Consider the following 57,671-nt stretch of genomic DNA (forward strand, 5'->3'; position numbering starts at 1 on the left):
CATCGGAATGGTTTAAGATTTTCAACGCTCTTTCCTGCTGCGCTTCAATGATTTCAGCCTCCGGTTCGATCCGCTCCATCGTCTCGAAGTCGTAATAACGTTCCGGATACCGTGCGTTCTCCCCTAAGTACATATGGTCTCCCGTAATGTAAGAACCACCTGGGAGATAATAGCGCACTGCAAGCAGGTTATTCTCATATTGCAGCATATTATGCCCGACCATCGGCGCTTGCGGTTCGATGCCCATCAAATTCATGATGGTTGGCATCATGTCCACTTGTCCGCCAAAATTCGAATTCACTTCCGACTCTAATGCTCCAGGGGCTGCGACAATGAACGGCAAAAGAAAACGATCTTTCAATGAATAAGTATGCCCGAGCAAGTCGGCCATCAGCTCGTTGTCCTCTTTTGTCATTGGCCGGCCATGAAGCCCTGAGTGGTCGCCGTTGACGACAATTAGGGAATCTTCATAAATGCCTTCCGCTTTTAGGAAATCGATGAATTCCCCTACTGCTTCATCGGCGTACCGGATGGATTGCAGGTAATTTCCTGTGTAGGTATCTACGTATTCTTCCGGCAACTCCAAATACTTGTCTTGTTCACGCACTTCAAAAGGCGTATGGCTCGTTACGGTCATCAAGTTTGCATAGATTTTTTTCCCAGAGGCGATTTGCTCTTGTATTTCACCTTCTGCAAACTCGAACATCGTCCGGTCGGATGGCCATAACCCAATCATGTCTTCATTCGGAATCTCATCGCTCGAATACGCATAATCAAATCCAAGCGATGGGTACAATTCCGCGCGGTTCCAATACTCCAGCTTGTCCGCATGGTAAGTCGTCGTATAATAATCACGCTCATTGAGCATATTGACAAGCGATGGCAACGGGCTGCCGTTCAAATAATTGACCGTCGGATCCAAGCCTCTCGTCAACAGTGACATATGCAATAGCCACTCGGCATCGGATGTGTTGCCTGCACCGATCTGTTGGAACATGCGGTCAAAATACAGGCTGTCGCCAAGCAGTTCGTTGAGATTCGGCGTCAACTCCTGCCCATCGATCGATTGGTTGATAGCGAAGTTCTGCAGGGATTCGACTTGGATGATGAACAAGTGGCGATCTTTTGCGATGCCGAAGCGATCGTGTTCCGTATAAGGCACAAACTCGTTGCCTTTCAGCTTAGCCAGCTCCTCATCCGAAATTAAATGCATTTGGGCTGACGCGCTATTTTGCTGTGCCGCCTGGACCAATTGAGTCTGGACAAAGCCTTGTTCCTTGGCGAATAAAGTCATATCCAAAATCGGCTTTTGCAAAGCAACTACAGTTGTCGCTACACTCAGCACCACCAAAACAATTGCTGCAACGCTTATTTTTTTACGGTTTTTCATTGCCAACGGCCGCTTCCAATACAGGACGAACAATGCGATATAGACCACAATATCCGCAAAGAACAGGAAGTCAAGCGGCGCATACAATAAGCTCACCGTTTCTATAACCGATCCGGCTTGATCGCCTTGCTGCAAATCAAAATAGCTCGGCACGGTCTGGAAATAGCGCTCATACCAGACGATCGAAACAAGAAGCGCCGAAACGAACAGATTGTAGATTAACGCAACGAGCGGGCTGATCCGGCGCAGCACGACAAACAGCAATACCGGCAAGAGCATGAATACCGGAAAGTCGATCGCCACGAGCCGTAGCCAGGATACTTCACCATAGACTAGGGTTCGGAATACCCCCAGCTTAATGAGCAAAATGACGGATAAAATCACTAATACCAGCAGCGGGGAATTAAGTTTTTTTGTCTTTTTCATAATAAACACCTCGTAATCAATGAATCCATCATAGCATTATTATTACAATTATTACAATAGAGCTAATATTAGGTAAAGACGCACGACCATAGGAAAGGGTTCCCTAATAGCCCCTCATCCCTTGAGTGGCAAGGTATGGCGCTTATTTTTGATGTATTGTGATTTTACGAAAAATTAATGAGGGAGATTGGGCTGCTATATTCTTCATGGAGTTTCAGACTAATTCAGCACGGCTTTTTTATAGCATGTGTAGGAAGTAGAAATTGAAGGGTTGTGTGTAACATTATTTCGATGTTCGATTTGGCTTCACGTTGCTAGTCGCCGCCGAGCTTTGGGTTGGCCTCTTGCCATAAGCCAGGAAAAGCACCTGTCTTACGGCATCGGCTCACCCTTTTACGCTCGGCGGCTTGGAGATTTCGTTGATACGAATTCGTTTAGTCAGATCTGCTTCTGTAACTCTTTGCCGGCTAGTGGGGGAATCGCTTCCTGAGTCGAGCGCATGTTGAGGCTTGCGAGGGTTTGCTTGTGAAATTGTTTCTGTGCTCTGTTCGAACTTCACTTGAATAGTCGCCGCCGGGCTTTGGGTTGGCCTCTTGCCATAAGCCAAGAAGACCACTTGTCTGACGGCATCGGCTCACCCTTGGCGCTAGGCGGCTGAGAGATTTCGTTGATTCGGGTGTGTTTAGTCAGATCTGCTTCTTTATTCAGTTGCCGGCTAGTGGGGGAATCGCTTCCTGAGTCGAGCGCATGTTGAGGCTTGCGAGGGTTTGCTTGTGAAATTGTCTCTGTGCTCTGTTCGAACTTCACTTGAATAGTCGCCGCCCTGCTTTGGGTTGGCCTCTTGCCATAAGCCAAGAAGACCGCTTGTCTTACTGCATCGGCTCACCCCTTTACGCTGGGCGGCTATGAGATTTCTTTGATTCGGGTGTGTTTAATCAGATCTGCTTCTTTATTCAGTTGCCGGCTAGCAGGGGAATCACTTCCTGCGATGCAGCATCTGGCATGTTGGTGCTTCAGTCGAAATGTTTAGTCAGAACTAACTAGTCTCTCTACACCAAAGATGACTTGAGCTAAAAACATGAAGCATTCCCACATTTTACGTCGAGTGAACAGAAGAAAATTTCTTCCCCTCTAAAACTAGAGACGGAGTGAAAGGGGGCTGACGCCTGTGGGACCGCGCGGGCTGGCGAGACAAACGTGCCACGTTCTTCGGCACGTTGGCCGGGCACCCGCCCCATCCCCGGGCAGCTGAAAACGCGACGTCCTGTCGCATCAGCTGCATGACTCGCATCCTGCGAGCCCCAAGCAGCCCCCTGCAACGCAGTCGAAAAGCCGAAGCTTTTCCAATCCCTTTTTTCAATCACTTCATTATTAATTCTCACACAAAAAGCCGCCCTGGTGAGGACGGCTTTTGGTAGATCATCGATACTATTTATTTCACAAATTGGGAAGTGTGTTCGATGGATACGTTCTGGTAATAGAAATTCAAGATTTGTTCGGCGCTGTGGCCGGCTTTGGAGCGATTATAGGATCCCCACTGGCTCATGCCGATACCGTGGCCGAAGCCGCTGCCGTCCATGACGAAACGGTCTGCTGTGTCCACGACGTCAAAGTCGACGCTCTTCAAGTTCGCCCCGCCCATCAATGTACGGAAGGCGGTCATGTTTGGTGAGCTGCCTGCTTTGTATGTGATGATGGCTTGGTGCTTTTTCAATGATGAACCGATGTATTCGTTGCTTGCTGTTTTCAAGGCAGCTGGAATGACCGATTCGCCGCCAAGATAATAAGCTTGGTCTTTTGTCAGTTTGCTGATTTGTTCCATATGTTCAGCCGGTAAACGCTCCGGATCTGGGTGCAGCATCAGAATTGGCGAGTTCGTTTTCGCTGCAAGCACAGATCCTGCGAGGGCATCGACAAATGAATGCGCGTTGCCGACCACTAGGTTTTTGCCGTTCATCGGTAACAGTCGATTGATTTCCAGGCTGGTTTCGACGCGGTCTTTTCCGCTGATGCGGTTGCTCAAGATGCCGCGGTCAAACAAGGCTGTTTCAACTGTTTCCGGGACAGCCGTCGTACCCCCGATCAAGATGGCTTTTTCAGTGGATTGGTTTTCCAAGAAAGAAAGTGTCGCTTCCGGGCTCTTGTCACCCATATGGATGATGATCGGCAGTTGATGCGCTGCTGCATACGCGGATGCAGACAAGGCATCCGACGAATTGTCGTTGCCTGTTGCGAATAGCACGGTTTGCATTTGCCCGATTTCCTTCGCAATCAATAACGAAGTTTCTGAGCGGGTTTTGCCTGCTAGACGCTTGGTCTGGAATCCTTTTTGGTTTAATTCATTTTCGACGTTTTCAGAGATGGCTGAAGTTCCACCAAGCAAATAAACTGTTGCGCCTTTAACGGTCTGCTGCTCCAAGAAGTTTTCGACTGAAGACGGCAAGCTGTCATTTCGGGTCAATAAGACGGGTGCGCCGTGTTTATGCGCTAGAACTGTTCCGGCCAGTGCATCTGCCGGGACATCTCCGCGGCCAAGAACGATGGCAGGCGCTTTTTCAGTGCCGGCTGTTTCTTTCGCAATTTCAACGGCTGTGTCGTAGCGGTCTTTGCCGGCTAATGTTTTCGAGGCAGCACCTGCTGCCATGTCGAAGTTCAATGCCCCGTTTTTGCTGTTGCGGATATAATAGTCCATTTCAAGCGTGATGGATTGGACTTTCCCGGTATTCGAGAAGTTTTCGGTTTGGATGTTATTGATGGATGCGATTTTGATCGATTCGACAGTCGAATCTTGTGCTTTTGCTTTTTTCAATAAATCTTTTTTGAAATTGGTGAATGTCGTTTTGCTTTGTTCGCCGACAAGTGCGCTGTTCAAGTTCAATTCGCCTGTCGTATTCCACCAAGTGGCCGGAGCCATCAAATCAGCTGTTGCAGGCAGTTGCTGCTTAAGCCAATTGAGTTTCCATAAAACACTTTTCGTGTCGAATTCATCTTTTTGCGTAGCCGAGAGATATGGCAGTTTGCCAGACCAGTATTGCTCAGGTAGTTCAGTCTGCCCCCCGTTGCTTGATGAGAAATAAGCGGTGACGAAACCTTTTTGGCCATCCGCTTTTTTATAAGTGAGGATTTGCCCTTGTGTTTCATCAACTGCACGGTTCGTATATTCGTAAGCTGATTTGTAATGAGGGGATAATGGATCCCACATAAAGCCTTTGTATACTTGGAAAGTCGTCGTGTCGTCGATTTCCAATGTGCTTTGGCTCATTTTGGAGAAAACATAGGAACGGGCTGCGATCGCTTGTGCTTTCAAGGATTCCATGCCCCCGCTTGCTCCCCAGCTGGCCGGGCTTTCAGATGGCACAACGCCTTTTAGGTAATCTTCAAATGGCAAAGAGTTGACCGGTTGGATTTTTGTCGTGCCGGACATGCGGAATAGGATGGTGCCGAGATATGGATGGATCGTCTGGGATCCAGGCTTATAAAGATGGATGTTGTTAGCCTTTGAATATACAGACGGTTCAATCGTCACCGTGTTCAATCCGCTTTTCAAGGTTTGGCTGCCTTTTTTCAAGACCAGTTTGCCGGATGATACTTGTACTTGGTAACGCGTGCCTTTTTCCAACTTTACGGTTTTGTCTTCTTTTAATTGCGAACTGCCCTGCGGAATGAAATCAAAGCTAGTGTTTGTGCCCAAGTTATTGGTCAACCGCACTTTGACTGTGAAATCGTCCGCTGCAGAAACGTTGGCTGCCCCTCCAGCAAGAACGCCGATAAACAATAGCATGGCCAAACCCTTCAGTAAAATTCTCAATGCTTTTCCCCCTAATAGTGATGTTTTAAATGAACATTCTCTCTTTTTTAACAGTATATTCTAGAATTTTATTAAAAGGTACATAAATTTTCTAAATATTTGTAAATAATACCACCAATGAAATTTACTTTCCCTATACCTCTGCCCTTTCTCTCTCTATGCGGGCAAAAAAAAATGGCCGAAGCCATTTCTTTAGTCTGTGTACGAACGGATAGTGACGATTTTCTTATCCCAATGTCCCCAAGATGTATCTAGCGCTGTAATTGCAACGCCTGTGCTTGTTCCAGCATGGATGATTTTTCCATCGCCAATATAAATTCCAGCGTGTGTCGGGCGTGTTGGCGTGCTTCTGACCAAATCAAGCAACACAATATCGCCGATTTTGACGTTCGCATAGCTGACCGGTTTGCCGGATTGCGCCATTAATGCCGTTGTTCTTGGGATGGAGATCCCCTCTTTATTGAATACATACATCAAATAACCTGAACAATCAAATCCCGTTGGCGTCGTGCCGCCCCAGCGATATGGTGTGCCGATGTATTTTTTTGCTTCTTCGATAATGTCAGAACGGATATCCACTGATGGCTTGACGACAGGGATAGCGGCCGGCTTCGGATTCGGGTTCAAGGCTTCTTTGGAAACAGCTGTTTCCCCACCGATGACGGTTAGGTTATCGACGTTTTTGTTGTTGATGATGTCTTTTGTCGATGACGGAAGATCTGTTTGGCGCACAAGCAAGACCGGCTTCTTCTGTTTTCCGCCAAGAGCAGAGCCTGTCAGCGCATCTGCAAATTGCTGGCCGGAAGCGACGAGTGATTCCGTAACAGTTGTTGGGTAAAGTTTGGCGACAACCGCAGCCGCTGTAGCATAGCGGTCTTTACCGGCGATGCGCGATACTGCTGCCGTCTCATCGATTTTCTTATAAACTGCTGAACTGACGGCACTTTCTCCGCCTACGACTGTAACACTCTTATAGTTTTTCACAGCTGCTGCTACTTCTTTTGACATTCCGCTTCCTGAAGTCAATAAGATCGGTTTGCCGTTTTCAGCAGCATGTGAAGCGATTGACAAGGAATCGGCGTAACCGGATCCACTCGCGACAACTGCCGATGTTCCACCCACTCTTTCTGCGATTAATGCTGAAGTTTCAGAGCGGTTGCTGCCGGCGATACGCTCGACTTGCATGCCTTTGCCTTTTAATTGGTTGACGACTTGGTTGGAAATGACGCTTTCACCGCCAAGGATGGTTGCGTTCTTTGCCCCTAAGCGTCCGATTTCGGACATGATCGACGCTGGTACAGCATCTTTTTTCACCAATAGGATCGGCGCGTTCAATTTCTTGGCGAGCGGTGCTCCGGCAAGAGCATCCGGGTAGTTATCGCCGATAACAAGAACAACATCCTTAGTGCTGTGATAGCCCCAGCCTGCACGCGCTACTTTAATGGAAGTCTCGTAGCGGTCCGATCCTGAGATGCGGTCAAAATTTTCAAAGACGCTTGCTTCTGAAGTGGAAGCGAAAGCAGTCACTGATAAAGCAGTTGCGGCGATCATTGTTCCAAACCATTTTGTCATTTTCATATGCTTCTTTTTCCCCCTGAGTTCTATAGTCTGTTTATCTGTATTTATTAGGTAATTTTTTGTTCTGAATAATTCAGAGTTTATCATTGAATTTATGAGAGTAATATTACATTTACATTACAGCCGTAACAAAAAACCCCTTGAGACAGAGCTCAAGGGGCTTCAAAAACCGCGCCATACATAGGCTGAACGGTATATTTCATAATATTAACAGTTTAAAATAAACAGGAGTAATTACCTAGTTTAGCTTCAAAACGACACCGTAAACTCGTTGGATTTCCCGTTGTAGGTTTTCGTTGGAAAAATTTTCTTTTGCGAAGCTTCGAAGCATGCTTCCCATTTCGTGCACATCCGCATCCATCGCCTTTTCCATCACGTGTTGAAGTGCATCTGCACGCCCTGGTTCAACGATCCATCCGGTTTTCCCTGGATCAATCAGTGCCGGCACGCCGCCAACATTTGTTGAGATAACAGGCGTTGCCATATCAGCAGATTCCAACAGCACAAGCGGAAAACTCTCGCTATGGGAGGTCAATAAAGATACATCCGCCGCATATAATAATTGGTCGACATCCTTCCTTGCTCCCAAGAACTGTACGCGCTCTGAAATGCCGAGTGCCGCTGCCTGTTCACTTAGTTTCTGGCGCAGGTCGCCTTCACCGATGATCCATAGTTTACACGGGCGATCGATTCGTGAAAGTGCATCAAGTAAAATATCATGGCCTTTGACCGGATGAAGACGTGCCACGATGGCAAAGACGAATTCATCTTCCCCTGTGCCGAGCGATTTGCGGATCTCTTGCTTATTAAAGTCCGGCAAAGTTTCATGGAAATTGATGCCGTTGAACACTGGAGTGATTTTCTTCGGTTCGACGCCCATTTGTGTCAGCATATCCTTGAATTTCTGTGATACGGCAAACAAATGGTCCGCACGGCGCATCGCCCGCTGGTTCAAGATGGTAAACACTTTTGCAAGCGGCTTGGGCTGGTGGAGAAAGTCGAGCGTTGGATCGCTATGTACCGTGATAAACCACGGCATGCCCAGCTTTTTATAAACAGAGTCGATCAGAAAATTGGCACGTGCCCCGTGGGAATGGACGATTGAAAATCCGCCTTTTTTCAAGACCATCAAAATTTTTCTCGGAGCTGACCGGTCAAGACGGCTATTTTGCTGGACGACTGTCACAGGAATCCCGGCTTTTCTCGCTTCTTCTGCAAATGCGCCTTCTGTCAATAATAGCAACTCTGCTTCTACAGGAGAGTTGGTCAATAGCTGCAATAAATGCTTTTTGGAGCCTCCAGTTTCACCGCCGCTAATGACATGCATTACTTTCATCATCGTTTCCCCCCTTTATCGCGCACGGCTTTGATAAGAAATTGCGGGAGAGCCATTTGGCGTTTGATGCGCGTTGGCTGGCTGGCAAGACGGTAAAGCCATTCCGTTCCTGTGTTCAAGAATAGCTTCGGCGCACGTTTAACATTGCCGCTATAGACATCGAAACTGCCGCCAACGCCCTGGAAGATATTGACGTCCAACCGCTCCATGTTTTCACGGATGAACAATTCCTGTTTCGGGCTGCCAAGCGCCACAAATAAGATTTGCGGTTTTGCTTCATTGATCGCTTGGATGATTTTCTCAGGGTCTTTTTCATAGCCGTCGAGTGTCCCGGCGACGATAAGGTTCGGGTATTTCGTTTGGATGTTTTGTGCAGCCAATTCTACAGTCGCTTTTTTCGCTCCGTACATGAAGATGCGGTGGCCGTGTTTATTCGCGAGCTGAAGCAGCGCATCCATCATGCCGATGCCTGTCACGCGTTCGCGAATCGCGCCGCCACGCATGCGGGAAGCGATTTTAATGCCGACTCCGTCTGGAATCTGATAGGTTGATTCGTTCAACAGTGTCCGGAGTGCCGGGTCTTTTGAAGCCATCATGACTTTTTCCGGGTTGATGGCGACGATGCGCGATTTGCGCCCCATTTCGATATCGTTTTGGATGTTATCCAGCAATTGCTGCTCGGTTTCTTTATTAACGGTGACGCCTAAAATTTCTTCTTTCATGTAGTTCGTGCCTCCATGCAAAACCGCATTTCCAAGAGCTTGAAAATGCGGCCGTGTATTTTAATTTTTCGGGTTGCCTTTGCCGTCGCCGAGACGGTAAACCGTGAATCCGGCTTCTTCGTAAGTTTCGCGGCTGATGGCATTTTTCGTGTCGAAAATGGCTTTATGGCGCATCGTTCCACCAAGAGTTTTCGGATCATATTCTTTGAATGCTTTATGGTCGGTCAAGATAACGATCAAATCCGCTCCTTCGACTGCTTCGTCGTAAGATTGCGTCTGGAATGGCGCTTTGTTTTCTTTGACGTGCGGGTCAAAAGAAGAAATGCGCAGGTTTTTCGCTTTCAAGTGTTCCAGCACTTCCATCGAAGGGCTTTCGCGGATGTCGTCGATATTGCCTTTAAAGGCCAAACCGAACACAGCGACTTTCGCATCGGCCACATCTTTTAGGATATCGTCGATCTTGTCTGCCGTGTATTGCGGCATGTCATCATTAGTCGTGCGCGACAAATGGATGATTTTCGACAGTTCCTGCTCTTTTTCGACTAAGAACCATGGGTCAACTGCGATGCAATGTCCGCCAACTCCAGGGCCTGGCAAGTGGATATTGACACGCGGATGATGGTTGGCGAGGCGGATTGCTTCCCAAGCGTCGACCCCGACATTGTCGGAGATTTTCGCGATTTCATTGGCGAAAGCGATGTTGACGTCGCGGTAAGTGTTTTCCATGACCTTGACCATTTCAGCAGTCGTCGCATCCGTCAAAATGAATTCACCTTTAACGAATGATTCGTAATACACTTGCGTACGTTTTGAAGATTCTTCATTGATGCCGCCGATGATGCGGTCATTTTTCACAAGTTCTTCGAAAACTTTTCCTGGAATGACGCGCTCTGGGGAATGCGAAACAAATAGTTCTGTCCCGATTTCCAAATTGCTCTTCACAAGGATCGGCATCATGACATCGAGCACAGTGCGCGGAGGAACAGTCGATTCCAAGACGACCAAATCGCCTTTTTTCAGGAATGGCACGATCGATTCAGTCGCTGCACGGATGTAATCCATATTGGCTGTTTTGTCTTCTGCAATCGGAGACGGCACAGCGATGATGAACATGTCCGCTTCTGCAGGTGTTGTCGAAACCGAGAAAGTGCCTTTTTCCAATGCTTTGTTCAAGTAATCTTGAAGAAACGGTTCTTCAATGTGGATTTGCCCGTCAGACAGCATGTCCACTGCTTTTTGATTGACGTCCACTCCGTGAACATCGTAACCATGGTTTGCGAACATGACCGCTGTCGGCAAGCCGATATATCCTAATCCAACTACACAGATTTTTTCCATTTCGTTAATTCTCCTCAATCGCCAGTAATTTTTTATCTCCCGCTTTGCAAGCAGAGATTTGTTTCAATAGTTTTGTTAAATAAGTTGAACTAATACTTTGTCTTTAAGACTTTATTGCATACGATATTCCGCAAAACAGCTGGCTTTCCTGGGGGCTTGCGCTGAACTAATTCGGGCTTGCTGCCCGAATGGATTTCAGCACTTCGCTGATCCCCAAGGAGTCTGCGCTATTTTGCTCCATATCTATTGATGTAATCCAGGCATTAAGAGTGCAAGGCAGCGACTCCTGCGGGAATAGCATGAGTCTTGAGACCCCACAGGAAGCGCAGCGACCGAGGAGGCTCAAGCCATGCCCGCGGAAAGCGTCTGCCTGTAACGATTACATCGCTCTCTTTGACTGGTTCATTTTTTGTTCAACTCACATATTATCAATAGTTCATTCTACCATAGCAAAGCCTTGGGCAGAAATCGTTTTGGTGTATTTTTCATTACGGTTTCGTTACAGGACGCAAGGTAGCTCGTTGGGTTCCCAAAGAAAAGCCTCCTCCGCAAATGCGGAAGAGGCTAGAAGTTATTCGTCGTGACGATGTGCTTCTTCTCCCCAGCATTCCGTGTTTTTCAGGCCAGGTAAATTTTTCGCATAGAACACCGGATTCTTGCCTGCTTTTCTTTGTCCCATGTAATCATCGAGGACGCGGAACGCAATCTTCCCGAGCAATGCGATGACGATCAAGTTGATGACGGCCATCATGCCCATGAACAAGTCAGCCATGTTCCAGACAAGCTGGACTTGTGCGATAGACCCGAACATGACCATTGCCAATACGCCGAAGCGGTAAACAGTCAACCACATGCTGTGGGCGTTGATGAATTCAATATTCGTCTCGCCGTAATAATAGTTCCCGACGATCGAGCTGAAAGCGAAGAAAAAGATTGCGATCGCCAAGAAGTACGGTGCCCATCCGCCTAAGTGCATATCCAGTGAAGCTTGCGTCAGAAGGATTCCTTCCTGTTCGCTGGTGCGGTACAGGTCCGCCAGAATGATGACGAATGCAGTCGCTGAACAGATGATGATCGTATCGAAGAAGACGCCCAAGCTTTGGACAAGCCCTTGTTTTGCAGGATGCGAAACGTTCGCGGAAGCGGCGGCGTTCGGAACAGACCCCATACCGGCTTCGTTCGAGAACAAGCCGCGGCGTATACCTTGCATGATCGCAGCACCGATACCGCCACCCACCACTTCTTCAAGACCAAATGCGTTTTGGATAATCAAAGTGAAGACCGCTGGAATTTCCGTGAAATTCATGACCATGATGTAAGCTACAACAATCAAATAAACAGTGGCCATGATCGGCACAACGATTTGTGTCACATGAGCGATCCGGCGTACACCGCCGAAAATGACGATGGCCGATAACACGACCAAGCTTGCGCCAACGACCCAGTTCGGGATGTCCAATACATCGCTGACCGATTGGGCGATGGTGTTCGATTGCACCGAGTTAAAGATGAACCCGAAAGCGAGTGTCAGAAGGATGGCAAAAACGATGCCCAGTTTCCGCGTGCCGAGCGCTTTTTCCATGTAGTACGCAGGGCCGCCGCGGAATTGCTCGCCGTCTTTGATCTTATACACTTGAGCAAGCGTACTTTCGATGAATGCGGTCGCCATGCCGATTAGGGCTACAACCCACATCCAGAAAACTGCACCCGGCCCGCCGATGGCAATTGCCAAAGCAACGCCGGTGATGTTCCCGGTCCCGACGCGGGATGCAGTCGAAATCGTGAATGCCTGGAATGCGGAAATCCCGCCGGTTCCATCTTTCTTTTCCGTAATAACACGGAACATTTCACCAAACAAGCGAACTTGCACAAAGCGAGTACGGATGGTGAAGTATAAACCAAGACCGAGCAAGAGCCCAATCAGTATGTATGTCCATAATAAGTTATTGCCTTCGTCGACGATCCACGTCAACCCGTTGAATATTGCATCCATCTCTGATGACCCCTTTAAAATTCTTATAGTGTAAATCATTGTTCCATACCCTTAACGATATGCCCAGAAACTACTCCAGGCACATCGACAATATGCCCTTACGTCAAGCGCAAAGTCTCCGCCAAGACGCGTGCGCCAACATCAAGCGCTTCCCGGTTGAACGTCATATCCGGATGATGAAGCCCCGGTGTTAAATCGGCACCAATCCCGACCATCGCCGCTTTTAACGCTGGCTGCTTGATCGTGTAGAAATGGAAATCGTCCGCACCCGTGGTTTGGATCGGGTCAGCGAAAGCTTCCTCTCCGAGCACATTGCGAATCGCTTGTGCAGCAATTTCCATCGCCTCATCGGATACTTCAGCAGCTGGCGTGTAATCGTCCCATTTCAACTCGATTTTCACATCGTGAAGCGCTGCAATCGCCCGCAAACCTTCCTCAAGGCGAACTTTCATCGTGTCCATCAACTCATTGGACTGTGAGCGCACATCAAGCGCGAATGTGGCGCTTCCCGGGATGATATTCAAGCTTTCCCCGCCGGTCTGGATATTCGTCAACTTGGCTGAATAGGATTCAAACGGCGAAAAATAAATCGTTTTCACGAATTGATGGATCGCCGCGATGACGTCGATGGCATTTTTCCCTTGATGGGGACGCGCACCGTGTGCATCTTCTCCGATGATCTTGCCTTTCAGAAAAATCCCAGAACCGTGATGCAGCGCAGGCGTCACTTTGCCAAACGGCAGCTCTTCCTGCGGACGCAAATGGACGCCGAATAGGTGCGTCACCCCTTCTAAAGCCCCGCGTTCAATCATCGCAAGCGAACCGTTGCCTTGCTCTTCAGCCGGCTGGAAAATAAAGCGGATGCGCTTGTTCAAGGATTCATCTTTCAAGCGCAGGAGCGCTCCGAGTACCATCGACATATTGGCGTCGTGGCCGCAGGAATGGTTGGCTTGCACTTTGCCGTTCACTTCCTGCCACAAGGCATCGATATCCGCACGGACGGCGACCACTTCCTCGCCTTCGCCAATTTCTGCGAACAAGCCCGTGACGTCCTCGAATGTCCGGTACTCTACCCCGAGCTCATCCATGATCTGTGCAAGTTTCTTCGTCGTCTCGACTTCTTTGAAGCTGACTTCAGGATGCGCATGGAAATAATCAAAATACGTTTCGGTCTGCTGCTTGAACTCCATAAAAGATTCGCTCCTTTAAATTTTTCATCTTTTTGAATTGTACCTGTCTTCTCAATTCAAAACAAACCGGATTGTGAAAACACCTTCATTCATTGCTATTAATCCGCTTGTTCTCCAATGTGCAAAATCAAGGTTGCGATGATTTCCGGAATTTCCTCGAATGCATTTTTGATATGGAGCCGTTCGGTGCGTTTATGCGGGTCTTTGCCAAAGGGTCCAATATTCAAGACCGGCGCTTTGAGCTGCTGCATCGTTTGGAACGGGATGCTGTATTGATCGCCGTAAACCGGTGTGTTTTTCTCATAGCTGACCCAGCCGCTCGCCGTATCCTCGTAATTGACGTAGCTAAGGTCCGAAATGCCGTTGAAGAAATGCACTTGCTCGAGCTCCAATTCGAAACGTTCGAGCGCATCTTGCGTGACATGAGCCACACATTTCTCGATGAATGGGTCTTCGCTAGAATTGACCGCTGGGTAATAAGGCGGCGCAAACAATAACACGATCCCCGGCGTCAACTCCTGGCAATTTAACAGCAAGATGTCCGCAATATGGAACGATTTATCGCGGACGTCACGTTCGGGGTCCATCAACGTATCGCGAATCAATTGATTTAGGTAATCAAGCCCGAATTTCTCTTTGGCGTACTCTACAAGTTCTTCGTAACGGAGGACGCGGATTTCCTCAACACGCGGTGCCATGCCGACTTTTTCGCACAAGGCAAGATAATCTTCCATGCATTCTGCAGCAGATTCCTTTGCCAAGCCCTCGAAAATACCCATGACGTCTTCAGCGTTTCTTTCCATCGTGAAGACGTTATAGAGCGCTTTTGTCCGGTATGGCGTCTGCACCGAATATTCTTCTTTCATATCCCCTTGCGTCAGGGTTACCGGAAGCGGCGTTTCTTCTCCGTGCACGGTCTCAGAAAACGCCGGATTCCATTCCATTTTCCGCGTCAAATAGGTGGACAGATAGCTCGAGGTCATGCCAGCAAGCGGCTCCCCTGCATGCGTTTCTTTGCCGTAGAACAAAGCGCTCGGCATGATTTTCCCGATCGACCCGGTGTAGATGTATTGCGATTCATCGCCAGGCGATTTCGCGAACACCGGCTCCCCGTTTAGAAACAGCACATATTCCAAGCCATATTGGCGTTCGAGGTCGAGCAGCTTTGACACGCCGTAACGCATGCCTGCCGAGTTGACTTCCTCATCCGGCACTGACATGAGCACAATATTGACCGGCCAATTTTCAAGGCTGGCCCGTTCGATCAACGCCATATGGATCGCCAGCCCTGACTTCATGTCCATGATGCCGCGGCCGAATAAATAATCACCGGATGCGAGATCGGCCTGCATCTCCGGCTTGAATTCGCTTTTAATCTTTTGGAATGCTTTCTCCAGTTCTGCCGGCTGGTAAGCGAGCGGCGCCAAATCCCCGTATTCGTGCACGGCGACGGTATCGAAATGGCTGAGCAGCACGACGGTGCGTGAGGCTTTTTCATGCTTGTATAATGCGGTCAAATACCGGCGTTCCCAATTGACTTCGCCTAAGGAAACGAGTTCTGGGTGCTTGTGAAAATACTCCGTTTCCATTAATTTGGATTTCAATCGTTCCGGGAATTTCACTTCCCCTTCCGTCAAACCTTGCGACTCCCAGCCGACCAATTGTTCTGTCAGCTGGCGCACTTGTGCTGGTGTGCCCCATAAACCCGTCATCGTTCATTCTCCTTTCGCTATTCCACTATAGAAAAAAACGGCTCATGTAGGGAGCCGTTTCCTGCGTTTCCGAAGTAAATCCTCCGCTGCCCCTGACCCGAATATCACGCCGATCACTATGAGCACAAGTCCGATCAAATGACCCGGCGTAATCGTTTCACCGAGAATGAGGCTTGCTGCCACGAGCGAGAACAGCGTATTCAGGTTCATGAAAATTGCCGCTTTCGTCGGTCCTGCCTGGCCAATCGAGTAATTGTAAAGCATATGCCCTACTGCTGTACCAAGCATTCCCGAAAAGAAGAACGCCAGCCAGAATGACGATGGAACTGCCGCGAATGCCGCAATTTCTCCCGGTTCCTGGATGAGCGCGATGATGAACAACACGATCGCTCCCGTCACGAGCATGTATCCCGTCAACAGGCGCGGATCCAGCGAGCGTGCCGCATTTGCTATGACAATATAACTGAAGACTTGAGCCAAGATGGAGATGAAGACCAATATATCACCTAAACTCAAGCCTGATGCCGAGTCGCTTCCGACCATCACTGTCATGGCGACGCCGGCGAAACCGATGAACACCCCGAGCCATTGCAGCCTAGATGGCACAATGCGCATAATCAGCGATACGAGAACTGCCGTCAACATCGGCCCGGTCCCGAGAATCAATCCCGCGTTCGTTCCGGAAGTGATCGCCAAACCTTGTGACAGAAAATAATGATGCGCCACTACATTGAGCAGCGCTCCGAGCAATATGTATTTCCAATCGCTGCGCTTTGGCCAGCGCATCATGCCGAGCGATGCCAAAATAATCAGCACGGTCACGCCTGCCAGTAAGATCCGAAACGCCGTCAGCGTGACTGGATCAACAAATTCCAATAAATACTTGACCGCCGCGAGGTTGAATCCCCACACGACCATCACCGATGTTAAGATGCCGTAAACTTTCCATGGAGTCAAAAGTGCAGCCCTTCTTTCCCTTTTTCCAGATATAGCCCTTTATTTTACGCTTGTTTTTCGTTTCTGTATAGAATGGCATTGTAATCATACGCCTGACGCTTGATCAGTAAACTGAAGGCGATAAAGGCGAGAAGCGACAAGACGACCGGCAACGTGACGGTATGGACGCCGAACAAATTACCGTTTTCGATGTTATAGAAATGCAAGGCGATATAGCTTAGGATCCCTGTCGCCATACTCGCAATCGCCCCGTATTTATTGCCCCATTTCCAGTAAAGCCCGAGAACGATCGGCCAGATAAACGCCGCTTCCAGACCGCCGAACGCGAATAAATTCAAGAAAATCAGCAAATCAGGCGGATCGAGCGCCAGCAAGAAGACAATCACGCCGAGAATCCCCGTGACCCCGAAGGACATGCGTTTGATGGTTTTCAGGCTTGCATCCGGTTTGACGTAATTCAAATAGACATCTTTGACAATCGACGAACTGACGAGCAATAGCAGCGAATCGACCGTCGACATGATCGCCGCCATCGGAGCTGCCAAGACGATACCCGCGACCCAAGGCGGCAAAGTTTCCAGCGCGATCAGCGGAATGACTTTATCGCCGACTTCAATGCCCGGAAGGATCGGGCGCGCGAATACACCGATCAAATGCATATTGAGCATGATAAAGCCGGTGACGATCGTGCCGATAATGAGCGCACGGTGCATCGAACGCGCATTTTTATAAGACATGGCGCGCACCGCGATTTGCGGCAAGCCGACAACGCCGACACCGACAAGAATCCAGAACGACGAGACGTAAGCGGCGCTGAGATTGCCTTCCGCTCCGTATGGCGTCACCAAATTCGGGTTTTCATTGATCAAATCTTGCATGATGTTCGAAATTCCGCCGCCTGAAATGATGACAGCGACCAGCAAGATCAAGGTGCCGATAAGCATGACCGCCCCTTGCACCGCATCGGTCAAGGCGACAGCCCGGAAGCCGCCAATCGTCACATAAACGAGAACGCTGATGGCAAACAAGAACAAGGCCGATTGATAGCTGAGTCCTGTTAAAGACTCGATGAGCCGCGCGCCGCCGATCCACTGGGCCGCCATCGCGGAAAACAAGAAGATGATGATGCTAAGCGCCGATAACAACACAACAGCTGTGCTATTGTAACGGGCTTTGAGAAAATCGATCATCGTCACCGCGTTATAACGGCGGGCCATGATGGCGTATTTTTTCCCGAGAATCATCAGGACAAAATAACCGGTGACCACTTGTGTCATCGCGAGCAGCACCCAGCCAAAGCCCATCGTATAGGCGGTCCCTGGCCCCCCGAGGAAACTTGAAGCGCTGCCGTATGTCGCGACCATGGTCATCGCCAGGACAAAACCGCCAAGTTCACGCCCGCCAAGGAAATAATCACTGATGAAGTTTGAAGAACCGGCCAATTTTCTGCTCGACCAATAGCCGATGAAAAAGATAATGATCAAAAAAACGATCATGGGAATGAGGACTGAATAATTCATCGGCTCTCCTCCTGCTCTTCGTCAAATGGCACATCGACGAAGAAAAATTTGACGACGACCGTAACGAGCACGACCATAACCCAAAAGCCGACGACGCAGCTATAGAAAAACCAATCGGGCAAGCCGAATATGTATGTGTATTCTTCAACTGGCCGACTGCCGAGCCCATAGGCGAAAGCGAACCACCAGATAAAGTTGAAGAGCGCAAGGCCGAGGCCGATCCAGGCTTCCCGGTGCGCGACGCGGAAGCGCCAGTCTGTTTCTTTCATGGATATTCCACTCCGTTCAATGGCTGTAATGTGTTGTGTCTATCGTACACCAATGGCGGCCGTAAATTAAGCGCAAGTTTCGCCGGTGCTTTCGCTGCGGCTAATTACACAGCAAATTTTTGTACTTCCCCAAACTCTTTGCCATCAAAAAAACCTCCGGAAATCCCCGGAGGTTTTGCTTAGCGTGCCAATAAATATTCGATATAAGCGCGCCATTCGGTATTCTTCGCATAGTTAAAGTCCGGCGTGCGGCTTGGGAACGGCATGAAGAGCTTCGGCCGTCCCGGATAATCGTGGAGCTGTTCTTCATTGATGGTGATGTCCCCTGCTTCCATGCCGCTTGCGAGAACGACGCGGCCTTGTTGGCTAAAGGCGATTTCGACAGGAACAGCATTCGGACGGCCGTCAATGTTCAAAGTATAGGCAGTGCCCGTTGTGTCATCGTCATCGTAAACCCAGCCGTCGCGCAAGGCAATGGCGTCTTGTGCTTCATCCAAGGTAATTTCTGCGTTGACGTTGCTGCCATAAGGCATTTTGTCTTGCAAAGGCGTTTCAGGAGCGATGCGCACTTCATAAAACGCGATTGGGTTGTTTTGCTCGATGCGGCCAAGCTTCCGGTATGCTTCGAACCACTTGGATTCTTCAGCCGGGATTTCAGAAACGCTGCGGACCGTTCCAGGAATCGCACCTTCGATCCCTGGCGCCTGGATAAATACGCGGTCAGCTTGTTCCACTTCGTGCCATTCATCTTCCAATAGATATGTGACGAATTCCCGTTCGTTATTGTAGATCTCGATGCTAAGTGGTTCGGTGTCGCGGTTGATGCTCGCGACCGTCCCTTCGACCGGGCTGATGAGCGCCGGATTTTCTTGGCTTTGCGCGAGCTGCGCTTCCACGACCGCAAGTTCAGAATCAATGGCTGCCAGACGTTGCTGGGCTTGCGCGATGCCTGAAGCATACGAGCCGTCTTCAGGCACTTCCACGCCGACCGAGACGTTAACATCCATGCGCAGTTCCTGTTCCATGTCTTCGCCAAAACCCGGATAACTGGAGCTGTTATTCGAGTCTTCGGAGACGCTGCTGTCTTGCGATGCGCGCGCCTGTGTCAATTCCTGCAACGTGGACTGGACTTCACTGCGTTCTGCTTGAAGCGCACTTTGTTCCGATTGCCAAATGGCGCGCTGGTCTTCCGATTCGCTTTCATTCAAACGTGCCAGTTCAGCACCTGCCGTTACAGCATCGCCTTCTTTGACGAGCCATTGCTCAAGCGCTTCGTGGTCCTGGACATAGATTTCCATCGTATCCTGCGGCGCCGTCAAGGCTTCTTTCGGCAAAGTCTCGGTATATGTATGGGTATACGCTTGTTCATATTCACTGACATATAATTCTTTCGAAATGATGCTCTTTTCCCCGAACAGCAACAGGAAGTTCGAGGTCAAAAAAGCGACGATGGCAATGGATAAGCCGATAAAGAAAAAGCGGTTCATAGGATCGGCCCCCCTTGCATAAAGTCACGCAGCATTTCATCGACTGGGATTTGGCTGAACAGTGCGACGATCAATGCCGAAATCACATGGATAACAATCAGTGAGAGCAGGATGATTTTCGGCGATACACGCGAAAAGTTTTTGATAAAGCGGTATTGAATCGCGATAATCAATGACGTAAACAAAGTTAATTGGTTAAAGAAATAAATCAGGTAGCTATTGTCCAGGAATGTCGCGGCGATTGGCCCGAATGAAAACGGCGAAAAGGCCATCGTGTAGCCATTCCAGGCAAATATACCGAAAATCAATCCTTTTTCCAGCACCAACAATGCCGTAACGTAAGCTTGCATGACGATCATCGCCTTCCACGGGATGCCGATGATCCGGCCGTACAAATACGCGGCGATGTATAGATGGAAGCTCAAATACAAGCCGCCCCACAGCAAGGTGCCGACTAGCGAAGTCCAACGCGCGAGTGTATAGCCGTCGAACATGCCTGCCGCAAGCAGCGGCGTCAACGATCCGGTGTTCATGCCCCAAATTTCAGGCAAGGCGAACACAATCAAGCCGAGCACCAGAATAACGGCCAGCCGCTTATTGATTTGCCTCATTTCGGTGTGTCGCAAATTATGTATGAGTTGGCCTTGGTTCAGGAAGAAATGCCAAAATTTAAAATCAGATATCATGCGTCTAAGTCCTTTCAGGCAAATGGCGTTCTGCTTAGTTTTACTTTACCAAAAAACCATACGCTTTGAAACGAATTCCCTGCCACAATTTTCAATATTTGGTGGCTTTGAGACGAATGGCATAGGATTGTGGTGAATTTCAAATTAGTAAAGGGTGAAGTGGAGTGGAAGTAGGAGATGTTTAATGAAGAAAAGTGGTGTGAAAGAAGTGAGTAGAAAAAGCTTACGCTTTTCGACTACGTTGCAGGGGGCTGCTTGCCGTGGGGCGGGTGTTGAGCCAACGTGCCGAAGAGCGTGGCACGTTTGTCTCGCCAGCCCGCGCGGTCCCACAGGCGTCAGCCCCCTTCCACTCCGTTTCTAGTTTTAAAGTGGAAGATCGTTTCTTCAGTTCATTTAAAGTAAAGTGTGGAAATGCATCATGTTTTGTAGCTCATATCGTTTGGATCAATGAGTTTGTGATTTTCAGTTTGCCACATTTCGGGAAGTAATTCCCCAACTAGCCGGCAACTAGTTACAGAAGCGGATTCAACTAATCACACCTCTCTCAATGAAATCTCTCAGCCGCCGGCGCCAAGGGTGAACCGACGCAGTAAGACAGGTGGTCTTCCTGGCTTATTACCAAAGGCCAACCCAAAGCAAGGCGGCTGCTACTTAGACGACACCTAAATAGAACTACGAAATAACTTCACCAGCAAACCCTCGCTATCTCATTCCACACTAGACTCGGGAAGTGATTCCCCCACTAGACGGCAACTAACTATAGAAGCAAATCTAACGAAACTCACCCCAATCAACGAAATCTCTCAGCCGCCGGCGCCAAGGGTGAGCCGACGCAGTAAGACAGGTGGTCTTCCTGGCTTATTGCCAAAGGCCAACCCAAAGCAAGGCGGCGAATATTAACATGAAGAACAAATAGAACATCGCAACAATTCCATATACAAACACTCGCTAACTTCACTTAATTTCACAAAATGAAAAAACCTCCGCGGCTGCGGAGGTTTCATTTATTGATCTGCGACAATCTTGTATTTCTTATGTGAAATTACGGTCATGTTGGAAGCAGCGCCGATTTCCTTGGCGTCTTCTGGTGAAATCTCGACGATCACCGAGTTGTCCATAATTTTGAAGATGGTTCCGTTAACGTCGACGCCATTGCGGGTGAATGAAATCCATTCGCCGATTTTGCGGGCCGCTACAAATTCAGATACTTCTTTTTCATGGGGTTGAAATGCCATAGTTATCCACGCCTCTCTATAATGAAAACATTATCTTTCTATTATAGCATAAATTTATGGTAAATTCACCTGTTTCAATTACTCATATAAATGACACGCGACGTAATGGCCGGGCTCTTTTTCCTGCCATGCCGGCTTTTTCTCTGCGCAAATGCTCATCGCATGTGGACAGCGAGTCCGGAACACGCAGCCGCTCGGTGGATCGATCGGGCTTGGCAATTCGCCTTCCAAGATGACACGTTCCCGGGCTTCTTCGATATCGGGGTCGGGAATCGGAATCGCAGACAGCAAGGCTTCCGTATAAGGATGAAGCGGCTTCTCATACAACTGGTCGGCCGTTGTCAGTTCGACCATATGCCCGAGGTACATTACACCAATGCGGTCTGATATATATTTGACCATGCTCAGGTCATGGGCGATGAACAAATACGTCAGCCCTTTTTCCTTCTGCAGCTTTTGCAGAAGCATGACGACTTGCGCTTGGACTGATACATCTAGTGCCGAGATCGGTTCGTCCGCAATGATGAAATCCGGGTCGAGTGATAAAGCCCGCGCGATGCCGATACGCTGTCTTTGCCCACCCGAGAATTCATGCGGATAGCGGTTGGCATGGTCGCGGTTCAATCCGACATCTTCGAGCAATTGGTGGACACGCGCCTGCAATTCCTTTTTATTCTTATACAGCCCGTGGACTTGCATCGGTTCGGCGATAATTTCGAAAACAGTCGAACGCGGGTTGAGCGACGCATATGGATCCTGGAAAATCATCTGCATATTGCGCAAGTAATCGAAGCGGTCTTTTTCGGACATTTTATGGATATCGACGCCGTCGTATTCGACTTTGCCATCTGTCGAGCTGTATAAGCCCATGATGGTCCGGCCCGCTGTTGACTTGCCGCAGCCTGATTCTCCTACGAGCCCAAAGGTTTCGCCGCGCTTGATATCAAATGAAATACCGTCGACCGCTTTTAACGTTGTGTCTTTGCCGAGGTCAAAATGGCGCTTGAGTTCCTGTACAGACAATAAAGTTTCGTTCGTCATGTTGTTTCCTCCTGAGTAAATCTGCGGACGGCACATAATTCCTTGTCATAGACCGTGCCTTCGAGACGAGTGATTTCAATGGCTTTGCCGGATGTCGGTGAATGGATCATCATGCCATCGCCGTAATAAATGCCGACGTGATGAAGTTTGCCTAATCCTTCTTCGTAAGCGAAGAACAAAAGATCGCCTGTTTGCCAAGCAGCAGAATCAAGACGGTCGATTTCTACGCCTTCCACAGACTGGTCTCCTGCATCCCGCGATATGTAGTAGCCGTTCGCTTTCAGCATATGATGGGAAAATCCGGAACAATCATAGCCAAGGCTCGACATGCCGCCCCAGAAGTACTGCAATCCCAAGAATCGTTCTGCTTCGTTTACGATCGACTGGCCGTTCCCAAGCGGAATCTGTTCAGGCGCCGGGACGAGCTGAACGTGCTTAGCTTCTATAAATGCATCACCATCCGGCGTATGGACATGGACATGCGTTTCGTTCGCATCTTTGACCGGCAACAGGCTGTTGAAGGGAAGCTGTGCGATCGGCCGGCGCTCTAGCGTCCATAATTGCGCTTTATCAGCGGATACACGTGCGTAGCTTCGATCTGCAACTGAGTCAATTTCTTTTAGATGTGCTACTGGCAACCACCCTGGATAGCCGCGCCCGTCTTTATGAGACGGCTGCCAAGGAGCAATGATCTTCGCCCACGTGCCGTCGATTTCTTCTATTAAAACAGGCTCTCCGTAAAGCAGTTGCGTCTGCAGGCGGTTGCTTACAGTGAGGTCCTTGGTTTGCTGCTGGTCCATCGCTTCACGCCATTTATTGATGTTCGGCATGTCTGCAACGCCGTGGGCATCCACGTCCCGCACTTTATCGGGATGGGTCCAGACGCTCGTCACCGGAACGCGGCAAACCCAAGTCGTCGATTGTGTCTGTGCCATGTTATCCTCTCCGTTCGCGTAAAGTTTCCAGGAACCGCTCCGCATCGATGCCAAGCCCTGGCTCATCTGAAAAGCGGATGGCTTTGCCGCTGTATTGGATGCCGCCTGGCAAGAGGTCCTCTTTCAGCATAAGCGGCGCATCAAAATCAAAACGTGTAATGTTCGGCTGGCTTGCCGCAAAATGGGCAGCCGCGGACAGGCCGAGTTTCGTTTCGATCATGCTGCCGGTCATGCACGGCACGCCAAAAGCCTCAGCGAGTGCATTGATTTTCATTGCGCGGTGGATGCCGCCCGCTTTCATCAATTTGATATTGATCAAGTCTGCTGCGCGCAATTCCAACACGCGTTTTGCATCAACCGATGAAAAGACGCTCTCGTCCGCCATGATTGGTGTCAATGTATTGTCCGTAACGAATTTCATGCCTTCGATGTCATGTGCCGGAACCGGCTGCTCGATCAATTCGATATTGAACCCGGCGTTTTCCATCTGGTTGATGATGCGCACCGCCGATTTTGGATCCCAGCCTTGGTTGGCGTCTAAGCGCAGTGTGACTGTATTCCCGACACGCTCCCGGATGGCCTGGATTCGCTTCAGGTCCTGTTCAGGGGTATCGATGCCGACTTTCACTTTCAGAACCGTAAATCCTTGCTGCTCATAGTCTGCCGCATCTTGCGCCATTTCTTCAGGAGCATTGACCGAAACCGTGTAATCGGTCCCGATCGATTCACGGTAGCCGCCGAGAAACTGTGTCAAGGGCATGCCGGCTTGCTGAGCGATCAAATCATAAAGTGCCATATCCACCGCCGCTTTGGCGCTGGTGTTGCCGACGAGCGTCTTGTGAAGCTTCTCGAAAAGCTGTTCACGGCGCCTCACGTCCATCCCGATTAACCCCGCTCCAATCACATGGACAGCGCGTTCGATGCTATCCAAGGTTTCACCCGTAATGACATGGGTCGGCGGCGCTTCGCCGAAACCGGAGCGGCCGTCTTGCGTCGTCAAATGAACGATGACCGCTTCAGCCGCTTCCACAGTTCGGAGCGCTGTCTTGAACGGCTTTTTTAAAGGAACGGCTATCCGGTAAGTCTCGATAGACGCTAAAACCGGCATATCACTCGACCCCCGGCAGGATCGTCAAGGTTTTCGCATCGGCATCGAGACGGGCTTTTACGCCGAGCGGCACGGAGAAATGCGGTTCGCAATGGCCAATCTTGAAGCCTTTCACAACTGGCACGTCCAAGTCTTTAAAGTAATCATCCAATACTTGCGCGAGCGTCCACGATTGTTCTGGCTTTTTCGGTTCAGCGTTTTTGAAATCGCCGATGACAATGCCGGCCACTTGCTCGAACTTGCGCGCCATTTTCAGCTGATTGAGCATTTCGTCCACTTGATACGGTTCTTCGCCTGTGTCTTCAATCAACAAGATCTTGTCTTTCGTGTCGATTTCAAACTTCGTCCCAAGCGTCCCGCGAATCAACGATAGGTTACCCCCTACTAGTTCGCCGTCTGCCATACCGCTTGCTAAAGTTTCAAGCTCGGAGATGGTTTCGTCGTAATGCAATTCGAACGGCTGGAACATCTGTCCGAACATGCGGCCACTACGCTCGTGGAATTCCGGTTTTCCGACATCCGATGCCAGCATCGGCCCGTGGAAGGTTACCAATTCTGCATACATGCCGATTGCATTATGTAAAAATGTCACATCTGAGTAGCCCCAGAAAATCTTCGGGTTTTCTTTGATCATCGCGTAATCGATCCGGTCCGCATAGCGTGCGGCTCCATATCCCCCGCCAGCGCAAATGATGCCTTTCACTTCCGGGTCTTCGAACATGGCATGCAGATCTGCCAAGCGTTCGTCATCCGTTCCGGCAAGATAGCCGTTTTTCGCTTCGACCGATTTGCCCATTTTCACTTTCAACCCTAATTCTTCTAAAAACGGTAAAGCCTTTTTCAAATTCTCTAAATTTGGCGGGCTTGATGGCGAAATGATGCCCACCGTATCCCCTTTTTGCAATCGTTTTGGCATTGTGCGCATATTGCTCACTCCTCTTGTTTTCTGTTCTTCACTCATTAAAACTACCAGTTTTCCTCAGTGAAAAACAGAAAAGCGCGGCGCCTGGCCGCGCTTCTGTTTTTTCAGGTGATTACGGCCGTGGAACGGGCGTGATCGCTTTTAGTCATTTCCAGCTCTCACGCCCAACTCCTCGGGTCATAAGCCACTTCCACTGTGCGGCAAAGAGCGCCGCATTGCTGGTCTGTCTTACGCCTGTCAGAGCTGAACGGAGGCAGTCGCTTTTATTCATATCCAGTTTCAGCGGCCTGCCTCTCGGGTCATAAGCCATCTTCCCTTTGCGGCAAAGAACGCCGCTTCGGGAATTTGTCTTATGCCTGTCGAGGGCCCGCCGGAAGCGGGTCAGCTAAGCGTTGCGACAGGACGTCGCGCACTTAGCTTAGCATCGACTCGGCCGCTTCAGCTTTTAATTTTTATCCGCATTCTTCAAATCGATGTACCCAACCGGGTGGCGAAGGATGCCTTCGACGCCTTCTTTTTGCAGCTGGACTTGGTTATAGAAATGGATTGGGAAGATCGGCATTTCGTCCATTAGGATTTTTTCTGCTTCGATGAGCATTTCCCAACGTGCTGCAGAGTCTGTTTCTGCTTTTGCGTCAGCGATGAGCTTATCGAATTCTTCGTTGGACCATTGAGTACGGTTCATGGAAGAATCAGTGATGAAGCTTTCGAGCGCGTTGATCGGGTCAGCATAATCATGGATGAATGAGCTGCGCGACAATTGGTATTTGAATTCTTTTTGTTCTGTCAAGAAGACGCTCGCTTCAACATTTTGAAGTTCAACATCTACACCCAAAGCGGTCTTGAATTGATCTTGCAATGTTTCAGCAATGTTCTGGTGTGATTCGCTTGTTGAGTAAGTGATGGTGACTGGCGGCAATTCATCCCAGCCTTCTTCTTCCATGCCTTCTTCAAGCAATTGCTTCGCTTTGTCAGCGTCGAATTTCACCAATTCGCCCGCTTCATCACGGAATTCCTGGCCATTCGGCCCTTCAAATCCGTAAGAAACAAAACCATAGGCCGGTTTCTCACCGTTTTTCGTCACGTATTGGACGATATCATCTTGATTGACCGCATAAGCGAATGCTTGGCGGACTTTTTTATTCGTAAATGGCTCTTCTTCTACATTGTAACGGTAGAAATAAGTACCGGCCTGATCAAGTACGGTAAGTTCCGGAGAATCCTGCAATTGTTCGGACATTTCAGCTGGAACGCTCGATACGTCCAGTTCCCCCGCTTCATACATTTGGTATTCAGTGTTCGGGTCGTTGACCATTGCCCAGTGGACTTTATCCAAGTTCACGTTTTCAGCATCCCAATACTCTTCGTTCTTTTCAAAGACGAAATCTTCGTCATGGCTCCAAGAAGCCAAGTTGAACGGCCCGTTGCCGACAAAGCTATCCGCTTCTGTGTGCCAGTCTGGATTTTCAGTAGCTGTCGCTTCGTGAATCGGGAAGAAGCTTGGGTTGGTGATGATGTTCAAGAACGCTTCTGTCGGTTCCGTCAATTTCACGACGAAGGTTTTGTCGTCTTCTGCAGAAATCGCAACATCTTCTACAGCGCCTTCTCCGTTGTTGTACGCTTCTGCGCCTTCAATGAAGTAAGCAAGGAAAGCTGCCGGAGATGCAGTTTCCGGGTCTAGCATGTGCTGCCAAGCGAATACGAAATCGCCAGCTGTAACCGGTTCGCCGTTCGACCAGTTAGCATCTTCACGGATATTGAATGTGTACGTCAAACCGTCTTCAGAGACGTCGATTGATTCAGCTGTCGCTTCGACCGGCTGAGATGATTCATCAAGACGTGTCAAACCTTCCATCAAATTATTCAAAGCGCTCCATGATACGGCGTTAAAGCCAATTGATGGATCAAATGAAGTCGGTTCTTCCGCGTTATTCATAAACAATGTTTTTTCCCCGCCAGAATCAGCAGTGCCTTCTTCGCCTGAATCGGTGCTTGTGTCTTCTCCCGCGTCTTCGCTTGCCGTACAAGCTGCGAGAACGAACACGAACATCGCCATCAGAAACAATACGAGCCATTTCTTCATGTGTTTTCCCCCTAATGTTTTCTTTTTATCACACTTCAACGGTCCGTAAGACTCCCACTTTTACAAGCGGGAGATTCACGGTCCCTAAAAGTCTGATTGGATCAACTAACAATCAGTGGGATAAGAAAAACCCCCACTGATTGAAGTTTCTCTTTATGTGAATGCGCAAATGCGCCCCCAGCCAAATTCATCTTGCAAAAGCCTGTTCGTCGATCAATTTTTGAGCCCGCGGATCCTGCAGCCAGCAATCCACTTTATGGGTTTCGGATAAAGCCGTTACTTCTGGATAGACATTCGTACAGACGTCCATCGAAAACGGGCAACGCGCTGCAAATGGGCAGCCAGCCGGCGGTGCGAACAGATCAGGCGGTGTGCCGTCGATTGGTTTCAGTTCCCCGCCGGCGAGGTCGAGCCGCGGCACGGAAGTCAGCAAGCCTTGCGTATACGGATGCTGCGGATTGTAGAAAATCTCGCGCTTGTCGCCGGTTTCAATCACTTTGCCGGCATACATGACTGCGATGCGATCGGCAATTTTTGCGACGACGCCGAGGTCGTGCGTGATCAAGATGATCGACACGCCGGTTTTCGCTTGGATTTCTTCAAATAATTCCAGAATCTGCGCTTGGATCGTCACATCGAGCGCAGTCGTCGGCTCATCGGCAATCAATAATTCCGGCTCGCAGATCAAGGCGATCGCAATGACGATACGCTGGCGCATGCCCCCAGAGAATTGGTGAGGATATTGCTTCAGCCGCTCATCCGGATTCGGAATGCCGACCAGCTTGAGCATATCGATGGCCCGTTCCTTCGCTTCCGCTTTGCTCAAGTTCTTGTGCTGTTTGACACCTTCTGTCAATTGCTCGCCGATTGTTAAAGTCGGGTTGAGCGCGGTCATCGGATCCTGGAAAATCATTGAGATGTCGACGCCTTGGATTTTGCGCATTTCTTTCTTCGATAATTTAGTGAGATCCTGTGTTTTGAAATGAACGCCTTTGGAACTGATTTTTCCGGGCGGCTGCTGGATCAAGCCCATGATCGCATTGGATGTCACTGATTTGCCGCAGCCTGATTCTCCGACGATCGCCAAAGTTTCTCCTTTATACAGATCGAAATTGACGCCGCGCACAGCCTGTACGGTTCCTCCGTATGTATTGAAGGTCACGTGCAGATCCTGTACGGAAAGGATGCGCTCGTCTGTAACGGTTTTGCGTTTTTTCGGTTTTACAATCTTGCCGCGTTTGCCGGTATGGTCGACCGCATCGAGATCCGCACCATCTTCCAGGCGGGTACGAGCCAACTCTTCAGCTATCTGCTTTCCTGTCATGTCTTCACTTCCTCATCTTCGGATCGAGTGCATCTTGCAGCCCGTCTCCAAGTACGTTAAATGCGAACATCGTCAATGAAATAAATAATGCCGGGAAGAACAAGCGCCACCAGTCGCCGGTAATGATGACTGGCAAAGCGTCATTCGCCATGACGCCCCAACTTGCAAACGGCGCCTGGATTCCAAGGCCAAGGAAGCTCAAGAACGCTTCAGCAAAAATGGCACTCGGCACAGTCAAAGTCATTTGCACGATGATCGGCCCCATCGAGTTTGGGATCAAGTTCTTGCGAATGATACGCGGTGTTTTCGCCCCGAACGATTTCGAAGCGGTAACAAATTCGTAGTTTTTCACTTGCAGCACCTGTCCCCTGACAATTCGGGCCATGCCGACCCAGCCGGTAATGGTGAGCGCGAGGATGATCGTCCATAAAGACGGCCCCATCACGACAAGTAGCAAGATAACTACGAGCAAGTAAGGCAAGCCGTAAAGAATTTCGATGATGCGCATCATGATGCCATCGGTTTTGCCACCTTTATAGCCGGCGATGCCGCCATAGACGATGCCGATGACAAAGTCGATCAATGCGGCCATCAAGCCGACGAATAAAGAAATGCGCGCTCCGTACCAAGTGCGGGTAAAGACGTCGCGCCCCGCTTCATCGGTTCCGAACCAATGCGTTGCGCTCGGCGGCTGGTTTTGGTTCGGCAAGTCTTGTGTAGTGACGGAATGCGGCGAGAAAACAGGACCGAATATCGCCATCACAGCGAGCAGGGCCAGGAAAATCAAGCCGAGCATCGCCAGTTTATTTTGCTTTAGCCTGCGCCAGGCGTCTTTCCAATAAGAAAGCGATGGGCGCACGACGGCTTCTTTTTCATCTCCACTTTTATCGGAAGGGCGGAACCATTCATCACGGACCTGAGTCATCACACATCACCTTCTTTCTTGTGGAGCTTGATGCGCGGATCCAATATGCCGTAGACGATATCGACCAAAAACAGCATGAAAATCAAGAACGCACTATAGAATACTGTAGTGCCCATGATGACCGGATAATCGCGGTTGTTGATCGAATCGACAAAGTATTTGCCCATTCCCGGAATCGCGAAAATCTTCTCGATGACAAAAGTTCCGGTTAAAATACCGGCAAGCAAAGTGCCCATGATCGTCACGACCGGCATTAAAGCATTGCGCAGCGCATGCCGCAAAACGATGCGCATCGGCTTGATGCCTTTGGCGCGCGCCATTTTAATATAATCCTGCGTCAGCACCTCGAGCATGCTCGAGCGCGTCAGGCGAGCGATGATCGCCATCGGTCCGGTTGCCAGCGCCAGCACCGGCAGCACCATATGCATCGGGCTGGTCCAGGTCGCGGGCGGGAACAGATTCCAGTTGACTGCTAGCTGCTGGATCAGCACCGTTGCGAGTACAAAGTTCGGGATCGAGATCCCGACGACCGCAAAAGCCATCGCGGCGTAATCAATCATTTTATTATGCCGCAGCGCAGCCATCGTCCCTAGAATGATTCCCGAGACGACCGCCACAAGAATGGTGATAATCCCAAGTTCGAAGGAAATCGGAAAGCCTCTCGCCAACAGTTCGTTAACGGTGCGGTTCGGGTCTTTGATCGACGGCCCGAAATCGAACGTGACTATCGATTGCATATAACTCAAATATTGAATATGTAGCGGCTGATCGAGCTTGTAGAAGCGCTCTAGATTTGCCTGCACCGTCTCGTTCGTATTGCGGTCGCTTTCAAGCGGCGAACCCGGAACGGCGTGCATGAGGAAAAACGTCAGTGTCGCGATGATGAAAATCGTCACAAGCATCATCAAAAATCGTTTGAATATGTATTTGCCCATTGTTTCTTCCCCCTAACAGAACTTCGCTTGCATCGCCAGTTCTGTCATGACCAGCATGGCGCGATAAGCTTCCAGTATGTTTTGTGCTTCGTAACGGACGATCGTCGTTCCTTCTTCGATGCGAGTGCCCGGCATCATCGCAGCAAGCTCCGCTTCGCCGTAATTGGTGAATTCCATGCGAAGTGTCGGTTGCTCCGGCGGCACGAGCGGTTTCACACGATCTTTGTGTTGGATCGCTTCCTGCGTTTTCTCACGCAGCAGCCGCTGCGCTTTTTTCGGGTGCAGTGTTTTCACTGCAGAACGCGTCAAGGTTTCTTTGACGGCGACTGTCGTGACGCCCGGAATGAGCGTTTCCGCTTCCCTGCACGCGCAGTCATCTCCCGCTACCATCAAGACCGGTACGCCGTAGTAACCTGCGACGTACGCATTCAAGCCGAGCTCGCCGACTTCGACGTCATCAATCCACATCGACCGGACGCCGAAAATCATGGCGTGCGACATGACGCCTTTTTGGCCGGCGCGTGCATGATAACCTGCAAAAAAGGCGCCTGTGTAGCTATCGTCTAAGCCTTCGACCATCGAAAATGCTTTAACGCCGCCTGTTATGAGTTCCGCTTCTTCGTGAAGGTCTTCAGCGATCAAATTGTTCATCTTGGAATGCGAGTCGTTGACGAGAAACGCTTCCGCGCCTGAATCGAACGCACCATGAATGATGGCGTTGGCATCACCCGTCATGAGGCGCCGGCCTCTTTCATAATTCGCTTCCTTTGAATCCACATATGTATAATCCGGAAGTGCTGTCACGCCTTCCATGTCCATCGACAAGTAAAATTTCATGCTGCATAATTCCCCTTTGTTTGTCTTATTCGGAATATTTTTGAAACTTTATATGTACTAATGTAGCAATATTGTAAGAATATTTCAATATAATTTTTTATTCAAAATCTTACCTTTCTTATGCAGCTGGCTGGTAATATCCATTCAAAACAGCCGAATTACTCGCTTGTTCCTGCTATTTCGTGCATATTCATTGCATGAAATTGCGGCCCAGTTTGTCAGATGCATTAATAATCGCCGTCCGCACAATTTTTTACCCCTTTTACACAATCCTCGGGACCTCTTAATTGACGGCTTTGAATGCAATGAAGTTCTCTATTTATTTTAATTTTTAGAATATTTGGTAATTTAGTCTCATGCATTTTCTTCCAGTCCCTTATACACTGTAAATAAGTTATAAATAGTTCAACCGAACACTATAACTGGCAAACAGGGTTTCCCGACAATCAGAGAAGGAGCGGATCATCATGAATAATTTCGAAAAAGTACTGGAGATGCAATGGGGAGATCTTGCGCTGGGCGTGACGGGTTCTGCAGTCGTAATGTTGGCACTCAATTACTTCATGCTCATGTAGAAAGGAGCACCATATGATTTCCAAATATACGTAAAAGCCCTTTTCCGATAGACGGAAAAGGGCTTTTTGCTGTTTTCTTCCATATAAAAACGCCTGCTCTCGTATTCAGGGGCAGGCGTTTCTTATCCATAGGCTGTTGTATGCTTCATCATAGACCTCCATCGAGTAATTGTTTTTGCTGGGACAGCAGCTTCTCAAACAGTTCCTTATCCCCCGCGGCTAATGCCTGGTCGATCATGCGGTTGAAGTTTTCCTGCTCCAGGAACTGGATTGCTTCGGTCGCTTCTTTCTTTGTTTGTTCGTTCACTTCGATCAATTCCGCCCTTTCTTCCTTCAATATGCTCTGAAGGTGTGTGTGAATGTCTGAGACCAGCAGCAATTGGTAGAGCGGCAAACGGATAAAGCGGTTCCCTTTCTGGAATACAAAGACTTCGGAAAGGTTTTCTACTTGGAAGGTATTCAAATTGACGATGATTTCCTTCCCTTCAACAGGGATGAAATGAAACACTTCATCATCTTTCAGAATCGAAAAATATTGATAGGCGAACACAAACTTGATGCGGTGCCCTTCTCTCTTTGTATAAAACGGCTTCATCAGTTTTACATGCAACATCTGACTCCCCTCCTTATATTTCAGAATATTCTGCTTACGTAAATCATACCATAAATTGGTCGATACGGATAGAAATAAGTGTGGATAAACGATGGCATTTTCGCTTCTTTTTCCTTCTTCGTTTACTGTCTTGCCACAAAGCCGTATAATAGAAGGAAATGTTTTTATTTGGGGCGATGCAAATGGCTACGGTTTTATCCTTAGCGAAACAATATGAAGATACGATCCACAATTATATGGCTGCTATCGACAAGTCGCTTCATCCTACGCGTGCGCTGGACGAGGAAATGGTTCGAAAAGCAGTCTTTTTAGTGCGCCACGACGGCGTACAAATACATTCATTCAATGAAGAACGCCTGCTGCTTGAAGCGAGCGTCAAAGATGCCCATTCGGTAAAAGTGGTGCTCAATTTCGGAAAACTAGCTGCCGTCTGTGCTTGCCCGCAGGAAACAAACTGCCGTCACCGTTTGGCGGTCATTTTTTCGCTCTACCAAAAAATCGACTCGCTTTCCGAATGGGTCGCGAAATGGCGTGATAAGGAGAATGAGAAATTGTCGACACTGACGAACAAACGCTCACCCGATCAATGGGAAGCACTAATCCGCAGCACGTGGCGCGAACCGATCAATGATTACGTCACGCGCAATTACTTCTATTTTGAGCAATTATACGAAGGGCGCTTAAAAAATGCCCTGTCCTTCATGCCACTCGAGCGTGAATGGAAAACTTTATATAAAACCTATGCCCACCTGATTTCATTGACAGAAGTATGGGAGACGTTCAGCGCGGGCACAAAAGAAGTGCATCACTCTTTCTTTAAAACCTGGTTTGCGGACGAATTGCATGCACTGCGTGACATGCTTGGCCAATTACGCGGCTTGCACCGCACGTTTGAATCGGACGCTTTCTTCACCCATTTGCGTGAACTGGTGCGCGAATTTGCGGAAACGAACGACGATTCGTTTTCGGAACGCTTTGAAATCTATCAGCTGTTCTGGACCGAATTATTCATCAGCAGGCGCGAACGGCTGAGCGGGCTTGAAGAATTCCGCCGCCCGGACGAACGGGTCAAAGCATTTTTCGCTTTGCTGCTCGGAAACGAAGTCTCTCCCGGCAACATTACGCCGGGCGCTGCAGCTGACTGGGTCAAACTCGCCGTGCTGGCTGAAGAAGAAGGCCATCAACAAGGGCTCTCCGCAATCTTAATGGCCATCAAGCCGCATGTTCGGACATTCCTCTTTGACGGATTGTTTACGCAGTACCGCCACCACTATGTCCGGGTATTGAGCCGCCTGTATTCATTGATCGATTTGACGGAAGAAGATTGGGAAGATTTGTTTACGCAGTTCGGCCATTACGGCCTGCCTGCCTATTCCGCCTACCTCGTCGAAAAAGGCATGTACAAGCAATGGGCGGAACTTCACCAGCTTCATAATTCCCCACTGTATTTTGCAGAGGAATGCGGATTGAAAGAAGTGCATAACGCCGCTCCTGATTTCGCGCTGCCGCTGTACCACCGCTACGCGTTGCAGCATCTCGAAGAACGCAGCCGGACAAGCTATAAACAAGCGGTCCGTGTATGGAAGAAGATGAAAGCCGCGTGCAAGAAAAGCGGACAGATGCCATTTTGGAACGATTACATGAATGAAATCCAACATCGCTATAAACGCTTGCGCGCACTCCAGGAAGAGATCGAGAAAGGAAAGCTGTTATGAATCAATTCCAAACCGAAGGAAGCCGTACGTATTATTTAAAAATAGAACAGTCGGACGTGTTCCGGCTTCAGGCTTATAACGACAGCGGCAACCGGATCCCTCCGGAAATCTGGTCGCCATTTTTGTTTTTCGCCGATAAGGACAGCTTTTTCGGCATGAACGTCCAGACAGATGGCTTAGACCTGTTATTGACGCCAGCCGATTTTGTCCGTTTGTTCCAGCAGGACCCCCATCATTATGTCCAGTTTTCCGGGCGCCGCCTGCAAGACGAAGCTTGGCTAAAACTTGCGCGCCGCGTCGCCGATTCCTTGAACGATTCCGCCTTATGGCAGCACGTTCAAGTCGAAGATGGCGTCATTTCCATTGATTCGGCATATGGCGATGCGGAAATCCGCTCGTTCTTGACTGATACCATTGGGCATCAACTGCGCCAAAAAGGACTCACTTCCGCCCAATTGCCATACCTTTTGCATTTCGTCGAACATGCCGGCTGGGACGGGCTTGAACCAGCGGATGATTATGTCCTCGCGATGCAATTGACCGAACCGGACGACAGCGGCTTATGGGCATTCCGGACAGCGCTGCGCACTAAACGCGGGAGCGCATATTGGACGCCTTCTAAACGCCGTGAAAATGAAGTAATCGAAAAAGTGCTGCCTGAAAAATGGCGTGATCATGCGCGTGACATTCAAGAGCGCCAAAGCTTGATCCTCAGCCTATGCCCTTCTGTCGACCGATACGAGGCGGACCAAATGTATATCGCCCGCTGGACCGATGCGGAAGTGTTGAACTTCCTCCGCAACGATGCCGACTTATTGCAGGCATTTGGCGTGGAAGTATCGATACCTTCCTGGCTGCAAGCTGTTCAGGAATCGAAAGTGCGCGTTAAAGCAAACGTCACTTCCCCGGCGAAAAAAGCATCCGTCGTCGGCTTGGATCAAATCATTAGCTTCGACTGGAAATTCTCGCTCAATGGCGTTGAGTTGAGCATGCAGGATTTCGAGCAGCTAGTGACGGAAAATCGTGAATTTATCCGTGTCGGCAACGAATGGGTGCGCGTCGACTCCAACCTGTTGATGCAGTTGCGCCAAATGATTGAAGAAGCGGAAGACGCCGATTGGACGCTGAAAGACATGCTGTTCCATAATGTACCAGACGTCATGCTCGAAGAACCGGGCGAAGAAGACGATCCGCTCGTCGAGTTTCATTTGAATAAATCTTTGAAGATCCTGCTCGACAAATTGCTCGATAAACGCGACTTGCCGGAAACGCCATTGCCGGAGAACTTGATGACCGAATTGCGCCCTTACCAGAAGACCGGATTCGATTATTTAACTTTCATGCGCGAGGAAGGCTTTGGTTTGTGCCTTGCAGATGATATGGGGCTCGGCAAGACAGTGCAGTTGATCGCCTATTTGCTTCACGTGCACAGCGAAAAGCCGAAACAGCCGTCGCTCATCATTTGCCCGACGTCAGTTCTCGGCAACTGGCAAAAGGAGTTGGAGCGTTTTGCGCCTGATTTGAAAGTGGCGACGCATTACGGCAGCAACCGCCCGAAAGGCCAGGCCTTCTTGGACTCGCTTGCGGCGGAACAGCCAGACGTCGTGTTGTCGACATACGGCATCGCTTCGTCTGATAGTGTCGAAATCCAATCAATCACATGGACGAGCATCACGCTCGATGAAGCGCAAAATATCAAGAACATGTACACGAAACAATCGCGGACGATCCGCAAGTTCAAAGGGCAGCATCATATTGCCCTGACCGGTACACCGATCGAGAACCGATTGTCTGAACTGTGGTCGATTTTTGATTTCATCAATAAAGGCTACCTGTACCGCATTAAGCAGTTCCAGGAAGCCTTTATGGTGCCGATTGAACGGGATGATTCCGAGGCGGCCAAAGAAAAACTGCGGCAGCGCATTCAGCCATTCTTGCTTCGCCGGACCAAAAAAGATCCCGAACTACAGCTTAATTTACCTGAAAAACTGGAGCAATTGGAATATTGCCCACTCACGCCAGAGCAAGCCGCGCTGTATGAGGGGCTGGTGCAGGATACGGTGCAGAAGATGGGGACGCTCACAGGCTTCGAGAAAAAAGGCCTCGTCCTGAAAATGCTCAGCAAGCTGAAACAGTTGTGCAATCACCCGTCCCTTTATCTAAAAGAGCCGTATACGACTGCAGACGAATTATTGCCTCGCTCCCAAAAACTTGAGCGTATCGTGACACTTGCGGGGGAAATCGCGGAACGCGGGGAGCAATGCTTGATCTTTACGCAGTACATCGGAATGGGCCATCTGCTGCAGCAGGCGCTGAATGAACTATACGGCCATGAAGTGCCATTTTTGACCGGACAGATGCCAAAAAATCAGCGTGATTCATTGGTCGCTGCATTCCAGAATGGCGAATTTCCGATTTTCATCCTATCCCTGAAAGCAGGGGGAACCGGGCTCAACTTGACGGCTGCTACGCATGTATTGCACGCGGACCGTTGGTGGAACCCGGCTGTGGAAAACCAGGCGACTGACCGTGCTTACCGCATCGGCCAAACGCAATTTGTCCATGTCCACAAATTTGTGACGATCGGGACAATCGAAGAGAAAATCGATTCATTACTTACGCAGAAGCAATCGATGTCGGACCAGTTTATCCAATCCAGCCAATGGATGACGGAACTGTCCGATGACGAACTGAAGGAATTGTTCACGTATAGCTTCTAAAAAATCCGGCCAGGACCCCACCTGGACGGATTTTTTCTTTTGGACAGCGATCATCAGTTTTTCTCGCCTGTGGCGAAGACCCGTTTCAATTCTGACAGCTCCCGCTCCGCTTCGATCATGCGCTGATGGAGCGATGCGGTCAGTTTGATCAATTGCTCCATATGGACTTCCAATTGGAGCTGAAGTTCTTTCGGCATTCCACTTGCCTCCTTATGCGTCAACTGTTCACCTGCTCAGTTTCGGGCGGTTGAAAATCGAACTCCGCACTAGAATCCGTTTCCGTCCGCTTGGGGATGAGATCATCTGAGGGCTTTCGTTTATCGAGGAAACGTACTTGGTCGCCGATCACTTCCGTTACATAGACGCGAGAGCCATCTTCCTTATCGTAATGGCGTGATTGGATTCTTCCCGTAATGGCGACTTGCGAACCTTTCATGCAATACTTGGCGACGTTTTGGGCTGTCCGGCCCCATGTGGAGCAAAGGACATAATCGCTTTCGATTTCACCACGCTGATTTCTAAAGTTGCGGGAAATGGCCACGACGAAGGTAGTATGTACACGCCCTTCCCCCAGCACCCGCATCGACGGGTCTTTCGTTAATCGTCCTACAATGCCTACTTGATTCATTGATTTCACCCCCTGCCGGACAAGCCGATTCAGCTGCTGGCTTATGGCCTGCCTGCTGTCCTGCCGGTAATAAAAGCATACTAAGACCGCCATTTCCTTGGCAATGTGGGAAATCGCGAATTTGAAAGGATTTCGGGCATCATTTGCGGAATTCTGAAAAGGGCAAAAAAAATTTCCGAACATTTCGCTGCGTGAACTACAGCTTTTCTTGAACAGCAAGCCGGTATGCAAAATCGTCATTTTGTTGCAATGCATTTTTTTCCATAGACATTCGCCGGGTATTTCTCCGCTATGCTATACTAAAACAAAGCTTTATCTGGAGGGAATTGCATGAAAACCTTTAAAATGCTGTCGCTCGCTGTTGTAGACGGAGAACAATTGGTAGATTACCCGCTTCATGACGGCCTGATCATCAACCAGGAAAACGCTCAGCGTTCATGGGTTCTGGAACTGCTGGTGGACGAAAAGCATGAATCCGTTTTTCTCGATATGAAACAAAGCGGTAAAGTGCATGATGTCAAAGTCGTCATTTCCTATCCTGGAAACGAACCGGCCACGTTTGAAGTAATTATCCATGCCGTCAAGCCGATTGGCGGACACGTCTCTGTGTTGATGAAAGGGACATTGAAACGGGCGCGCCGCAAATACGCTGAAACTTTATTGTCGGAGCTATTGGAAGATGGGCTCGAAGGACAAGAACTGCTTGATCGTTTCGAAAGCGATATGCGGGAACGGCCGGTATTGCGAAAAGACGAAAGCAAATCCATATAACAAAAAACTGCCTCCCGCAGCCGAATTGGCTGCGGGAGGCAGTTTTGTTTAGCATCTTATTTTTCCTGGACTGGCCCAAGCGCGAATAAAATGTCACATTCACAAGCAATTTCGCCATCTACTGTCGCAATGGCATGTCCTTTGCCCATAGAACCGCGCAGGCGCGTCAATTCCACTTCCAAGCGCAATTGATCACCTGGCGTGACTTGGCGCTTGAAGCGGCAATTATCAATGCCTGTGAAGAAGGCTAAGCGGCCTTTGTTTTCTTCCATTTGAAGAACAGCAGCTGCTCCGACCTGTGCCAGCGCTTCAACGATCAAGACGCCCGGCATTACAGGATAACCCGGAAAATGGCCGTTAAAGAAATCTTCATTGGCGGTGACGTTTTTCAGCCCGACCGCTTTTTTCCCCGCTTCGATTTCAATGATTCGATCGACCATCAAAAATGGATAGCGGTGAGGCAAAATTGCCTGTACTTGTTCTGTCGTCAACATAGTTTCCATTCCCTTCTACATATACTGCTAGTGTCCAATCAGGCTTTATCGCTTGCTGATCATGTGACGCCGCGCATGATATCAAAGATGTGCTGCCAGGTTTCCCATTTCAGTGCATCTCCCGCATTGCCATCTCCAATGACGCCGTATCCGATCATAGCGCCTAGTGCTGCCATAACGACGAGAAGCGCAATGACCAAAAGAATGCGCAGCCAAATCGGAAACATGCGAATTTGCACCCAACGTGTTTTCTTTTGCGGCTTTTCATGTTGCGTATTCGGTTTATCTGGCTGAGTCGAGCCAACTTTTCGTGATTGTGCCATTGCTATGTCAACCTTTCTTCTTTAAATGCCCAAAGCCATACAAGTTACTTCACTATCTGCCATTATACTAAAAAGCTAGGGCTGTGGAACAAAAATTTGAACTTTATCTCCTTGAACGGAAAATATCCTGTTTCGCTTCGAGCATTTTTCCGGTTCCGAGCACAACGCATTCTTTCGGATGTTCCGCAATGGCGACCGGGATGCCAAGACGCTCTGCCAACAGCCGGTCCAACCCGCCAAGCAAAGCTCCCCCGCCAGTCAGCACCCCGCCACGATCGATGATATCCGATGCCAGTTCAGGCGGCGTTTGTTCGAGCACCACGCGCACGCCTTCTGCAACTTGCTCGACCGATTCACGCAAAGCTTCCGTAATTTCCTGCGCTTTCAATGTGACTGTCCGCGGATAACCCGTCAGCATGTCACGCCCTCGGATGTCCATCGTGGCTTGTTGATCGCCGCCGAGCGACCCAAATTCGACTTTCAGTTTCTCGGCTGTCCGTTCTCCAATCAGCAATTTGTGTTTCTTTTTGATGTAATTGAGGATGTCCAGGTCAAAATGATCGCCTGCTACTTTTAAGGTTACGCTTTTGACGATTTCCCCCATCGACAAAACCGCAATATCGGAAGTTCCCCCGCCGATATCGATGACGAGGCTCGCATCTGCCTGATAAATATCAAGCCCTGCGCCGATCGCCGCTACTTTCGGCTCCACTTCGACGTAGACTTTTCGCGCGCCCGCTTTTTCCGCCACTTCGCGAATGGCCTTCTGTTCGATGCTCGTGATATTCGCCGGACAACAGATGAGGATGCGCGGCTTCATCATAAAGCCTTTCAGTTTCAGTACTTGGATAAAATGCTTGAGCATCAATTCCGTAATATCAAAATCATGGATGACCCCGTCTTTTAATGGGCGAATAACGGCAATATGCTGGGGTGTGCGGCCCATCATCTTCTGCGCTTCCGTTCCGACGGCGATCAGTTCATTGGATTTTTTATCGACTGCTACTACGGACGGCTCGTTTAAAATGATGCCTTTGCCTTTTACATAGATCAGCACATTGGCTGTTCCGAGATCGATGCCTATATCTTTCGAAAACATTACGCCGTCCCCTTCCTTTGTTCTGCGATGTTGAGTGGAGTTCAGTTTTCTAAACAACTCAATAATACAAATCTTTTATATCAGATGAATAGCCATGTATCAAAGAGTGGAAGACGGCGACTCCTGCGGGAATAGCGCGAGCTGAAGACCCTGGACTGAGCGTGAGCGAGGGAAGCGGCTGAAGCCGTGCCCGCGGAAAGCGTCCGTCTGGAGCGATTTTACCATTCTTCACTCTTTCTAATGTTCTAATTCAATTTGTCTAGTTAAAATCTTATCATAATCCTGCAACAGCTGACAAAATTCTCCGAAAATACTTTCACACTGTTTTTCTACGAAAAAAACCTGCCGCTCAATTGTGCGACAGGCCTTTAATCTTATGAAGTATGAGTCCTGATGAATTAAACCATTTGCTCTTCTTTTACTTCGCTTGTTTCAGTCGATACGCGTTCAATGTCTGCTCCTAGAGCTTCCAGCTTCAAGTGGAAATCAACATATCCGCGGTCTAAATGATAGAGTTCGTGTACACGTGTAATGCCTTCTGCAGCCAGTCCAGCCAAGATCAATGCAGCAGCTGCACGTAGATCGGTCGCTGAAACTTGCGCACCTTGCAATTTAGAAGGGCCTTCCATGATAACTGAACGGCCTTCAATCTTAACGGATGCATTCATCCGGCGGAATTCCTCAACGTGCATGAAGCGGTTTTCAAAAACCGTTTCAGTCAAAATGCCACTGCCTTGTGCCGTCAGCATCAATGACATCATTTGCGACTGCATGTCTGTCGGGAAGCCTGGATGCGGCATCGTCTTGATGTCGATCGAACGAAGCGGGCGTGTCGCACGGACGCGCAAGCCTTCATCCGTTTCTTGGATATCGACTCCCATTTCGCCCATTTTCGAGATCAAGGCAGCCATATGTTCCGGAACTGCGTTTTCAATGATAACGTCGCCTTCAGTGATGGCAGCTGCCACCATGAATGTTCCAGCTTCTACACGGTCAGGAATGATCGAGTGATTCGAACCGTGAAGAGTTTCCACGCCTTCGATGCGCATTGTGTCTGTACCAGCGCCTTTGACTTTACCGCCCATTTCGTTGATATAATTCGCTAGGTCAACGATTTCCGGCTCTTTCGCTGCGTTTTCGATGATTGTTACACCGTCTGCAAGCGCTGCGGCTGACATAATGTTCTCTGTCGCACCGACACTTGGGAAGTCGAGATAGATTTTAGCACCGCGCAAACGGCCATCCGTTTTGGCTTCAACAAAGCCGTTGCCAAACGTGATGTTCGCTCCCATTGCTTCAAAGCCTTTTAGGTGCTGATCGATCGGACGGGATCCGATTGCGCAGCCGCCTGGCAAAGCGACACGGGCAAATACGTTGCGTGCAAGTACCGGCCCCATGACGAGAATAGATGCGCGCATTTTGCGGACATATTCGAACTGTGCTTCACTCGATAGTTGTGAAGATGCATCGATGTGCATTTCATTTTTTTCCGGGAAATATTCGATGTCGACATTCAAACTTCTCAATACTTCCTGAATAGTGTAGACATCTGCAAGATTCGGCACTTCGGTAATGAAGCTCTTTCCTTCGCTTGCAAGAAGCGCGCCTGCCAATACTGGCAGTACTGCGTTCTTAGCTCCTTCTACCCGTACTTTCCCTGTTAATTTCTTTCCGCCTTTAACGATGATATGATCCAAAGCATAGCCCTCCATGTGTTTAATAGTCCCTTATTTATACAGCTCTCACGTATATTTTCACATTTAATAATCTCTGTAGTTTATGGTAGTAAAAAATGAAAACCTTATCTATAATACCTTGTTTTTTGATAAGAAACAAGCATTACAAGGCTTTCTTATCAAAAACTCAATATACCCCATGTTGTTCGCATGTATAGGTATTTTTATGTCCGTGGCGAAAAAAGAAATATTACAAATTGATTACAGTTAGTTGTTTCCCCACTTCAATAGAAATAAACCATTAGACAGTGAATATTTCCCGGGAAATAGTAAAACATTGCCGATTTGCCATAGGAACGGCATGTATCCGCATTACCATGGCAAATCGGCCATGCTAAAATAGGTACGGCAATTGCCTAGACCATGCCGAAATTTCCAAAAAGAAGTTGGAGACGGACGTCCCGATCACAATGCTCAAAAATATGTACAAAATCTGTGCTTGCAATACATGATGTTTCGCTATCCATTTATCGAACATCACAGCCCGTAAGGCGTAAAAAGAAACGCCAGTGAAAAAGATATGGCTGATGATTGAAATCAATGCCTGCTGTCCGATGTATAATTCCACTCTACACTCTCCTTTCGTCTCATATCGTATTTGTTGAAACCCCTGCTGTTAGTATAGCTGAAATCATTTCATATGGCATAAAACTTCATGAGTTTTTCGTGAAATCTTGCCCATTTTCCAATAAAAAAGACGGACGGAAGCGAATCGCTTCCGTCCGTCCCATTTTATTAAATGTTACCCTCATAAACGTTGATACGATTCATCGCACGTTTTAACGCCAATTCCGCGCGTTTGTAGTCGATCTCATCTTTTCTTGCCTGAAGAAGTGCTTCAGCACGTTTTGCAGATTCCTGCGCACGCGCCAAGTCGATCTCAGTCGCAGTTTCTGCTGATTGAGCAAGAATCGTCACTTTTTCAGGGCGGATTTCAAGGAACCCACCGCTTACAGCGACCAATTCCGTCGAGTTTTCTTTCTTTAACCGGACTGCGCCGATTCCAAGAGGAGCTACTGTCGGAATGTGACCAGGCAAAACGCCCATCTCACCGGTTGCTGTAACTGCAATCACCATAGAAACTTCTGAATCGTATACTGGGCCGTCGGGAGTGACAATATTGACTGTAATGGTCTTCATTTTTTTCCCTCCTGGTCCCTGATTTTAGACTTGTACGCCCATGCCTTTGGCTTTTTCGATAACTTCTTCGATGCGGCCGACTAGGCGGAAAGCATCTTCCGGAAGATGATCGTATTTGCCTGCAAGGATTTCCTGGAAGCCTTTGATCGTTTCCTGAACTGGAACATACGAGCCTTTTTGGCCAGTGAACTGTTCAGCAACGTGGAAGTTTTGAGACAAGAAGTTTTGGACGCGGCGTGCACGGTTAACCGTCAGCTTGTCCTCATCGCTCAATTCGTCCATACCAAGGATCGCAATGATATCCTGAAGCTCTCTGTAACGCTGCAAAGTTTCTTGAACCTGACGGGAAACACCGTAATGTTCCGCGCCGACGATTTCAGGAGACAATGCGCGAGAAGTAGAAGCCAGTGGATCCACCGCTGGGTAGATACCCATCTCAGAAAGTTTACGCTCAAGGTTAGTTGTTGCATCAAGGTGGGCAAACGTTGTTGCCGGAGCCGGATCCGTATAGTCATCGGCTGGAACATAGATTGCTTGGATCGATGTTACAGAACCAGCACTTGTTGTTGTGATACGCTCTTGCAATTGACCCATTTCAGTCGCAAGTGTCGGCTGGTAACCAACCGCTGATGGCATACGGCCAAGAAGGGCGGATACTTCAGAACCTGCTTGCGTGAAGCGGAAAATGTTATCGATGAACAAAAGAACATCTGCGCCTTGCTCATCACGGAAGTATTCAGCCATTGTCAAACCTGTCAAAGCAACACGCATACGTGCGCCAGGCGGCTCGTTCATCTGGCCGAAGACCATTGAAGTTTTCTTGATAACGCCGGATTCGCTCATCTCGTGGAACAAGTCGTTTCCTTCGCGTGTACGCTCGCCAACACCAGCGAATACAGAAAGACCGCCGTGTTCTTGTGCGATGTTGTTGATCAATTCCTGGATCAAAACAGTTTTACCTACACCGGCACCACCGAAGAGGCCGATTTTACCGCCTTTGATGTAAGGGGCAAGCAAGTCAACAACTTTGATACCAGTTTCAAGAATTTCAACTTCAGTGGAAAGGTGCTCAAACGTAGGAGCTGAACGGTGAATCGGGTCGCGGCGTTCTGATGCCGGGATTTCCTCACCCAAGTCGATTACTTCACCAAGTACGTTGAATACTCGGCCAAGTGTAACATCTCCGACAGGAACAGAAATTGCTCTGCCCAAATCGGTTACTGCTGAACCGCGCTGCAATCCGTCAGTGGATTCCATTGCGATGGTACGAACTGTGTCGTCGCCAAGGTGCAAAGCTACTTCAAGAGTCAAAGTAGTTTGAGCTTGATTGGGACGATCAATATTAACGGTTAGGGCGTTGTAGATCGCTGGAAGTTGGCCATTGGAAAACTTAACGTCTACAACCGGACCCATAACCTGAAGAACGTGTCCTGTGTTCATGCTGTTCCCTCCTGTCTTACTTTTATTGAACCTATTTAAAGCTCGAGCGGCTTTATCGGCCGCTTTCGCTTTCGCTTTTCTTTGTGTCTAGTCTCCGGAAGCCAGATTCTCGGGTCATAAGCCAACTTCCCTGTGCGGCAGAAAGCGCCGCTTCGGGAATTCGTCTTATGCCTGTCGAATCTAAACGGCTTCCTTCGCTTTTCTTACTCTAACGCTGCAGCTCCGCCGACGATCTCTGTAATTTCCTGAGTGATCGCAGCTTGGCGTGCACGGTTGTAGACAAGCGTCAGATCGCCGATCAATTCTGATGCGTTGTCGGTTGCGCTCTTCATTGCTGTCATGGAAGCAGCATGCTCACTTGCTTTGCCGTCCAGCAAGGCTCCAAAGATCAAGCTTTCCGCGTATTGTGGAAGAAGAACTTCCAGAATCGCTTCTGCTGATGGGTCGAACTCGTAAGAAGCAGTCGATCCTGTTGGCTGAATATCAGTCAACGGCAGCACTTTCTTTTCGGTAACCTCCTGGGAGATGGCAGAAACATAATGGTTATAGTACATATAAACTTCGTCATACGTACCATCTGCGAACATACCAACAGCTTTGCGCGTTATTTCCTTGATATCCGCAAACGATGGGTGGTCCGGAAGCCCGATTGAGCTTTCGATGATGTTATAGCCTTTCTTCGCAAAGAAGTCACGGCCTTTCCGCCCGACGCTAAGGATAACAAATTCGTCGCTTGACGTGTGGCGCTCGTTGATTTTAGCCATGACAGTACGCAAGATGTTACTGTTATAGCCGCCAACAAGGCCACGGTCAGAGGTAATGACCAAATATGCCGTTTTCTTAACAGGTCGTGCCATCATCATAGGATTCGACACGTCGCTGGAACCGGCTGCGATCGAAGCGACCACATCCTGGATCTTTTCCATGTATGGAACGAAAGCTTTCGCGCTCATTTCTGCTTTGTTCAATTTAGAAGCGGAAACCATCTGCATCGCTTTCGTGATTTGGCTTGTTTTCTTGGTTGACGTAATTCGTGTTTTTATATCGCGTAAAGATGCCACTGGTATTTCACCACCTTGTTATTTTTTCTTCCGATCCTGCCAGGGAGCTTATTCTGATTTCGCGAATGTGTGCTTGAATTCGTTGATTGCTGCGCCGAATTCTTCGTCAGATGGCAATCCCTGAGTTGAGCGGATGGTATCCAAAACATTTGTGTGGTTTGTATCCAACCAGCTAGTCAATTCAGCTTCGAAACGAGTGATGTCTTGTACAGGGATATCGTCGAGGAATCCACGAGTCAATGCGTAGAAGATAACAACTTGTTTTTCAACTTTAATCGGGCTGTTCAAGTCTTGCTTGAGTACTTCAACTGTACGTTTACCACGCTCAAGTTTTGCAGCTGTCGCTGGGTCAAGATCTGAACCGAATTGGGAGAATGACTCCAATTCACGGTAAGCTGCCAAGTCAAGACGCAATGTACCCGCAACTTTCTTCATCGCTTTGATCTGAGCTGAACCACCTACACGTGATACAGAAAGACCTGCGTTGATCGCTGGGCGAACACCGGCGAAGAAAAGATCCGATTGAAGGAAGATCTGGCCATCCGTAATCGAGATTACGTTTGTTGGGATATAAGAGGAAATATCGCCTGCTTGCGTTTCAACGAACGGCAATGCAGTGATCGATCCTGATCCGAGTGATTCGTTCAACTTCGCTGCGCGCTCAAGAAGGCGTGAGTGAAGGTAGAAAACGTCACCTGGGTAAGCTTCACGGCCCGGAGGACGACGAAGCAAGAGTGAAAGTTCACGGTAAGCGGAAGCTTGTTTTGTCAAATCATCATAGACGATCAAAACGTGCTTGCCATCGAACATGAAGTCTTCAGCCATTGTGATACCGGCATAAGGAGCCAAGTATAGAAGTGGCGCTGGTTGTGAAGCAGACGCTGTAACAACGATCGTGTAGTCAAGCGCACCGTTTTTGCGGAACGTCTCAACAACGTTACGGACAGTCGACTCTTTTTGGCCGATTGCTACGTAAATACAGATCATGTCTTGGTCGCCTTGGTTCAAGATCGTGTCGATTGCGACAGATGTTTTACCAGTCTGACGGTCACCGATGATCAATTCGCGCTGCCCACGGCCGATTGGCACAAGAGCGTCGATTGCTTTAATACCCGTTTGAAGCGGTTCGTGCACGGATTTACGTGCCATAACGCCTTGTGCTGGGCTTTCGATAGGACGGGATTTAGTCGTGTTGATCGGTCCAAGGCCATCAACTGGCTGTCCTAGTGGATTTACTACGCGTCCGATAAGTTCTTGCCCTACCGGTACTTCCATAATACGGCCAGTTCGACGTACTTCATCGCCTTCTTTGATGTCTGCGAATGGCCCAAGGATGATGATACCAACGTTGTTGGCTTCCAAGTTTTGTGCCATACCCATTACACCATTAGAGAATTCTACAAGTTCTCCAGCCATGATGTTGTCGAGGCCATGAGCGCGAGCGATACCGTCACCAATTGTGATAACTGTACCGACTTCGTCAACTTTCATCTCTGATTGATAGTTTTCAATCTGTTGCTTAATCAGATTGCTGATTTCTTCAGCTTTGATGCTCATGTATTTCACCCTCTCATAATTTCATAAATTAGCCGATCAATTGACGCTGCAAGCGGGCAAGTTTCGTGCTGACGCTGCTGTCAAAGATGCGGTTTCCGATTTGAAGGCGCAATCCACCGATCAATGATGGGTCGATTACGTTTTCAATCCGTAAAGAATTCTTGCCGATGCTTTTCGCGAAAGCTGTGGAAAGAGATGCCGTTTCTTCTTCCGTCAATGGACGAGTCGAATAAACTGTTGCATCTTCAATTCCCTGCTCTTCGTTCGAAAGCTTGATATATGCTTGTGTCATATCACTGATTTCGTTCATGCGTCTGCGGTCACCCAACATCTGAAGTGTATTCAAGACGTATGTGTTAACGCCTTGAAATACTTCGTTGATGAGGTTTGTGCGCTTATCAGATGAAAGTTTCGGTGACACGATCAATTGGTAAAGTTCAGGAGTCAACTTGAAAACTTTACGTACTTCACGGAGATCCTGTTCGATTTCCAAAGTCACATTGTGTTCTTTGGCTACCTGGAATAATGCCGATGCGTAGCGCTCAGCGACTTGGCTCATTGCACTTCGCCTGCCTTCGCAATCGTTTCGTTAATCAACTGACGGTTGTCTTCCTCAGAGATTTCCTTGTCCAATACTCTCGTAGCTGCCAACAAGGACAGAGCCACAACTTCTTCACGTACTGCTGCGATCGCTTTTTCGCGCTCGTTAGCAATTTCTGCCACTGCGGATTCTTTCATGCGGGCAGATTCAGCACGCGCTGTCGTAATGATTTCCTCACGAGAAACTTCGCCTTGTTTCTTGGCATTTTCAACGATTTCCTGCGCCTGGTTGCGGGCATCCTTCAAAAGGCTGCGCTGCTCATCAAGCATTTGCTGTGATTCCTGACGGCTTTTTTCAGCAGTTTCGATCTCACTTGCGATCAGATCTTCACGCTGCTGCATAACGCCCATCAATGGACCCCATGCAAATTTCTTCAACAGGGCCATTAGGAGCAAAAAGATGACCAATGTTGCGATGATGTCTCCAATATTCAAAAACTCCCCGGTTGCACCGAGTACGAGGTGATCAAAAAACACGATTGTTTCACTCCCTTCAAGAGCCTAAAATACTTTTTCTTCTATTATATATACTACTTAAAATCGTTAGATGTGCTGTCGAAATCCAAAATGCATCATACAAGCATAAATGGCGAAAAACATGCCGGAGCATTCTCGCCATTTAGCTTTTCAGTAATAAATTGCTTTGTCTAGTTCTTCCGCTTTTCGCGATGTCTAGACTTCAACGGCCAACTCCTCGGGTCATAAGACAGCCCAGCTACGCGGCTCTCGCCACTGCGCTGGTCTGTCTTATGCCGGTCGGAGCTGAACGGCCGTTTCCGCTTTTCTTTATTAACGGTTCATTACGATGAACGCGATAACTACTGCGATGATCGGCAATGCCTCAACCAAAGCTACACCGATAAACATTGTTGTTTGAAGAACGCCACGTGCTTCTGGCTGGCGAGCGATACCTTCAACTGTTTTTGAAACGATAAGTCCGTTACCGATACCTGCACCTAGTGCTGCTAATCCTACTGCAATTGCTGCTGCTAATAAACCCATTTTAAAATGTCCTCCTCAGGATAATTGTTTTTTTTGTTTTGCCCGAAGGCAGTTTATACTCAATGGTCTTCGCTGACTTTATGCGATAAATAAACCATCGTTAACATAACGAAAATGAACGCTTGGATAGCCCCGATAAAGATCGAGAATCCTTGCCATGCCATCATCGGCAAGATTGCACCGACGAATCCGAAGATACTTGCTGAAGCAAGCCCTGCCAACAAAGTAAGCAAGATCTCACCAGCGTAGATGTTACCGTAAAGACGCAGACCGAGTGTCAGCGTATTTGCGAATTCTTCAATGATTTTAAGCGGGAACAAGAACGGCATCGGTTTCAGGAAATCTGAACTGTAGCCTTTCAAGCCTTTCAGCTTAATACCATAATAATGGCTCAAGATGATGATTGTTGCAGCCAATGTCATTGTCACGACTGGATCCGCTGTTGGTGATTTCCACCAAAGGTCTCCGTTGACGACAACAGCAAATGGGAGCCCGAGCATGTTCGAAACGAAGATGAACATGATCAGCGTAATTCCAAGAACATGGAATCGTCCGCCATCCCGCCAGTCCATATTGCTTTTAATGATTCCTTTAACAAAGTCCATTACCCATTCCATGAAGTTCTGCATGCCTGTTGGCTTCAGCTTCAAGTTGCGGGTAGCGAAGAACGCGATCAGGAAAACAATAAGAGCGGCTACAAGCAGCATCATAACGTTCGATAGGTTGAACCAGATTCCGAACACCTCGAGCATTGGAGCGCCATGATCCACGATAAATTCACCTCTCTTTCCACTTTCTTTAATGGTGTTTCATGTGATAAACGATCCGCTCCACTAAAAGGAGACCATAAGGGATCATCAACCCGATTACCGCACTGACCAAGTGTATGTGCTCAGCGAACAAAATAGCGATCGCCACAACGGCTACACCTGATGCAAACCGTAATGCCGTTCCGAGAGAACGGACTTTTGAGCCTTCTGCCACCGCCCGGTCGAATTTTTCCATTCTCCGGACCAGGATCCACATATTATAAATGCCGAACAGAGATCCGACGATTAGGCCAGCGAACACTTCTGGATAAGGAGTGACTCCCCACCCTAAAACGAACACGGCGAGGATGAAATACATCAGCCTCTTCAATCTTTTATAGATCTCTTGAAGTCCATCCATTTTTTACATGTCTCCTGATTCGAATTTTCGGACGGTCTGAAGCATCGCCCAAACCCCGGCACTCAGGCCGACGAGCAAGCAGATGATCAAAAAGAGCGGGGCGGTTCCGAATTGCTCATCAAGCCACATCCCTGTAAAGACTCCGATTAGTACGGACCCGACAAGTTGTGAGAGAATGACGGAATAAATCGCCATTGCTTGTAAGGGACTTTTTTTCGGGTGCATGATAAACCCCTCGAAATTCATAATGATTTGACATTCACGCCCATAAAAAGAGCAGTCGCATCTGGCTTTCAATAGCACATCCATTATGTATGAAAACCCTCTCATGCAGACCCTTTGTAAGCATACAATAGGGGTAAAATCATGTCAATTGCATGTAGTGAAAAACTTCACAAGCAAAAACCCACCGACATATGATTGACAAATTTGTTACAAGAAAAGCGGAGGCAGCCGTTTAGACCCGACAAGCACAAGACGCTTTGCTGACGCGGCGCCTTTTGCCGCATAAGCAAAGTGGCTTGTGACCTCGAGGGTCTGGCTGCCGAAGCTAGACACCAAGAAAAGTGGAGGCGGTCGTTTTGGCTCGACAGGCGTAAGCCGAATTCCCGAAGCGGCGCTTTTCAGCCGCACAGGGGAGTTAGCTTACGACCCGAGAGCCAGACCGCTGACGCTAGACACCAAGAAAAGCGAAGGCAGCCAAATGGAAACCAAGCTAAGTGCGCGACGTCCTGTCGCAACGCTTAGCTAACCAAACCCTGCGAGCCCTCTAATCCCCTTCTCCTACAACTCGCCGAAATACTTGTGCAAAGCTGCCACGATCCGCTGAGATGCTTTTCCGTCGCCATATGGATTCGATGCTTGCGACATCGCTTCATAGGCAGCCGCATCCGTCAGCAATTCCTTGCCTAGGCGGTAGATCGTTTCTTCGTCTGTTCCGGCAAGTTTCAACGTGCCGGCATCGATGCCTTCCGGCCGTTCCGTTGTATCGCGCAACACCAAAACAGGCTTACCGAGAGATGGCGCTTCTTCCTGCACCCCGCCCGAATCAGTCAGGATGAAATAAGACTGGGCTGCGAAGTTATGGAAATCCAATACTTCGAGCGGCTCGATCAAATGGATGCGCGGGTCGCGCCCAAGCACTTCATCTGCCACTTCACGGACAGCCGGATTCATGTGGACCGGATAGACCACTTGGATATCTTCATGCTCTTCGGTCAAGCGTTTGATCGCACGGAACATATTGCGCATCGGCTCGCCGAGGTTTTCACGGCGATGCGCTGTCAATAAGATCATGCGGTCGCTGCCGATTTTATCAAGCACCGGGTGATGGTAATTATCACGCACTGTCGTTTGCAAGGCATCGATTGCCGTGTTGCCCGTAATATAGATGGTTTCTTCTTTTTTATTCTCATCGCGCAGATTCTGTGCAGACTTCTCGGTCGGCGCAAAATGGATGTCCGCCATGACACCTGTTAATTGGCGGTTCATCTCTTCCGGGAAAGGAGAGTACTTATTGTGGGTCCGAAGCCCGGCTTCTACATGCCCGATTGAGATTTGATTGTACAAAGCGGCCAAACTTGCCGCGAATGTTGTCGTCGTATCTCCATGGACCAGCACGATATCCGGTTTCGCTTCTTTCATCACATCATCCAAGCCTTGCATAGCCCGCACCGTGACATCACTCAAGGTTTGGCGGTCTTTCATGATGTTCAAATCAAAATCGGGGGTGATGCCGAATGTTTCGAGCACTTGGTCAAGCATTTGGCGATGCTGTGCGGTCACAGTCACAAGCGGTTCGATCGTTTCTGGGTGCTTCTGCAATTCCAGTACAAGAGGCGCCATTTTAATCGCTTCCGGACGTGTGCCGAAAATCGTCATCACTTTCCATTTTTTCGTCACTTCTGATCAACCCGCTTTCTTATTTTGTTCCGAACAAGCGATCTCCGGCATCGCCGAGGCCAGGCACGATATAGCCTTTCTCGTTGAGCTTTTCATCGAGTGCTGCGATATAGATATCGACATCCGGATGTGCTTTTTGCAAAGCTTCCACACCTTCTGGAGCTGCGATGATGCACATGAACTTGATTTTTGTCGCGCCGCGCTTTTTCAGCGAGTTGACCGCTTCAATCGCGGAACCGCCTGTCGCGAGCATCGGATCAACGACGATCAATTCCCGTTCAGAGACATCTGAAGGCATTTTAAAATAATATTCCACTGGCTGCAAAGTTTCTGGGTCGCGGTACAACCCGATATGGCCGACCTTTGCCGCTGGAATCAATTTCAAGACGCCATCAACCATTCCAATTCCTGCACGCAAAATCGGCACGATGCCCAATTTCTTTCCGGCCAAGACGTTTGATTTGGCAACTTGCACCGGCGTTTCCACATCGATTTCTTGAAGTGGAAGCTCACGCGTAATTTCAAAGGCCATTAAAGTCGAAATCTCATCAACCAATTCACGGAATTCTTTTGTTCCAGTCGATTTGTCGCGGATATACGTCAGTTTATGCTGAATCAACGGATGATCAAAAACGAATACTTTTCCCACAGTGTATCTCTCCTTTTTCATACATTTTCCTAAACAGTATAACAGAAAATGAAAAGGTTTAGAGCTTCACCCCTGCATTAGAATTATTCAGTCAACTTCCGGAGGCAAAATAAAAAACCAGGGCAATGGCCCCGGTTAGAGTAGATGTGCTTCATCGATCGGCATCGGACGGTGGAATAGAAAGCCTTGGGCGATGGTGCAGCCCATCTCAAGCAATTGCGTCCGGTCTTCTTCCGTTTCGACCCCTTCCGCGACTGCCCGCAGCCCCAGATTATCCGCCAGTTGGATGATGGTCCGGATGACAGCACGCGTCCCTTGTTCTTCCATATTGGACACAAAAGAACGGTCAATCTTAATTTCTTCAACAGGCAGCTTCTGGAGATAGCTGAGCGATGAATAACCTGTCCCGAAATCATCGATGGATGTCGCAAAACCATATTTTTTCAGCTGATCGAACACCGTGCCGGCCGTATCGATATCAACGACGCCGATGCGCTCGGTGATCTCCAACTGAATCCATTTTGGATCCACGCCGAATTTTTTCGTTTCATCCACCAAATGCGGCACGAAGGAATGATGGAAAAAATGTTCCGCTGAGATATTGATCGCCACTTGGCGCAGCTCCAGCTCCTGCTCCTGGCGTTTTTTCAACCAGGACAAGACCTGCTCGATGACATGCTGCTCGAGTTGGCGGATCTTGCCGTTCTTCTCGGCAGCCGGGATGAAAATAGCGGGCGAAATATCCCCGAGTTCCGGCGACTTCCAGCGAGCCAGCGCCTCAAAGCCAAGGATGTCCCGGCTTTCGAGCGCCACTTTCGGCTGCAGGAAGACACTGATTTCTTTTCGTTTAAGCGCCACTGTTAAAGCATTTGCGACACGCAAATCACGCATCATCAATTCATCTTGTTCATTTTCAAAATAGCAGACCGCCTCGCCGGTGCGTTCTTTCGCTTTCGATAAAGCACTGTCCGCACACCGGACTAGCTCTTCTGCGTTCTGTTGGGCAGGCGTAACAATTGCTACGCCGACTTTAACCGTTAAAAACAAATCCATCTCGCCGATCGATATCGGCTCTCGCAAGCTGCTTAAAATATCTTCCAAGAATTCAGGCGCAAGCGTTAAGGGGATGGTGCTATAGAGCGATAGCCTCGAATCAGAAAAGCGCGCAACCATTTTTTCCCCTGCGCCTCCAGCCAGCACGAGACGGCGGCCGAGTTCACGGCATAAGTCATTGCCTGCCCGGTGCCCGTATTGATCGCTGATCTTGATGAATTCATCTGCTGAGATGAACGCGACAAAGCCTTCTTTCCCGTCCTTCAGCAGCTCTTTTAGTTCAGTACGGAAATAATGGCGATTCGGCAGCCCGGATTCCTCATCGATATAGGCTAGGCGCAAAATTTCTTCCTGTTGGCGCGAGAACTTCACTGCCAATGAAACAATCGATGCAATTTCTTCCATAAAGACCAAATCTTTTCGAGATGGCTTATAGATTACCGGGAAGTAAATCCCGAAAGTGCCGATTGCTTCTTCCTTGCCGTTAAAAATCGGCACCGACCAAATCGCCTTGATCCCGAACCGGTCGAGTACGTCTTGCTGGCCGCTTAGAAGTGCATCCTGTTCCGCGTCTTCCACTATGACCGGCTGCTGGCTCAGATACGCCGCTCCGCAAGGGCTCATATCAGCCGCTACTTCCAAACCGCGCATTCCGACTGTGAATTCTTCCGGCATCGATTTCGCCGCCCCCACCTGGAAACGCTTCGCCTCGTCCACCAATAGAACGGTGCAGCGTGAATCATCAAGGAAAAACGATTCTGCCGTTTCGCAAATGTTTTGCAGCAGCACTCCAAGCATATGCCCTTTTTCAATGCCTTTATACGTCTCTTTCTGCAAATCAATCAAAGTCTCCGCACGCCGGCGGTCGCTGATATCCCGTTGAAGCATCAGGATATAACGCAATGATTTTTCCGGAAACGCCAAAGGTTGAACCGTGATTTCGTTCCAGAAAGGCGTTCCGTCTTTTCGGTAATTGACGATTTCAAAAATGCCGGGCTGTGCCGATGCCGTCGCTTCACGGATTTGGCTGCCGATATTGGCATCAGTTTTTGTTCCGTGGAGAAATTTACCGTTTCTTCCGATAACTTCCTCTTCGTTATACCCGGTCATTTCAAAAAACGCTTCATTGGCATAGGCGATTGGATGGTCGGAAATTTCCGGGTTCACGACGACAAAACTCGTGTGGAATTCAATCCCGAGACGGCGCAGCCAATCTATGATCACTTTCCGGTCTTCCTGGATTTCATATTGATGCATACGCGTCCCTCCCAGTTTTTTTCATTATGTATGGTGAAAAAAAGCCGCCAATGCATGCGGCGGCTTTATTCATTTCAATATTCATCTAAATAATCAACTGCTTATTTGTACAAAGGATGGGCAGCTGTCAATTTCGCTGTACGGTCAGCCGCTTCCTTCTTCACAGCTTCGTCTTCCGGATTTTTCAATAGAAGGGCCATGATCGAAGCGATTTCCTTCATTTCTTCTTCTTTGAAGCCACGGGATGTGACGGCTGCTGTTCCGAGACGGATGCCAGATGTGACGAATGGGCTTTCCGGATCGAATGGGATGGTGTTTTTATTGGTCGTGATGCCGACTTCATCCAACACATGTTCCGCTACTTTGCCCGTCAAGTTGAGTGAACGGAGATCAAGCAGCAACAAGTGGTTGTCTGTGCCGCCAGAAACGATATCGACGCCTTCAGCCGTTAAGCTATCAGCCAAGACATTCGCGTTTTTGACTACCTGGTCGATATAATCTTTGAATTCCGGCTGCTGTGCTTCGCCGAAAGCAACGGCTTTCGCCGCAATGACGTGCATCAACGGGCCGCCCTGGATGCCAGGGAAAATAATTTTGTCGATCTTTTTCGCAAATTCTTCTTTGCAAAGAATCAAGCCGCCGCGTGGGCCGCGCAATGTTTTATGGGTAGTGGAAGTAACAAAATGTGCATGAGGCACTGGGTTTGGATGTGCACCGGTTGCGACAAGCCCTGCGATATGCGCCATGTCGACCATCAAGTATGCGCCGACTTCATCAGCGATTTCACGGAATTTCGCAAAATCCAATGTGCGGGAATAGGCACTGGCACCAGCAACGATCATTTTCGGCTTGTGCTCAAGAGCTGCCTGGCGAACTGCTTCGTAATCAAGCAATTGCGTATCTTTATCGACGCCGTATTCAACGAAATTATACTGCATGCCGCTGAAGTTGACTTTGCTGCCGTGCGTCAAATGCCCACCGTGGTTCAAGTTCATGCCAAGGACTGTATCGCCTTGTTCAAGCATCGCTGTGTAGACAGCCATATTCGCCTGTGAACCGGAGTGAGGCTGGACGTTTGCATGCTCTGCGCCAAAAATTTCTTTCAAGCGGTCGCGTGCGATATTTTCCACTACATCTACAAATTCACAACCGCCGTAATAGCGTTTGCCCGGATAGCCTTCTGCGTATTTATTGGTCAACACGGACCCTTGTGCATCCATAACTGCCTGGGATACAAAGTTTTCCGATGCGATCAATTCGATATTCGCTTCTTGGCGTTCTTTTTCCGCGTTCATTGCTTCGTATACTGCCTGATCCTGCGCCTTAATCAATTCCATCTGTCTTTCCCTCCCGTGATTGAAGAACCTGGCGATCATAGCTCGCACGGACGCCGCCGATCAATTTCGGCCGTGTCGTCGCACTTGATACGATCGCTTCCCCTATTAGTTTAACAGAAGTCCGCACCGGAACGGCGACTCTTTTTAAATGCATGCCGATCATCGTCTGCCCGATGTCCACTCCGGCGTGGGCAGCAATTTCCTCGACGACGACCGGGTCACTCATATTCATGAAGGCGTAAGCACTCATCGACCCGCCGGCTTTTGCCACCGGCACCACTGATACCGGTTCCAAGCCATAGCGTTCGGCAGCTGCCCGCTCAATGGTCAGCGCGCGGTTAATATGCTCACAGCCTTGAAACGCCAGAAACAATCCATGCCGTTCCGCAAACACGCGCAACGGTTCGAACAAGCTTTCTGCAATATCAAGCCCGCCGCCTGTGCCGATGCGCTCACCGGCCACTTCAGAAGTCGAACAGCCGACGACAAATAGTTGGCCTTCCTTGAATGCAATCTGTTGCTCCAATTCGCTGAGAACCTCTTCAAGCTGCAACTGCCATAAGCTTTGCATGCTTACTCCTCCTTAGTTTTCGAGTGCGCTGATTTTCTGTACGCGGTTTTCGTGGCGGCCGCCTTCAAAATCAGTCGTCAGCCATGTTTTCGCAATTTCTTTCGCGAGTCCTGGCCCGATGACACGCTCACCCATCGCCAAGACATTCGAATCGTTATGCTCACGCGTCGCTTTTGCGCTGAATACATCGTGGACAAGCGCGCAGCGGATGCCTTTTACTTTATTGGCGGAAATCGACATGCCGATCCCTGTCCCGCAAATCAAAATGCCTTTATCAAATTCTCCGCTGGCGACACCTTCCGCTACCGGTTGTGCATAATCCGGGTAGTCGACAGAGTCGTCCGTTTGCGGACCGAAGTCTTTGTATTCAATGCCCAGCTCGTTCAATAGGTTGACAATCTCCTTGCGCAGATTATTGCCGCCGTGGTCTGATGAAATTGCTATTCTCATGATTAACCCTCTTTTCGTTTTCATTTAGCGGACAGTTCTTAAATCAGCGCC

General features: G+C 48.9%; 51 protein-coding genes (1 of these 51 running past the window's edge). 3 read left to right on the top strand and 48 right to left on the bottom strand.

What is annotated here, in order from left to right; all coding sequences use genetic code 11:
• The 25 genes from AUC31_RS11795 to AUC31_RS11915 all read right to left on the bottom strand — a co-directional run.
• Positions 1 to 1,816 carry the 5' portion of an LTA synthase family protein gene (locus tag AUC31_RS11795; protein WP_058383001.1) on the bottom strand. Its footprint begins 59 nt before the window's first position, so the window shows 1,816 of its 1,875 coding nt (coding positions 1-1,816); it begins with the start codon at positions 1,814 to 1,816; the stop codon falls past the left edge of the window.
• A gap of 1,432 nt (positions 1,817 to 3,248) precedes the next feature.
• Complete coding sequence (locus tag AUC31_RS11800) at positions 3,249 to 5,624, bottom strand: SpoIID/LytB domain-containing protein (RefSeq protein WP_058382999.1); 2,376 nt, start codon at positions 5,622 to 5,624, stop codon at positions 3,249 to 3,251.
• A gap of 192 nt (positions 5,625 to 5,816) precedes the next feature.
• Positions 5,817 to 7,202 (bottom strand): cell wall-binding repeat-containing protein, encoded by a 1,386-nt coding sequence (locus tag AUC31_RS11805; RefSeq protein ID WP_058382998.1) that lies wholly within the window; start codon positions 7,200 to 7,202, stop codon positions 5,817 to 5,819.
• Positions 7,203 to 7,440: 238 nt separating this feature from the next.
• A complete protein-coding gene (locus AUC31_RS11810) occupies positions 7,441 to 8,541 on the bottom strand; it encodes a glycosyltransferase (protein WP_058382997.1) in 1,101 nt (366 codons plus the stop codon).
• The gene (locus tag AUC31_RS11815; protein WP_058382996.1) at positions 8,538 to 9,260 is read right to left on the bottom strand and encodes a WecB/TagA/CpsF family glycosyltransferase; all 723 of its coding nucleotides are present in this window, start codon (positions 9,258 to 9,260) and stop codon (positions 8,538 to 8,540) included. The genes AUC31_RS11810 and AUC31_RS11815 overlap by 4 nt, the downstream gene beginning before the upstream one ends.
• Positions 9,261 to 9,320: 60 nt before the next feature.
• Positions 9,321 to 10,598, bottom strand: a complete 1,278-nt coding sequence (locus AUC31_RS11820; protein WP_058382995.1) for a nucleotide sugar dehydrogenase — start codon at positions 10,596 to 10,598, stop codon at positions 9,321 to 9,323.
• Positions 10,599 to 11,169: 571 nt separating this feature from the next.
• Positions 11,170 to 12,591: an alanine/glycine:cation symporter family protein gene (locus AUC31_RS11825; RefSeq protein ID WP_058382994.1), complete on the bottom strand. Its 1,422-nt coding sequence runs from the start codon at positions 12,589 to 12,591 to the stop codon at positions 11,170 to 11,172.
• 98 nt (positions 12,592 to 12,689) lie between these two features.
• The gene (locus tag AUC31_RS11830; RefSeq protein WP_058382993.1) at positions 12,690 to 13,781 is read right to left on the bottom strand and encodes an amidohydrolase; all 1,092 of its coding nucleotides are present in this window, start codon (positions 13,779 to 13,781) and stop codon (positions 12,690 to 12,692) included.
• Positions 13,782 to 13,879: 98 nt separating this feature from the next.
• Complete coding sequence (locus tag AUC31_RS11835) at positions 13,880 to 15,493, bottom strand: M20/M25/M40 family metallo-hydrolase (RefSeq protein WP_058382992.1); 1,614 nt, start codon at positions 15,491 to 15,493, stop codon at positions 13,880 to 13,882.
• 42 nt (positions 15,494 to 15,535) lie between these two features.
• Positions 15,536 to 16,450: a DMT family transporter gene (locus AUC31_RS11840; RefSeq protein ID WP_157073497.1), complete on the bottom strand. Its 915-nt coding sequence runs from the start codon at positions 16,448 to 16,450 to the stop codon at positions 15,536 to 15,538.
• Between the two features lie 44 nt (positions 16,451 to 16,494).
• Positions 16,495 to 17,970, bottom strand: coding sequence for a sodium/pantothenate symporter (gene panF / locus AUC31_RS11845; RefSeq protein ID WP_058382991.1), 1,476 nt, complete (start codon positions 17,968 to 17,970; stop codon positions 16,495 to 16,497).
• Entirely contained in the window at positions 17,967 to 18,239 is a 273-nt protein-coding gene (locus AUC31_RS11850; RefSeq protein WP_058382990.1) for a YhdT family protein, read from the bottom strand. Before AUC31_RS11850 ends, panF begins: the two co-directional genes overlap by 4 nt.
• Positions 18,240 to 18,418: 179 nt before the next feature.
• Positions 18,419 to 19,726, bottom strand: coding sequence for an efflux RND transporter periplasmic adaptor subunit (locus AUC31_RS11855; protein ID WP_058382989.1), 1,308 nt, complete (start codon positions 19,724 to 19,726; stop codon positions 18,419 to 18,421).
• Entirely contained in the window at positions 19,723 to 20,412 is a 690-nt protein-coding gene (locus AUC31_RS11860) for a hypothetical protein (RefSeq protein ID WP_237150597.1), read from the bottom strand. Before AUC31_RS11860 ends, AUC31_RS11855 begins: the two co-directional genes overlap by 4 nt.
• 1,004 nt (positions 20,413 to 21,416) lie before the next feature.
• Positions 21,417 to 21,647 carry a DUF2187 family protein gene (locus AUC31_RS11865; RefSeq protein WP_058382988.1) on the bottom strand — a complete coding sequence of 77 codons (231 nt, stop codon included), beginning with the start codon at positions 21,645 to 21,647 and terminating at the stop codon, positions 21,417 to 21,419.
• Positions 21,648 to 21,725: 78 nt separating this feature from the next.
• Entirely contained in the window at positions 21,726 to 22,688 is a 963-nt protein-coding gene (locus tag AUC31_RS11870) for an ABC transporter ATP-binding protein (protein ID WP_058382987.1), read from the bottom strand.
• Positions 22,685 to 23,623 (bottom strand): C40 family peptidase, encoded by a 939-nt coding sequence (locus AUC31_RS11875; RefSeq protein WP_058382986.1) that lies wholly within the window; start codon positions 23,621 to 23,623, stop codon positions 22,685 to 22,687. Before AUC31_RS11875 ends, AUC31_RS11870 begins: the two co-directional genes overlap by 4 nt.
• 1 nt (position 23,624) lies before the next feature.
• Positions 23,625 to 24,731 carry a mandelate racemase/muconate lactonizing enzyme family protein gene (locus AUC31_RS11880; protein ID WP_058382985.1) on the bottom strand — a complete coding sequence of 369 codons (1,107 nt, stop codon included), beginning with the start codon at positions 24,729 to 24,731 and terminating at the stop codon, positions 23,625 to 23,627.
• Between the two features lies 1 nt (position 24,732).
• Positions 24,733 to 25,656 (bottom strand): S66 peptidase family protein, encoded by a 924-nt coding sequence (locus tag AUC31_RS11885; RefSeq protein WP_058382984.1) that lies wholly within the window; start codon positions 25,654 to 25,656, stop codon positions 24,733 to 24,735.
• 442 nt (positions 25,657 to 26,098) lie between these two features.
• On the bottom strand, positions 26,099 to 27,736 hold the full coding sequence (locus AUC31_RS11890) for a peptide ABC transporter substrate-binding protein (RefSeq protein ID WP_058382983.1): 1,638 nt from the start codon (positions 27,734 to 27,736) through the stop codon (positions 26,099 to 26,101).
• Positions 27,737 to 27,923: 187 nt separating this feature from the next.
• Complete coding sequence (locus AUC31_RS11895) at positions 27,924 to 29,060, bottom strand: ABC transporter ATP-binding protein (RefSeq protein WP_083509181.1); 1,137 nt, start codon at positions 29,058 to 29,060, stop codon at positions 27,924 to 27,926.
• Between the two features lie 4 nt (positions 29,061 to 29,064).
• Positions 29,065 to 29,985 carry an ABC transporter permease gene (locus AUC31_RS11900; RefSeq protein ID WP_058382982.1) on the bottom strand — a complete coding sequence of 307 codons (921 nt, stop codon included), beginning with the start codon at positions 29,983 to 29,985 and terminating at the stop codon, positions 29,065 to 29,067.
• Positions 29,985 to 30,920, bottom strand: a complete 936-nt coding sequence (locus AUC31_RS11905; protein WP_058382981.1) for an ABC transporter permease — start codon at positions 30,918 to 30,920, stop codon at positions 29,985 to 29,987. The genes AUC31_RS11900 and AUC31_RS11905 overlap by 1 nt, the downstream gene beginning before the upstream one ends.
• 12 nt (positions 30,921 to 30,932) lie before the next feature.
• Positions 30,933 to 31,757 carry a M55 family metallopeptidase gene (locus AUC31_RS11910; RefSeq protein WP_058382980.1) on the bottom strand — a complete coding sequence of 275 codons (825 nt, stop codon included), beginning with the start codon at positions 31,755 to 31,757 and terminating at the stop codon, positions 30,933 to 30,935.
• Between the two features lie 723 nt (positions 31,758 to 32,480).
• Positions 32,481 to 32,945, bottom strand: coding sequence for a hypothetical protein (locus AUC31_RS11915; RefSeq protein ID WP_058382979.1), 465 nt, complete (start codon positions 32,943 to 32,945; stop codon positions 32,481 to 32,483).
• Positions 32,946 to 33,127: 182 nt separating this feature from the next.
• On the opposite strand from AUC31_RS11915, the gene AUC31_RS11920 reads away from it, so the two are divergent.
• Together AUC31_RS11920 and AUC31_RS11925 are read left to right on the top strand one after the other, a co-directional pair.
• On the top strand, positions 33,128 to 34,660 hold the full coding sequence (locus AUC31_RS11920; RefSeq protein WP_058383798.1) for a hypothetical protein: 1,533 nt from the start codon (positions 33,128 to 33,130) through the stop codon (positions 34,658 to 34,660).
• Positions 34,657 to 37,380: a DEAD/DEAH box helicase gene (locus AUC31_RS11925; protein ID WP_058382978.1), complete on the top strand. Its 2,724-nt coding sequence runs from the start codon at positions 34,657 to 34,659 to the stop codon at positions 37,378 to 37,380. Before AUC31_RS11920 ends, AUC31_RS11925 begins: the two co-directional genes overlap by 4 nt.
• A 53-nt stretch (positions 37,381 to 37,433) precedes the next feature.
• Here AUC31_RS11925 and AUC31_RS17885 read toward each other — a convergent pair whose 3' ends face one another.
• Both AUC31_RS17885 and AUC31_RS11930 read right to left on the bottom strand, forming a co-directional pair.
• Positions 37,434 to 37,577, bottom strand: a complete 144-nt coding sequence (locus tag AUC31_RS17885) for a hypothetical protein (protein WP_167358041.1) — start codon at positions 37,575 to 37,577, stop codon at positions 37,434 to 37,436.
• Between the two features lie 20 nt (positions 37,578 to 37,597).
• Entirely contained in the window at positions 37,598 to 38,008 is a 411-nt protein-coding gene (locus tag AUC31_RS11930) for a single-stranded DNA-binding protein (RefSeq protein ID WP_083509241.1), read from the bottom strand.
• Between the two features lie 330 nt (positions 38,009 to 38,338).
• Between AUC31_RS11930 and AUC31_RS11935 the strand changes: the two genes are divergently transcribed.
• The gene (locus tag AUC31_RS11935; RefSeq protein ID WP_058382977.1) at positions 38,339 to 38,779 is read left to right on the top strand and encodes a YwpF family protein; all 441 of its coding nucleotides are present in this window, start codon (positions 38,339 to 38,341) and stop codon (positions 38,777 to 38,779) included.
• 56 nt (positions 38,780 to 38,835) lie between these two features.
• Here AUC31_RS11935 and fabZ read toward each other — a convergent pair whose 3' ends face one another.
• The 21 genes from fabZ to rpiB all read right to left on the bottom strand — a co-directional run bounded on the left by fabZ (position 38,836) and on the right by rpiB (position 57,620).
• Positions 38,836 to 39,273 carry a 3-hydroxyacyl-ACP dehydratase FabZ gene (fabZ, locus tag AUC31_RS11940; protein WP_058382976.1) on the bottom strand — a complete coding sequence of 146 codons (438 nt, stop codon included), beginning with the start codon at positions 39,271 to 39,273 and terminating at the stop codon, positions 38,836 to 38,838.
• Between the two features lie 59 nt (positions 39,274 to 39,332).
• Complete coding sequence (locus AUC31_RS11945) at positions 39,333 to 39,596, bottom strand: DNA-directed RNA polymerase subunit beta (protein ID WP_058382975.1); 264 nt, start codon at positions 39,594 to 39,596, stop codon at positions 39,333 to 39,335.
• A 103-nt stretch (positions 39,597 to 39,699) separates the two neighbouring features.
• Positions 39,700 to 40,695, bottom strand: a complete 996-nt coding sequence (gene mreB / locus AUC31_RS11950; protein WP_058382974.1) for a rod shape-determining protein MreB — start codon at positions 40,693 to 40,695, stop codon at positions 39,700 to 39,702.
• Between the two features lie 398 nt (positions 40,696 to 41,093).
• Complete coding sequence (gene murA / locus AUC31_RS11955) at positions 41,094 to 42,392, bottom strand: UDP-N-acetylglucosamine 1-carboxyvinyltransferase (protein ID WP_058382973.1); 1,299 nt, start codon at positions 42,390 to 42,392, stop codon at positions 41,094 to 41,096.
• Between the two features lie 373 nt (positions 42,393 to 42,765).
• Positions 42,766 to 42,999 (bottom strand): DUF1146 family protein, encoded by a 234-nt coding sequence (locus AUC31_RS11960; RefSeq protein ID WP_058382972.1) that lies wholly within the window; start codon positions 42,997 to 42,999, stop codon positions 42,766 to 42,768.
• A 167-nt stretch (positions 43,000 to 43,166) separates the two neighbouring features.
• Positions 43,167 to 43,571: a F0F1 ATP synthase subunit epsilon gene (locus tag AUC31_RS11965; RefSeq protein WP_058382971.1), complete on the bottom strand. Its 405-nt coding sequence runs from the start codon at positions 43,569 to 43,571 to the stop codon at positions 43,167 to 43,169.
• A gap of 24 nt (positions 43,572 to 43,595) precedes the next feature.
• Positions 43,596 to 45,011, bottom strand: a complete 1,416-nt coding sequence (atpD, locus tag AUC31_RS11970; RefSeq protein ID WP_058382970.1) for a F0F1 ATP synthase subunit beta — start codon at positions 45,009 to 45,011, stop codon at positions 43,596 to 43,598.
• 203 nt (positions 45,012 to 45,214) lie between these two features.
• On the bottom strand, positions 45,215 to 46,072 hold the full coding sequence (atpG, locus tag AUC31_RS11975) for an ATP synthase F1 subunit gamma (protein ID WP_058382969.1): 858 nt from the start codon (positions 46,070 to 46,072) through the stop codon (positions 45,215 to 45,217).
• Between the two features lie 48 nt (positions 46,073 to 46,120).
• Positions 46,121 to 47,629, bottom strand: a complete 1,509-nt coding sequence (gene atpA, locus AUC31_RS11980; RefSeq protein ID WP_058382968.1) for a F0F1 ATP synthase subunit alpha — start codon at positions 47,627 to 47,629, stop codon at positions 46,121 to 46,123.
• A gap of 28 nt (positions 47,630 to 47,657) precedes the next feature.
• Positions 47,658 to 48,188, bottom strand: a complete 531-nt coding sequence (locus tag AUC31_RS11985; RefSeq protein ID WP_058382967.1) for a F0F1 ATP synthase subunit delta — start codon at positions 48,186 to 48,188, stop codon at positions 47,658 to 47,660.
• Complete coding sequence (gene atpF, locus AUC31_RS11990; RefSeq protein ID WP_058382966.1) at positions 48,185 to 48,706, bottom strand: F0F1 ATP synthase subunit B; 522 nt, start codon at positions 48,704 to 48,706, stop codon at positions 48,185 to 48,187. The genes AUC31_RS11985 and atpF overlap by 4 nt, the downstream gene beginning before the upstream one ends.
• 312 nt (positions 48,707 to 49,018) lie before the next feature.
• Positions 49,019 to 49,231 (bottom strand): F0F1 ATP synthase subunit C, encoded by a 213-nt coding sequence (gene atpE / locus AUC31_RS11995; RefSeq protein ID WP_008433003.1) that lies wholly within the window; start codon positions 49,229 to 49,231, stop codon positions 49,019 to 49,021.
• A gap of 59 nt (positions 49,232 to 49,290) precedes the next feature.
• On the bottom strand, positions 49,291 to 50,001 hold the full coding sequence (gene atpB / locus AUC31_RS12000) for a F0F1 ATP synthase subunit A (RefSeq protein ID WP_058382965.1): 711 nt from the start codon (positions 49,999 to 50,001) through the stop codon (positions 49,291 to 49,293).
• Between the two features lie 28 nt (positions 50,002 to 50,029).
• The gene (locus tag AUC31_RS12005) at positions 50,030 to 50,401 is read right to left on the bottom strand and encodes an ATP synthase subunit I (protein ID WP_058382964.1); all 372 of its coding nucleotides are present in this window, start codon (positions 50,399 to 50,401) and stop codon (positions 50,030 to 50,032) included.
• 3 nt (positions 50,402 to 50,404) lie between these two features.
• Positions 50,405 to 50,626: an AtpZ/AtpI family protein gene (locus AUC31_RS12010; RefSeq protein ID WP_058382963.1), complete on the bottom strand. Its 222-nt coding sequence runs from the start codon at positions 50,624 to 50,626 to the stop codon at positions 50,405 to 50,407.
• 558 nt (positions 50,627 to 51,184) lie between these two features.
• Entirely contained in the window at positions 51,185 to 52,303 is a 1,119-nt protein-coding gene (gene wecB, locus AUC31_RS12015) for a non-hydrolyzing UDP-N-acetylglucosamine 2-epimerase (RefSeq protein WP_058382962.1), read from the bottom strand.
• Positions 52,304 to 52,322: 19 nt separating this feature from the next.
• Positions 52,323 to 52,952 (bottom strand): uracil phosphoribosyltransferase, encoded by a 630-nt coding sequence (gene upp, locus AUC31_RS12020; protein ID WP_058382961.1) that lies wholly within the window; start codon positions 52,950 to 52,952, stop codon positions 52,323 to 52,325.
• A gap of 135 nt (positions 52,953 to 53,087) precedes the next feature.
• The gene (locus tag AUC31_RS12025; protein ID WP_058382960.1) at positions 53,088 to 55,262 is read right to left on the bottom strand and encodes a bifunctional diguanylate cyclase/phosphodiesterase; all 2,175 of its coding nucleotides are present in this window, start codon (positions 55,260 to 55,262) and stop codon (positions 53,088 to 53,090) included.
• A gap of 101 nt (positions 55,263 to 55,363) precedes the next feature.
• On the bottom strand, positions 55,364 to 56,599 hold the full coding sequence (locus AUC31_RS12030; RefSeq protein ID WP_058382959.1) for a serine hydroxymethyltransferase: 1,236 nt from the start codon (positions 56,597 to 56,599) through the stop codon (positions 55,364 to 55,366).
• Complete coding sequence (locus tag AUC31_RS12035) at positions 56,586 to 57,170, bottom strand: TIGR01440 family protein (RefSeq protein WP_058382958.1); 585 nt, start codon at positions 57,168 to 57,170, stop codon at positions 56,586 to 56,588. The genes AUC31_RS12030 and AUC31_RS12035 overlap by 14 nt, the downstream gene beginning before the upstream one ends.
• A 12-nt stretch (positions 57,171 to 57,182) precedes the next feature.
• Positions 57,183 to 57,620: a ribose 5-phosphate isomerase B gene (gene rpiB, locus AUC31_RS12040; RefSeq protein WP_058382957.1), complete on the bottom strand. Its 438-nt coding sequence runs from the start codon at positions 57,618 to 57,620 to the stop codon at positions 57,183 to 57,185.
• Positions 57,621 to 57,671 lie beyond the last annotated feature (51 nt).

The sequence above is a fragment of the Planococcus rifietoensis genome (assembly GCF_001465795.2).
Lineage (GTDB): Bacteria > Bacillota > Bacilli > Bacillales_A > Planococcaceae > Planococcus > Planococcus rifietoensis.

Excerpts from the sequence above, each read along its gene's own strand:
- AUC31_RS11820 (WP_058382995.1), bottom strand. The coding sequence starts at position 10,598 with ATGGAAAAAATCTGTGTAGTTGGATTAGGATATATCGGCTTGCCGACA.
- panF (WP_058382991.1), bottom strand. The coding sequence starts at position 17,970 with ATGAATTATTCAGTCCTCATTCCCATGATCGTTTTTTTGATCATTATC.
- mreB (WP_058382974.1), bottom strand. The coding sequence starts at position 40,695 with ATGTTTTCGAAAGATATAGGCATCGATCTCGGAACAGCCAATGTGCTG.
- AUC31_RS12035 (WP_058382958.1), bottom strand. The coding sequence starts at position 57,170 with ATGCAAAGCTTATGGCAGTTGCAGCTTGAAGAGGTTCTCAGCGAATTG.
- AUC31_RS11945 (WP_058382975.1), bottom strand. The coding sequence starts at position 39,596 with ATGGCACAATCACGAAAAGTTGGCTCGACTCAGCCAGATAAACCGAAT.
- fabZ (WP_058382976.1), bottom strand. The coding sequence starts at position 39,273 with ATGTTGACGACAGAACAAGTACAGGCAATTTTGCCTCACCGCTATCCA.
- AUC31_RS11935 (WP_058382977.1), top strand. The coding sequence starts at position 38,339 with ATGAAAACCTTTAAAATGCTGTCGCTCGCTGTTGTAGACGGAGAACAA.
- AUC31_RS11910 (WP_058382980.1), bottom strand. The coding sequence starts at position 31,757 with ATGAAATTTTACTTGTCGATGGACATGGAAGGCGTGACAGCACTTCCG.
- AUC31_RS11885 (WP_058382984.1), bottom strand. The coding sequence starts at position 25,656 with ATGCGCACAATGCCAAAACGATTGCAAAAAGGGGATACGGTGGGCATC.
- AUC31_RS11920 (WP_058383798.1), top strand. The coding sequence starts at position 33,128 with ATGGCTACGGTTTTATCCTTAGCGAAACAATATGAAGATACGATCCAC.
- AUC31_RS11815 (WP_058382996.1), bottom strand. The coding sequence starts at position 9,260 with ATGAAAGAAGAAATTTTAGGCGTCACCGTTAATAAAGAAACCGAGCAG.
- AUC31_RS11875 (WP_058382986.1), bottom strand. The coding sequence starts at position 23,623 with ATGGCACAGACACAATCGACGACTTGGGTTTGCCGCGTTCCGGTGACG.
- AUC31_RS11965 (WP_058382971.1), bottom strand. The coding sequence starts at position 43,571 with ATGAAGACCATTACAGTCAATATTGTCACTCCCGACGGCCCAGTATAC.
- AUC31_RS11905 (WP_058382981.1), bottom strand. The coding sequence starts at position 30,920 with ATGGGCAAATACATATTCAAACGATTTTTGATGATGCTTGTGACGATT.
- AUC31_RS11830 (WP_058382993.1), bottom strand. The coding sequence starts at position 13,781 with ATGGAGTTCAAGCAGCAGACCGAAACGTATTTTGATTATTTCCATGCG.
- AUC31_RS11810 (WP_058382997.1), bottom strand. The coding sequence starts at position 8,541 with ATGATGAAAGTAATGCATGTCATTAGCGGCGGTGAAACTGGAGGCTCC.
- AUC31_RS11855 (WP_058382989.1), bottom strand. The coding sequence starts at position 19,726 with ATGAACCGCTTTTTCTTTATCGGCTTATCCATTGCCATCGTCGCTTTT.
- AUC31_RS11865 (WP_058382988.1), bottom strand. The coding sequence starts at position 21,647 with ATGGCATTTCAACCCCATGAAAAAGAAGTATCTGAATTTGTAGCGGCC.
- AUC31_RS11985 (WP_058382967.1), bottom strand. The coding sequence starts at position 48,188 with ATGAGCCAAGTCGCTGAGCGCTACGCATCGGCATTATTCCAGGTAGCC.
- AUC31_RS11835 (WP_058382992.1), bottom strand. The coding sequence starts at position 15,493 with ATGACGGGTTTATGGGGCACACCAGCACAAGTGCGCCAGCTGACAGAA.
- AUC31_RS11850 (WP_058382990.1), bottom strand. The coding sequence starts at position 18,239 with ATGAAAGAAACAGACTGGCGCTTCCGCGTCGCGCACCGGGAAGCCTGG.
- AUC31_RS11925 (WP_058382978.1), top strand. The coding sequence starts at position 34,657 with ATGAATCAATTCCAAACCGAAGGAAGCCGTACGTATTATTTAAAAATA.
- AUC31_RS12025 (WP_058382960.1), bottom strand. The coding sequence starts at position 55,262 with ATGCATCAATATGAAATCCAGGAAGACCGGAAAGTGATCATAGATTGG.
- atpA (WP_058382968.1), bottom strand. The coding sequence starts at position 47,629 with ATGAGCATCAAAGCTGAAGAAATCAGCAATCTGATTAAGCAACAGATT.
- AUC31_RS11805 (WP_058382998.1), bottom strand. The coding sequence starts at position 7,202 with ATGAAAATGACAAAATGGTTTGGAACAATGATCGCCGCAACTGCTTTA.
- AUC31_RS11930 (WP_083509241.1), bottom strand. The coding sequence starts at position 38,008 with ATGAATCAAGTAGGCATTGTAGGACGATTAACGAAAGACCCGTCGATG.
- AUC31_RS11915 (WP_058382979.1), bottom strand. The coding sequence starts at position 32,945 with ATGTTGCATGTAAAACTGATGAAGCCGTTTTATACAAAGAGAGAAGGG.
- AUC31_RS11870 (WP_058382987.1), bottom strand. The coding sequence starts at position 22,688 with ATGACGAACGAAACTTTATTGTCTGTACAGGAACTCAAGCGCCATTTT.
- rpiB (WP_058382957.1), bottom strand. The coding sequence starts at position 57,620 with ATGAGAATAGCAATTTCATCAGACCACGGCGGCAATAATCTGCGCAAG.
- atpD (WP_058382970.1), bottom strand. The coding sequence starts at position 45,011 with ATGAACACAGGACACGTTCTTCAGGTTATGGGTCCGGTTGTAGACGTT.
- AUC31_RS12030 (WP_058382959.1), bottom strand. The coding sequence starts at position 56,599 with ATGGAATTGATTAAGGCGCAGGATCAGGCAGTATACGAAGCAATGAAC.
- AUC31_RS11895 (WP_083509181.1), bottom strand. The coding sequence starts at position 29,060 with ATGACAGGAAAGCAGATAGCTGAAGAGTTGGCTCGTACCCGCCTGGAA.
- AUC31_RS11825 (WP_058382994.1), bottom strand. The coding sequence starts at position 12,591 with ATGGATGCAATATTCAACGGGTTGACGTGGATCGTCGACGAAGGCAAT.
- AUC31_RS11860 (WP_237150597.1), bottom strand. The coding sequence starts at position 20,412 with ATGATATCTGATTTTAAATTTTGGCATTTCTTCCTGAACCAAGGCCAA.
- AUC31_RS17885 (WP_167358041.1), bottom strand. The coding sequence starts at position 37,577 with ATGCCGAAAGAACTTCAGCTCCAATTGGAAGTCCATATGGAGCAATTG.
- AUC31_RS11900 (WP_058382982.1), bottom strand. The coding sequence starts at position 29,985 with ATGACTCAGGTCCGTGATGAATGGTTCCGCCCTTCCGATAAAAGTGGA.
- atpE (WP_008433003.1), bottom strand. The coding sequence starts at position 49,231 with ATGGGTTTATTAGCAGCAGCAATTGCAGTAGGATTAGCAGCACTAGGT.
- AUC31_RS11890 (WP_058382983.1), bottom strand. The coding sequence starts at position 27,736 with ATGAAGAAATGGCTCGTATTGTTTCTGATGGCGATGTTCGTGTTCGTT.
- AUC31_RS12005 (WP_058382964.1), bottom strand. The coding sequence starts at position 50,401 with ATGGATGGACTTCAAGAGATCTATAAAAGATTGAAGAGGCTGATGTAT.
- AUC31_RS12010 (WP_058382963.1), bottom strand. The coding sequence starts at position 50,626 with ATGCACCCGAAAAAAAGTCCCTTACAAGCAATGGCGATTTATTCCGTC.
- AUC31_RS11880 (WP_058382985.1), bottom strand. The coding sequence starts at position 24,731 with ATGCCGGTTTTAGCGTCTATCGAGACTTACCGGATAGCCGTTCCTTTA.